Source organism: Bacteroides sp. 2_2_4 (assembly GCF_000157055.1).
In the GTDB taxonomy this organism is placed as follows: domain Bacteria; phylum Bacteroidota; class Bacteroidia; order Bacteroidales; family Bacteroidaceae; genus Bacteroides; species Bacteroides ovatus.
In genome coordinates this window covers 128085-185755 of sequence record NZ_EQ973359.1, presented here as the reverse complement: position 1 = coordinate 185755, position 57671 = coordinate 128085, and the positions used below count along the sequence as shown (strand labels likewise).

At 41.6% G+C, this 57671-nt stretch carries 36 protein-coding genes (1 of these 36 only partly in view); 33 read left to right on the top strand and 3 right to left on the bottom strand.

The features are described from left to right. The 30 genes from BSCG_RS16395 to BSCG_RS16540 all read left to right on the top strand — a co-directional run. A protein-coding gene (locus tag BSCG_RS16395; RefSeq protein ID WP_008775755.1) for a SusC/RagA family TonB-linked outer membrane protein crosses the window boundary here: on the top strand, positions 1 to 1533 show its 3' portion. 1437 nt of this gene lie to the left of the window's left edge; the window shows 1533 of its 2970 coding nt (coding positions 1438–2970); the start codon falls outside the window, past its left edge; its stop codon occupies positions 1531 to 1533. Positions 1534 to 1553: 20 nt separating this feature from the next. Continuing rightward, a complete protein-coding gene (locus BSCG_RS16400; RefSeq protein ID WP_008775754.1) occupies positions 1554 to 3137 on the top strand; it encodes a RagB/SusD family nutrient uptake outer membrane protein in 1584 nt (527 codons plus the stop codon). Positions 3138 to 3174: 37 nt separating this feature from the next. After that, a complete protein-coding gene (locus BSCG_RS16405) occupies positions 3175 to 4068 on the top strand; it encodes a Calx-beta domain-containing protein (protein WP_008775753.1) in 894 nt (297 codons plus the stop codon). Positions 4069 to 4103: 35 nt separating this feature from the next. Further along, positions 4104 to 4592: a TlpA family protein disulfide reductase gene (locus BSCG_RS16410; RefSeq protein ID WP_008775752.1), complete on the top strand. Its 489-nt coding sequence runs from the start codon at positions 4104 to 4106 to the stop codon at positions 4590 to 4592. A gap of 33 nt (positions 4593 to 4625) precedes the next feature. Further along, entirely contained in the window at positions 4626 to 6230 is a 1605-nt protein-coding gene (locus BSCG_RS16415; RefSeq protein ID WP_032849475.1) for a DUF6029 family protein, read from the top strand. A gap of 35 nt (positions 6231 to 6265) precedes the next feature. Next, the gene (locus tag BSCG_RS16420) at positions 6266 to 7363 is read left to right on the top strand and encodes an Omp28-related outer membrane protein (RefSeq protein WP_008775750.1); all 1098 of its coding nucleotides are present in this window, start codon (positions 6266 to 6268) and stop codon (positions 7361 to 7363) included. Positions 7364 to 7368: 5 nt separating this feature from the next. After that, positions 7369 to 8487 (top strand): Omp28-related outer membrane protein, encoded by a 1119-nt coding sequence (locus BSCG_RS16425; RefSeq protein ID WP_008775749.1) that lies wholly within the window; start codon positions 7369 to 7371, stop codon positions 8485 to 8487. 9 nt (positions 8488 to 8496) lie between these two features. Further along, on the top strand, positions 8497 to 9552 hold the full coding sequence (locus BSCG_RS16430) for an Omp28-related outer membrane protein (RefSeq protein WP_004313102.1): 1056 nt from the start codon (positions 8497 to 8499) through the stop codon (positions 9550 to 9552). A gap of 21 nt (positions 9553 to 9573) precedes the next feature. Next, positions 9574 to 11799, top strand: a complete 2226-nt coding sequence (locus BSCG_RS16435; RefSeq protein ID WP_008775748.1) for a hypothetical protein — start codon at positions 9574 to 9576, stop codon at positions 11797 to 11799. Positions 11800 to 11880: 81 nt separating this feature from the next. Then, on the top strand, positions 11881 to 14418 hold the full coding sequence (locus tag BSCG_RS16440; RefSeq protein WP_032849505.1) for a PL29 family lyase N-terminal domain-containing protein: 2538 nt from the start codon (positions 11881 to 11883) through the stop codon (positions 14416 to 14418). Between the two features lie 29 nt (positions 14419 to 14447). Then, positions 14448 to 16292, top strand: a complete 1845-nt coding sequence (locus tag BSCG_RS16445; protein ID WP_032849474.1) for a S41 family peptidase — start codon at positions 14448 to 14450, stop codon at positions 16290 to 16292. Between the two features lie 107 nt (positions 16293 to 16399). Beyond that, entirely contained in the window at positions 16400 to 16891 is a 492-nt protein-coding gene (locus BSCG_RS16450) for a hypothetical protein (protein WP_008775745.1), read from the top strand. 57 nt (positions 16892 to 16948) lie between these two features. Continuing rightward, a complete protein-coding gene (locus BSCG_RS16455; protein ID WP_008775744.1) occupies positions 16949 to 18898 on the top strand; it encodes a protein-disulfide reductase DsbD family protein in 1950 nt (649 codons plus the stop codon). A gap of 421 nt (positions 18899 to 19319) precedes the next feature. Continuing rightward, complete coding sequence (locus tag BSCG_RS16460; RefSeq protein WP_004313094.1) at positions 19320 to 20054, top strand: DUF5131 family protein; 735 nt, start codon at positions 19320 to 19322, stop codon at positions 20052 to 20054. A 140-nt stretch (positions 20055 to 20194) separates the two neighbouring features. Further along, positions 20195 to 22291 carry a glycoside hydrolase family 127 protein gene (locus BSCG_RS16465; protein WP_008775743.1) on the top strand — a complete coding sequence of 699 codons (2097 nt, stop codon included), beginning with the start codon at positions 20195 to 20197 and terminating at the stop codon, positions 22289 to 22291. A 35-nt stretch (positions 22292 to 22326) separates the two neighbouring features. Then, positions 22327 to 24186 carry a right-handed parallel beta-helix repeat-containing protein gene (locus tag BSCG_RS16470; protein ID WP_032849473.1) on the top strand — a complete coding sequence of 620 codons (1860 nt, stop codon included), beginning with the start codon at positions 22327 to 22329 and terminating at the stop codon, positions 24184 to 24186. Positions 24187 to 24348: 162 nt separating this feature from the next. After that, a complete protein-coding gene (locus BSCG_RS16475; protein WP_032849472.1) occupies positions 24349 to 26553 on the top strand; it encodes an alpha-L-rhamnosidase C-terminal domain-containing protein in 2205 nt (734 codons plus the stop codon). 183 nt (positions 26554 to 26736) lie between these two features. Next, positions 26737 to 27357, top strand: coding sequence for an RNA polymerase sigma factor (locus BSCG_RS16480; protein WP_004296070.1), 621 nt, complete (start codon positions 26737 to 26739; stop codon positions 27355 to 27357). A 5-nt stretch (positions 27358 to 27362) separates the two neighbouring features. Next, positions 27363 to 28355: a FecR family protein gene (locus tag BSCG_RS16485; RefSeq protein ID WP_008640446.1), complete on the top strand. Its 993-nt coding sequence runs from the start codon at positions 27363 to 27365 to the stop codon at positions 28353 to 28355. A 27-nt stretch (positions 28356 to 28382) separates the two neighbouring features. After that, a complete protein-coding gene (locus tag BSCG_RS16490; RefSeq protein WP_008775740.1) occupies positions 28383 to 29138 on the top strand; it encodes a creatininase family protein in 756 nt (251 codons plus the stop codon). 374 nt (positions 29139 to 29512) lie between these two features. Then, positions 29513 to 32761 (top strand): TonB-dependent receptor, encoded by a 3249-nt coding sequence (locus BSCG_RS16495; RefSeq protein WP_032849471.1) that lies wholly within the window; start codon positions 29513 to 29515, stop codon positions 32759 to 32761. Positions 32762 to 32781: 20 nt separating this feature from the next. Then, positions 32782 to 34530 carry a RagB/SusD family nutrient uptake outer membrane protein gene (locus BSCG_RS16500; RefSeq protein ID WP_008775738.1) on the top strand — a complete coding sequence of 583 codons (1749 nt, stop codon included), beginning with the start codon at positions 32782 to 32784 and terminating at the stop codon, positions 34528 to 34530. A gap of 16 nt (positions 34531 to 34546) precedes the next feature. Beyond that, positions 34547 to 36229 (top strand): hypothetical protein, encoded by a 1683-nt coding sequence (locus tag BSCG_RS16505; protein WP_004296065.1) that lies wholly within the window; start codon positions 34547 to 34549, stop codon positions 36227 to 36229. A gap of 13 nt (positions 36230 to 36242) precedes the next feature. Next, positions 36243 to 37955, top strand: coding sequence for a hypothetical protein (locus tag BSCG_RS16510; RefSeq protein ID WP_032849504.1), 1713 nt, complete (start codon positions 36243 to 36245; stop codon positions 37953 to 37955). 3 nt (positions 37956 to 37958) lie between these two features. Continuing rightward, positions 37959 to 39530, top strand: coding sequence for a PQQ-binding-like beta-propeller repeat protein (locus BSCG_RS16515; RefSeq protein ID WP_008775735.1), 1572 nt, complete (start codon positions 37959 to 37961; stop codon positions 39528 to 39530). Between the two features lie 22 nt (positions 39531 to 39552). Further along, positions 39553 to 41106 carry a hypothetical protein gene (locus tag BSCG_RS16520; protein WP_032849470.1) on the top strand — a complete coding sequence of 518 codons (1554 nt, stop codon included), beginning with the start codon at positions 39553 to 39555 and terminating at the stop codon, positions 41104 to 41106. A gap of 31 nt (positions 41107 to 41137) precedes the next feature. Continuing rightward, the gene (locus tag BSCG_RS16525; protein WP_008775733.1) at positions 41138 to 42055 is read left to right on the top strand and encodes a dihydrodipicolinate synthase family protein; all 918 of its coding nucleotides are present in this window, start codon (positions 41138 to 41140) and stop codon (positions 42053 to 42055) included. Positions 42056 to 42066: 11 nt separating this feature from the next. After that, the gene (locus BSCG_RS16530) at positions 42067 to 43269 is read left to right on the top strand and encodes an AGE family epimerase/isomerase (RefSeq protein WP_008775732.1); all 1203 of its coding nucleotides are present in this window, start codon (positions 42067 to 42069) and stop codon (positions 43267 to 43269) included. Continuing rightward, complete coding sequence (locus BSCG_RS16535; protein ID WP_004296059.1) at positions 43266 to 43712, top strand: YhcH/YjgK/YiaL family protein; 447 nt, start codon at positions 43266 to 43268, stop codon at positions 43710 to 43712. Before BSCG_RS16530 ends, BSCG_RS16535 begins: the two co-directional genes overlap by 4 nt. 36 nt (positions 43713 to 43748) lie before the next feature. After that, the gene (locus BSCG_RS16540) at positions 43749 to 44984 is read left to right on the top strand and encodes an MFS transporter (protein ID WP_008775731.1); all 1236 of its coding nucleotides are present in this window, start codon (positions 43749 to 43751) and stop codon (positions 44982 to 44984) included. A gap of 444 nt (positions 44985 to 45428) precedes the next feature. Here the strand turns inward: BSCG_RS16540 and BSCG_RS16545 are convergent, their stop codons facing one another. Beyond that, positions 45429 to 45959, bottom strand: a complete 531-nt coding sequence (locus BSCG_RS16545) for a GNAT family N-acetyltransferase (protein WP_008775730.1) — start codon at positions 45957 to 45959, stop codon at positions 45429 to 45431. A 114-nt stretch (positions 45960 to 46073) separates the two neighbouring features. Further along, complete coding sequence (locus tag BSCG_RS16550; protein ID WP_008775729.1) at positions 46074 to 48506, bottom strand: ATP-binding protein; 2433 nt, start codon at positions 48504 to 48506, stop codon at positions 46074 to 46076. 219 nt (positions 48507 to 48725) lie between these two features. Between BSCG_RS16550 and BSCG_RS16555 the strand changes: the two genes are divergently transcribed. The 3 genes from BSCG_RS16555 (at position 48726) to BSCG_RS16565 (ending at position 56899) form a co-directional block, all read left to right on the top strand. Continuing rightward, a complete protein-coding gene (locus tag BSCG_RS16555) occupies positions 48726 to 51425 on the top strand; it encodes a hypothetical protein (RefSeq protein ID WP_032849468.1) in 2700 nt (899 codons plus the stop codon). A 202-nt stretch (positions 51426 to 51627) separates the two neighbouring features. Beyond that, positions 51628 to 55839, top strand: coding sequence for a malectin domain-containing carbohydrate-binding protein (locus tag BSCG_RS16560; protein ID WP_008775726.1), 4212 nt, complete (start codon positions 51628 to 51630; stop codon positions 55837 to 55839). A gap of 214 nt (positions 55840 to 56053) precedes the next feature. Next, positions 56054 to 56899, top strand: coding sequence for a helix-turn-helix domain-containing protein (locus BSCG_RS16565; RefSeq protein ID WP_004306159.1), 846 nt, complete (start codon positions 56054 to 56056; stop codon positions 56897 to 56899). On the opposite strand, the gene BSCG_RS16570 is transcribed toward BSCG_RS16565, so the two are convergent. Continuing rightward, positions 56896 to 57671, bottom strand: a 776-nt coding sequence (locus BSCG_RS16570) for a sensor histidine kinase (RefSeq protein ID WP_032849467.1), incomplete at its 5' end; no start/stop codon positions are given. The genes BSCG_RS16565 and BSCG_RS16570 overlap by 4 nt on opposite strands.

The window sequence follows — 57671 nt, the reverse complement described above, 5'->3', positions numbered from 1 at the left end:
CCGGAAGGCCCCTTTGAAGGGGCAGGGGTGGCGTCCGAGTCTTTCGAACGTTATTATTCATTTACTTTCACCAATACAGCGGAATATAAGTTCAGTCTGTCAGACAAGCATCTTTTTACCGTGTTGGCCGGTCAGGAGTCCATTATCACAAAGAATGAAAATTTCTCGGCAACTTCTAAAAAAATGGTAGACTCACGAATGATGCTGATGGCAGCTGGAGCAGAGTCAGAAGTGCCGATACATTCGATGTATGACAAGGTTTTCAATTCTTATTTCGGCACAATCAGTTATAGTTTCGCTGATCGCTATTATGTCGATTTGGCAGCACGGCGGGACGGTTCTTCTCTGTTTGCCAAAAACAACCAGTGGGCAAACTTTTATTCTTTGGGAGCCATGTGGGATATGAGAAAAGAGAATTTCCTGCAGAGCGTTTCATGGTTGAACAGTTTACAGTTGAAAGTGAGCTATGGAACAACTGGTAATTCCGGTATCAGCGCCTATAATGCGTTGGCATTGGTTGGTTCCGGTTTGCTGTATAACGGACAACCGGGTATTGCTCCTTCTACCGTCGGAAATGATAACCTGACATGGGAAAGCATGAAAACACTGAATGTAGGCATCAGTACAAGAGTGTTTGACCGCTTTTCTGTAGAACTGGAATTTTATAACCGTCAGACGGACGATATGTTGATGGGTTATCCATTGTCATACACTACCGGACATGGTAGTAGTGTGGAAAATGTAGCAAGTATGCGTAATCGTGGTTTCGATATTACTCTGGGAGTGGATATTCTGAAAACGAGAGATTTCTCATGGAGTGTCTCCGGGAATCTGAATTATAATAAGAATGAAATAACTAAACTGTTTAACGGATTGGATGAATATACTTTGCCTGATACCGGTTTGAAGATGAAAGTTGGCAAACCTTGGGGAGAATATTACTATGTAAGATGGGCAGGGGTCGATCCGCGTGACGGATATAATACATGGTATGATAAAAATGGAAATCTGACGAAGAGTTACTCCGAAGAAGATGCAGTTTTTGTCGGCAAACAACGCTATGCACCATGGTCCGGTGGCTTTGGCACCCAGTTCGGATGGAAAGGGATTTCTGTTAGTGCCGACTTCTCTTTTATGCTAGGCCAGTATATGTTGAATAATGAGCGCTTTTTTACAGAGAATCCCACTTTTGCAGGTTCGGACAATCAAACTGTAGAAATGCTTACCATGTGGCAGAAGCCGGGAGATATAACCAGAATTGCCACTCCCGACTCCCCGATGCAGTTTGATACGCATTTACTGGAAAATGCTTCATTTATGCGTATGAAAAACCTGACTGTCGGGTACACCCTTCCGGCCAAACTGATTCAGAAAACAGGAGTAATCAGTAACGCCAGAATCTACTTTGTAGGACGTAATTTACTCACAGTGACTAAATATAAAGGATATGACCCGGAAGTAGACAGTAATATCCAATTGGGTAACTATCCCAATACGAAACAATATTCTTTCGGAGTCGAACTAACTTTCTAAAAACATAAAGAATGGTGAATATGAAGAAAATATCTATGATAGCATTGACTATACTGACACTTGGGGTGACTTCTTGTGATATGGATAAAATGCCATACGATGCTGTTCCTACAGAAGAAGCGTTAACGACCATAGTCGGTTTTGAAGAAGCACGTGCCGGTATCTATTCCGTATATTTAGGACTGACAGGAGGAAGCTATGTATTAGCTCCGGAAGTTCAGGCAGATGCCTTTAATGCAGTGGCGGATTTCTCTAATAAATATGGTGAGTTGCACCGTTGGACTTTCGAGAGCACCAACTCTACTGTAGAAACAATCTGGTCGAACTACTATGCCGCTATTGGACGTGTCAACTTCTTTATTGACGGGGTAGGTAAGATCGATGAGAATCCGGAAATCGAATTGACTGAAACCCAGAGACAACAGATTAATGTGTATGAGGGGGAAGCGTATTTTACAAGAGCATACTGCTACTTTTATCTAGCTACTTTATTTTGCCGCGATTACGATGTAGCTACCGCAGCAAGTACTCCGGGACTGCCGCTTCAGGTAAAATATGAGCCTAAACTTTCTGCTACCCAATATCCGGGACGATCTTCATTGGAAGATACTTACAAACAGATATTGGAGGACCTCGAAGAAGCCGAAGAACGTATAGAGACTGCAAAAAATGGCATTGTTGATTATGACAGGTATATTAATGGTGCATACGTGACAGTCAACACGGCTCCCAAGAATTGTGGGAATTATATCACGGTAGATGTAGTGACTGCCTTGAAAGCGCGTGTTGCCCTACAAATGGACGACTATGAAAATGCGGCCAAATATGCAGGTGACCTGGTTAATTCGAACAGATATCCATTATCGAACACAGCAACAGATTTTGAAAGCGTATGGAAGAATGACAAGGGAACGGAAACCATCTGGCAGATTGCCATGACTAGTGCCGACGATGCCGGTGTACCTCTGGGGACTATTTTTATCGGTTATCCGACTACAAAGAAGGATTATATTCCTACACAAACACTGATTGACCTATACAATGAAAAAGATATCCGGCTAAAGACTTATTTCGGGAAATACCACTTAACCGTATCGTCAGGTAATGCGGCGGATATCTATTTCTTTAATAAATATCCGGGCAATGAATATTACAATGCATTAGGAAGCGAAACACGCTATTTGAATCAGCCGAAACCATTCCGAATTGCTGAAATGTATCTGATTGCCACTGAAGCTAATGCAAAGATTGGAACGGCAGCTGCTGTGAAAAAGGGTAATGACGCTTTGAATGCATTAAAAAAAGCGCGAATCGAGGGATGGACTGATGCAACCTACGATCAGGAAGCTTTATTAAATGAAATCATGAACGAACGGGAACGGGAGCTTGTAGGTGAGGGATACCGGTTGATGGACTTGAAACGTTGGGGGAAAGGTGTGAAGCGTGGAAAACCGCAAAGCAAAGGACTGGTGCTTTTCCCGGGACAAGCAAGCACCGATGGACTGGATAAACCTGTGGATGACCAGCGAATGCTTTGGCCCATTCCTAAAACAGAAATGGATGCCAACCCTCAATTGGCAGGTCAGCAGAATCCGGGATATTAATCAATGAATAACGTAAATTATCAAACACTTGAGTAAAATGAACTATCTGAAAATATACACCCTTCTTCTATGTGCCGTTCTGATCGCCGCCTGTTCGGACGATGAGGAACAGTTTAATTCCGGAGCGGCTACGGTAAACTTGCAGGAAACTGCAATGACGGTGAAAGAATCTGCCGGTTTGTGTACTGTGCCTGTTGTTGTGACGGGCGAACATACCGGAACTATCCGTGTGACGTTCGAATTAAAAGATCATAATGCCAAAGAGGATGAAAACTATATTGTCACAACCAAAACGTTACTTATTCCTGCCGGGCAGGAAACAATGAATTTTGAGTTTAAGACCGTTGATGACAAGCTTGTTAATGACGACCGTTCTTTTGATGTTGAAATTGCTGATGTGAAAGGGGCGTCTATTGGTGAGAACAAGCGACTGACAGTGACTATCAAAGACAATGATTCAAGCTTTTATGAAACGCTTTCAGGAACTTGGATATTTACCGGAACGGCTTCTGCCACCAATGTTTCCAATGTGCCAGTGGGATTTTCCGTTAGAATAAATACAGCGGAAGAAGGCACGGAGGCATACGAACACTATCTGGTCTGTTCGAATAAGAATGGATTTGATCCGGATAATGATATTGAATGGGAATTTAGTTGGCGGTTGTATTATGAATATGATTCGGAGGCGCAGAAAACCTACCTGTCCATTGTGCCGGGTGAAGATGTCGCTTCTTATGGCCCGTATACTATTCGTTTCAGGAGACTGGCTTTGGACGGAAGTACTTCTGACGTATATCGCGGAGAATATGATGTTGAAACTAAAACTGTCACTTTCGAGAATGCCAATTTGATAGGCGATATGTATAAGGACGGCTTGATACAAATACAGAAATTCAGGCTATTTGGCTGTAAGATGGAACACATCAGATAAAACAAGATTATTAACATAACAAATAAAAAGAACTTATGAGAGCATTAATTGTCTGCATTACGCTGTTGTTCGCTTTTCTAACTTGTACTATGGCACAAATACCATCAGTCAAGGTTGAAAATACGAAAGGAGCACAGGTAAACACCTCCTCCCTGGTTAATCACAAAACACCTATGATTATTTCTTTTTGGGCAACAACCTGTAAACCATGTATTCGTGAATTGGACGCTATAAATGAACAATTGCCCGATTGGTTGGAAGAAGCCAAATTCCGTGTTGTAGCTGTTTCGACAGATGACAGCCGTTCTACTGCTAAAGCGCGTGCATTGGCAGAGGGACATGGATGGGATGATTTTATCATGTTGTATGATAAAAATCAGGAATTCATGCGAGCTATGAATGTGAGCCTGACTCCACAGGTATATGTAGTGGATGCAGATGGGAAGATTGTCTATTCACACACCGGGTACGCGCCGGGAAGTGAGCTGGAACTACTGAAAGCGATAAAAAAACTACAGAAATAGAAACTGTTATTATTCATAGATAAACGCAATGACATGACTAGAATAAGAATTCAGGTGTTGGCTTTAGTAGCGTTAGCGTCTACTCTAACCTATGCGCAGCAAGATAACAAAAAAGGTTATCTGACAGGGAGCTTTGAAACGAATACGATTTACTACAAGGATGATAGTAAGACAAAAGCAGAATCTCCGGAAGATCATTTCGGTTCGAACAATTATCTGAAACTGGATTACTATCAAGGTAAGTTTGCCGTAGGTGTACAGTTGGAAGCCTATGAACCGGTACTGGTGGGATACCCGACAGAATTGGAGAAAGCAAAACTAACCAACTATTACGTATCTTGGGCCGACAAGGATTTTTCCGTAACAGCGGGTACATTTTATGAGCAGTTTGGGAGTGGACTGCTATTCCGTAGTTGGGAGGACCGTATGCTTGGTTTGAATAATGCGGTGATGGGAGCACGTTTTACCTACAATTACAAGAATATTGTAAGGTTGAAGGCCATTTGGGGAACTCCACGTTTTGGTATGGACTTTTCCGATACACAAGTACGTGGCGTAGATGTAAGTTTCTCCTTATCTGAAATGCTTAGTTGGCAAAATACATCCTTGAGTATCGAAGGAGGGGCATTGAACCGGTATGAGAAAATCAATATCGACCTCGAAGAAGAAGGGGGAAAACCTTATTCGAATGGCTTCTCGGGACGGGTAAATTTTGAACGCTCCGGATTTACAGCGAAAGGTGAATATGTGGACGGTGGCAATAAATATTATAATTTCATCCATGATGACAAACTTTATGCAAGGAAACGTGCCAATGCGCAATTGCTGGAGCTGGGATATAGCGGCAATGGGTTGGGGGTAAATCTGACCGGGCGCCGTTTGGAATGGATGAATAGTGAGATTATTGCCGGTAATGGTTCGACTTCGAATCTGTTGAATTATGTCCCGGCTATGAGTACGCAATATACCTATATGTTGACCAACTTGCATCCTCATACTCCACAAATAGGAGATGTGACAAATGCAGTTAGCGGTGAGATGGGCGGACAATTGGATGTCTTTTATCATTTCAAAAGAGGAACGGTCATTGGAGGTAAACGCGGTTTGAAATTACATGCTAACTTTTCTACCTATTATGCTTTAGAAAAAGAAGGAACAGCCCAGATAGGTAACTTGGCATTTCGTGACTTTAGTGTTGATGTGGAAAAGCAATGGACAAAGTCATTCAAAATGAACTTGCTTTATTCTATGCAAGAATATAGCCCTTCGTACGGAGCGAATAAAACGACTAATCTGTCGAATATTTTTGTAGCAGATTTACAATATAAGTTCACGCCTTCTTTTTCAACTCGCATGGAGTTGCAATACCTAACTACAAAAGAAGATCAGAAGGACTGGATGGCAGCTCTGTTGGAGATAAATTTTGCTCCGGCATGGAGCATTTACGGAAGTGATATGTATAATCACGGCAAGGATAAAATCCATTATTACAATGTGGGAGCCAGTTATGCCAAATCACGTACGCGTATAGCCTTGAGTTATGGTCGTAACAAGGAAGGGTACGTCTGCTCTGGTGGAGTTTGCCGGACGATTCCTAAATATACAGGTGCTAACCTGACTATAACTACTTCATTTTGAGTTCATCGAAACATTTATTAATTAGAATATAGAATATGAGAAAATTTACAATGTTTTTTATGTCAAGTCTGATATGCTTGTGCGGATGTTTTACAGCGTGCAGCGGCAATTCTGACGACAATGGTGAAGAGCCGGATAACGGCGAAGTGACAGGACCTATTACTTTGACTGTGGATAAAGCCAAGATTGAAGCCAATGGAACAGATATGGCGACTTTTACGGTGACTGATGCTAATGGAAAAGTACTGACGACTTCCGAATATATGAAGAATGTATATTTTGAAGATGTAACTACCGGTGATTATTTGGAGAGACGGACCAATACGTTCTCGGCAGTAGAGAACGGGACACATAAGTTTAAGGCATATTACCTGGACTGGGAGTCGGATGAAGTTTCCGTAACCGCACAGAATCGTAAGAATTATGAACTTTTCTATCGTAAAGTAGGTGTCTTCAAAATGACGGGAACTTGGTGTACCTATTGTCCGGCCATGACTTCGGCATTAAAGAAAGTGGAAGAACTGATGCCGGGACGTATGGTAAAAATGGCTTTTCATTCTTCCAGCAGTTCCGCCACTGACCCGTTCCATTTGTCACAGACAAGCACAATCATGGGCCGTTTTGGAGCGTCCGGTTTTCCTACCTGTATCTATGATTTGAAAGTCATGTCGATAGACAGGAACGTGAGTGCTATCAAACAGACTTTACAAAGTCAAATCCGACAATATCCGGCAACCTGTGGAATTAAGGTAAATACATCTTATAATTCTTCTATGGGTGAGATTACGGTGGATGCCGCACTGAAGTCGAGCTTGGGAGGAGAATATGACCTTGTTTATGTCTTGGTGACTGATGGCTTAACAGCATCCGGAGGAAATGAGACCTCGTACGATTATACAGTAAGAGCTATTTCCAACAATTACCTGTCGATGTCAACCGACGGACGGTTTACTGTGAAGGCAAACGAGGAGCACACTGCCGCAACTTTCAGCATTTCTAATGCAAAGAACCTGAATCCTGCCACATCGCGTGTAGTGGTTTATGCATTGCGTAAAGTGGATGACGCATATATGGTGGATAATATAACCGAATGTTCTATCAATGGTAGCATAGACTATCTCTATAATGATTGAGGCTTATGAAAAAAATATACTCGACAATTCTACCAATTGTAATGATCCTTTGTTTAGCAATGCTGTCATCCTGTTCCGGCAATTCGGACGAAACGGAGAATGGAGGGACGGATGACGGCATTTTGCGTATTACAGCTGATAAGACGGCTATACAGGCAGATGGAGTAGAAAAAGTGACCTTCACGGTCAAACTGGGTACAAAAGATGTAAGTGAAGAAAGTACAATGAACCTGATTTTGGTAAAGGAATCGGGAGAGGAAAACCTGGATTATGGTGTTCGTGCTTTCAGCACTTCAGTGCCGGGTACGTATGTCTTTAAAGCCCGCTATTATGAAGGAAAAGCAATGGTCAGTGAAAATGAAGTGACCGTTCAGGTTGCTCCCGTATCAGGAGGAACCAGCTATTATCATAAATTACTGGGGATGCAGTTTACTTCTATCGGGTGCCAGGCCTGTCCGGCACTTAGTACTACATTGAAAGCAATTCAGACTGAACAACCGGGGCGATTGGCTATCGCTTCTTTCCACATGGATTTCGGAGGAATGACGGATCCCATGAGTACAGCAGCTACCAATAATTACCGGACTAATATTCTCGGTAATTTCTCGGGACTGCCTCGTTTCTTTTACAATCTGCGTAAGGGTACTAAAGAAATGATCAGTATCAAGAGTCAGATTGAAGAAGAGCTTCAGAAAGGATTAAGTAACTATCCGGCTTCTTGTGGGGTAGCTGTTGAGTCTGTGTATAATGCTTCTGACCGTACAGTGAAGATTACTGGCAAATTAACTTCCAACGTAACAAACACTTATCGTTGTTTGATTTATCTGGTAGAGGATGGAATCAAATACTTTCAAACGAATGGCGCGAATGATTATACGCATAATAATGTGGTGCGCGCAGTGGTGTCCACATCATTGAACGGCGACCGTTTTAATGGGGAAGTAAATGCGGGAGTGGAATCTACCATGCAACGATCTTATCAGTTGGAACCGGGATGGAATGTGGATAATATGCGTGTGATAGTGTCGATGCTGACAACTTTGGATGGAGGAAAGACTTATACGTGTAACAATGTAAATGAGTGTAAACTTGGAGAATCAGCAGATTACTTGTATAACGAATAAAGAAGAGTTATGTGTATAAATGTCTATAAAATAATATTGCTGGTCTGTATGTGCTGTGTGGGAATATGCTGGATTTCTTGTTCAGGCAATTCCGATGATTCGGAGCAGACGGAAGTGATTTTGAGTGTCGATAAAAATACGTTGACTGCGGACGGAAAGGATATTATAACCTTTACGGTAATGCATGCGGGAATAGATGTAACTGCTGATGCAATCATCCGTTCCGTGATGGACGGACAAACTTTGGATGGAAATACCTTTTCTACTTCTAAAGCCGGAACCTACGCTTTTGAGGCATCTTATGGCAACTATGTATCCAAATTGGTAACGGTTGTTGCGAGTGCCGCACCGGGTACACCTTCTAAGTTTGTAAGACGCATTTGTGCAATGGAGTTTACCGGAACTTGGTGTGCTATGTGTCCGGCAGGAATGACACGCCTGAACTATCTGATAAGTTCGAGTTATGAGGGAATTGTTTATCTGATGTCATTCCATGTCGATGGGACAAGTGCCGATCCGATGACAATCGAACAGTCTTCGATCCTTTCCAGAAAGTTTGCTATCTCCGGTTATCCTTCATGTGTGGTCGATATGCGTGAGGCAATGGGATTGTCTGAAAATTATAGTGTCATGCGAGCTGTATTTAATAAGTCTTTGGAAGAGTATCCCGCGTCTTGCGGAGTGGCCATCCAGTCACAATATAACGGACAGGCTGATGTGACGGTAAGCGTTAAATCGGAAAAAGGCGCTGAATATCGTTTGATTTTATATGCGGTAGAAAACGGATTGAAATATCAACAAAATGACGGGGGAGTTTATCGTGATTACACACATAACCATGTGGTACGTAAATTACTGTCTGCTACCGTTGATGGCGATAAATTGGGACATATAGCAGCCGGTAAAGAGAAAAGCATAAGTTATACTGTTATAATGGAAGAAGGATGGAATGCGGAGAATCTTTCTTTTTATGCATTGGTTACCGATGAAAACGGATATGTAAATAATTTGGCTGTCTGCAAGGCTATTGATGGCGATGCCGATTATGAATATGTAAATGATTAATCACATTTATCACTTTTAATTATGAAGAAGAATTTATTTAGTTTATTACTCATGTTGGGATTTATCTTTGTGATAAGTCCTATGGTCCTTTCGTGTTCGGATAGTGATGAACCGGGTGTAGAACCTGATGTACCAGTGAATCCGGATGTTCCGCTTCCTCCAAATCCGACACCAATAAGATGGGTTGAGAATGAAGTGGACGGTGGCGAACGTGGAGTAGGTATAAAAGTTACCAGTAACACTGAACATAATTTTGTATTTGAGTGTACTCCGGGTTCTAAAGTCCAATCTTATCGGTTGGATGTATATCCTTTATGTCGTATGTACAATTACTTATTCGAAAGTGTAGGGACAGGAGTACAAGCAACAGAGGAAGAGGTGGAAGATTTGATAATGGAGGCTATCTATAATTCTGAGGGGGCGGGTGCTTATACATTCAATAGGCAAACATTGGGAGACAGTTACCCGAATACTGAATTTGACTGGGTAAATTCTAAATATTCCCAATCAGAAATAGTGCCGGGAGCGGAATATTTGATTATAACGGTAGGCTGCAATGATGAGGGCGGACAGACGCCTGCAGACATGAAAATTTGTTATTTGAAGACGCCGGTTCAGAGTGTGATAGGCACTCCTCGTGTGGATATTGATGTTACTACAAGTTATCATGCAGTTGGTATACAATATCTCCCCAATACGGACAGTAAGTATTTCTATCAGTTCTGTGGAGATTCAGAACCTATTGATGCATTTATAAATACGTATGGAAAGTCGATGTATATAGACTTTATGAGACACTGGATTCAAAAAGCGGAAGATGCACAGGTTCCTCAAGAGGAATTGTATTATACGGTGGATTTTGGTTATACAGCAGATGCGAAAAGAATGATAACCGCTACCAGCATCGGGCTGGATGAGAACAAGACTCCGGGTGAATATGTCCGTCAGGACTTTCATTTGAAAGAAATAGACCCGAATGCAGAATTGCCGGAATGTAATCTACAAATTAGTAGGATTGGTGCTTCCATGGTTGATTTGAATGTGGAAATGAAAGACAATTGCGTTGCCATGTTTTATCGTATATTTAAAGCTTCTGACTGGGCTCCTTATGAAAATGCAGATGAAGCAACCATGACCACTTTGGCACGAACTTTAGACCAGGAGGGATGGGGTGTGAAAAATACGAATTTCGCTCAAAAAGGTTCCTATAAAGGTACAGAATTCCAATTTGATTTGCTTCCTGATGCTCCTTATGTCGTGGCTTACATTGGGCGTAATGAGTATGGGCAGTTATCCAAAGAAGTAAAGCATGCTTCATTTTCTACCAAAGCGCGTATTACTGATACTCCGGATGCATCTGAAGCTGATATTGATATAACGATCACTGATCCGGGACGTACAAGTCTGAAACTGAATTATTCTTATAATCAGAAAACGGCTGTATTCTATCATCAGTATATTATGACACCGGATTTACTGGAAGATGCTAATAAAGCGGAATTAATCAATTATTTACTGTCTGAAGACTCTAATGTATGGCCTGCTGATGCAACAGGAGGAGTGGAAAGCTTTACTTGGACAGGATTGGACCCGGCTACTGAATATACGTTCGCATATATGGCTGAAGACTGGAATGGTGTGTTGACGGATGTGAAGATTGTAAAAGCTACTACTGAAGCAATTGTGGCAGGTCCGAATCCAACTATGGAATTACGTGCATATATGAGTGAAATGAATAATTTCACTGTCCAGTTTTCCATTATAAAGGATGTGGCTAAAGTTTATCATACAATTCTTGAAGATACGTATTCTGCAAGTGGTGATTATACCTATCAGGAGTGTATGGATGTATGGAAGGAACATTGTTTGGATTATGGCTTGACAACAGTAAATTCAACGACTCAATCATACGATAAGACAAGTGAAGCCAAACGTTTAGTTGCTTTATGTGTACCAATTGGGGCAGATAGTGATGGCAATGAAGTTATTGGTGATCTTTATACTGTATTCTATGATAAAGATAAAGGTATCATTACTGATCCTTCTGTATTGTTCCCGGATGCTCCGAAATCAGTAAAGGGTATGATAGGAACAACAAAACCACAAGTTATAAAGAAAGATAGACAGATTCCTGCAAATACGATTATTAAGGAGAAAGTAGATAAGAGTGCTCCTGGTGCGATGATGAGCGGAAGTACTATTTATCTTGATTTGAAAAAACTGGGTAAACATCCTCACGCCAAATAAATAGTATTGGCGCAATTATTCCGCACGATAGCGTGAAAGTCTGTCGTGCGGTTTTCTCTAATCATCTAAATTATCATGGATATGAGAAGAAAATATTTTTTATGTAGTATGGGGAAATATGTATGTTTCCTGGCAGTATGTGTGGTAATGTTGTCGTCATGTTATAATGACGATGATTTAAAAAACTCAATTTCCGGTCTGGAAGACCGCATGGATAAGTTGGAAGCTTCGTTACAAAGTGTACAGACGGATATTTCCACATTGAAGACACTGACAGATGCTTTATCTCAAAATAAATCAATCGCTTCTGTATTGGAGAATGAAGACGGAAGTTATACAATTAAGTTTTCAGATAAGACAGAAGTAACTATTCGTAATGGTGAAAATGGGGAGGATGCTCCGCAAATAACCGTGATAAAGAACGAAGAGGATGGTATCTATTATTGGGGAATAACTAGTACAGACGGTAAAAAGACATTCTTGAAAGATGGAGAAGGAAAAATGATGCCTGTAACGGCTGCCGCTCCTAAAATTCGCATTAATACGAATACGAAAGAGTGGGAGATTTCTACGGACGGTGGCAAGACTTGGGAACTTACCGGTGTTTACGCGTCCGGAGAAGGAACGGGAGATACCTCTCTTTTTAGTGGAGTTAGTCAGGATGATGATTATGCGTATTTTACTCTGAAAGATGGCACAATATTAAAGTTGTCGAAATCTAAGGAACTGAAATGTGATATATTGTCCGGAAAGCAATACTTTACGAACGGTGAGGAGAAATTGATTTCAGTTGAAATGAGTGGAATTTCGAAGTATACCGTAACAAAACCTGATGGTTGGCAAGCTTCCCTGACAGGAAAAGGGCTGACTATTACTGCTCCTGTGGCAGAAAATCAGTATGCAGAGACGAGTGGCAAAGTAGCTATAATGGCTGTTGCATCCAACGGACAGAGTATTATCGCAGAGATTCCCGTAATCATAGGGGATGCTCCTATAGTTATATCTACTGTGGGGCAGACAGTTTCTACTACTTTGATGAATGGCATAGAAATGTATTATTTGGGAGTATTGGAAATCAATGAATATAGTGCAGAGGCTGTAGCAGAATTAGTAAACGGATATACTGCCCGTATGTATATGAAGACAGAGGCTCTTGATAAAATGCCGTTGGCTGAACTGATAGGTAAGGATCCCGAAGCTGGAAAGACGTATATGATTTGGGCAGTACCTTCATCTGAGGCTGGTAGTGCATATTTGCCTGATGATGTGATTGCCAGCGTGATTAAGACTGCTGCAACTGTAGAACTGAAGGTTTCGGATATTACTTTTGAAGGTGCAACGGTTTCTGCAATTAGAAAGGGCTGTGACGTTTTTTACACAGGGATTGTAGATAAGTCCAATTATTCACCAGAAGGGGTTATTGACGATTTGGCTTATGGTGGCGGAACTAAACAGTATTCGGATTATAATGGGCCATTGGAGGGAAAAGTGTTGGATTTTCTTCCGAAAGTAATACCAGGAACAACATACGTACTTTGGGCTATCCCTTATAAAGAAGAAAAGGGGTATAAAACAGAAGAACTAGTAGCGGTGGAGATTCCCGTTCCTGCGTTAACGTATGACGGAACGGCAACCATAAATATCGGTAATATTGTTGCTACAGTTTCAAGTGTTAGTGCGACCATTACTCCGGGAACTGACTGTTATAAGTTCTATTATTCTTATATGAAAGAACAGACTTTGGCAAATTATAGCACTGACAAAGAGGTTATTTCCTATCTTATTACAAACGGAGATTCTTCCAAAGAGGCAAAAAACTTTGAAAGAGCTTCTTTAGAACCGGGAACAAAAGGCTTTTTGGTTGCAGTAGCATTGAATGAGAAAGGACAACTCGGGTCATTAGTCAAAGTGCAAGCTGATTCCAAGGAAATATCCTATAATTCTTCTATTTCGGTGGATGTGGCAATAGAGGCAGGAACCGTGTCTACAACACTAACACTGACCCCGACCGGAAATCCGGTGAAATTCCGTTATGTCCACATGAAATTGAGTGATTTCAAAAGCTATCCGTATTGGGGAAATGAAGAAACAGTAAAGCAAGCATTAATTATGAATGGTAATGTTACTGAAATTGTTGCTGCTGAACTGAAGAATCATCAACTGGTGATTGAGGATATTGCATTTAATTCAGAATATGTACTGTTCATGATAGCAGTTGATGCTGATGGTAATCCTTCTTCGACTGTGACAAAGAAGGAATATACAAGTGCAAAGCCGACTTATGTGCGAAAAGAAAGGGACGCCGATTTGTGGAATGCCAGTGTTCCGGAAGTAACAATTGACAAGATAGAAAAAGACAAATTCTACACCGTTTCTTATACTGTGAAACCGAAGTCTGCCTGCAAAGTCTTTTATGTATTTGCAGGGCCAGCAGATTACCTGACTGGTATGTATGATGAACAAATCAGGTATGTGATGCAAAATGGTGTAAAACAAACAACAACTTATTCGGGAAGTACTTATGGAACATTGCCAACTAATATCAATGTTACCTGGATAGATGAAGAAGGACGTTTTTACGAGGTTTCTAAAACTGTAGTAGATGCTCCGACGCAATAATTTTAATTTCTAATTTAATAAAATAATAGATGAAAAACTTATTTAATAGCTTTTATAGTGTAGTATTGCTTGCTTTGTGTCTGATTGCTTTCAGTAATTGTTCGGATAGTGATGACGGAGGAGAAGTTGGCGGTACGGATAATGGAATCACTGCAATTAGCAGTGAAATGGAAAAGACTGTTTCACTTTATGGGGAGACTGTTGAGATCTCGTTTACTGCTTCTGGAAAATGGACTCCTTCTTTACAATACTCTACAGGATCGGACTGGGCGGCTATTACTAATACCAGTGGTAATTCTGCTGCCGGTAAAGGAGGATTTAGGGTAAAAGTTGATAAAAATGAAGCCGGACAGGAACGAATACTGACAGTACTTGTGCAAGTTGAGGGATATAAAACACCTGAAGTTGTATGTACTATAACACAATCAGGATCTGGTGACGTATCTTCTGCGGATATTGCTTTAAACGAATTTATGCATAACTATTTGAAGGAACATTATCTATTCAAGGATGAGTATAATACACTGGAAGTTGATTGCAAAAATGTTTCGTATGATAACTTTTTATCTACCTACCTTCTGAAGATGAAAACAAATACAGAAGATGGAGGAATTTCCCGTGCATATTCTGTGAATGCCGGTCAACGTTATATTTATTCATATATTGAAAAAGTGGGTTCTAGCGATACTCGTGCCACAACTCGTGCTACAAGCATGGTAGGAACAGGATTAGGAACATTTTTCTCTTCCTATATGGCAGATAGAACGACAATCGGTTTGTCTATTGGATATGTATTTGTTGATTCTCCTGCAGCAAAAGCTGGATTAAGACGCGGTGATGTAATTGTTGCTGTGAATGGGGTAACTTTGAATAAAAACAACTACCAGCAATACATGAATGCATTATATTATGCAAGTGGAGGAGAATCATTCAATATTGGATATAGACGCTATGTGCCTAATGAAGATTTGCAAAAATATGAATTGGTAGATGGAAGTGTTATTTTGACGACAGGTACTTATAATAACAATCCGGTACTTTATTCTATGTTTATAAAAGAAAAAGAAGGTAATTTGAATGTGGCTTACCTTGTTTATCAAGGTTTTGATTTGAATTATGCGGAAGAGTTAAAATATATGATACAGCAGTTCAAAACGGAAGGTATTACCGATTTAATCTTGGATTTACGTTATAATTACGGAGGTGCGGTTGAATTGTCACGCTATTTATCAGCTTCTATTGCAGGTTCTTCACATCGTTCTGATGTTTTCATGAGGATGCAACGTAGTTCTGGTGCAGATGAGTATATTCGGTTTGGTGATGGAGATGATTTAGGTTTGAATTCCATACGGATTATCTGCTCGGAAGAGACAGCTTCTTCCAGTGAATTGGTAATTAGTGGATTAAGAGGAATTGATTTCCCTGTAAAACTATTTGGTAGTCGTACTGAAGGAAAAAATGTTGGTATGGAGGTGCAAGAGTATAAATATGGTAACTCTTATTACGAATTTGCTCCGATTACTTTCCGTTCGTTCAATGCAAAGGATTGGGGGGATTATGCCGATGGAATTGAGCCAGATGTAATGCTGAATAATCAAAATGCAGACTATACGGATGATATTGATAATGCGTTTCCGTATGCTTTTGGAGATTGGGATAACTTCGATTTCAATTTACCATTATGGTATGCTTTGTGTGATATTCAAGGAGTGGATCCCAATACAGGCAAAGCTAAAGTTCGCAGTGGAAAGATGAAAATGGAACGTCCACAAATGGATGAAATTCAAAGATTACCGTCTGTGTCTGTGAAACGCTCAATAGGAACTTTTGGCTCGCTCATTTACAACAAGCCGGAAGTAGAAAACTTATATTAGTAAGACTAAATCTCTTGTGAAATAAATTTTCTCTTAAGTTAAAGGGGATGCTTCTCGATAAGGTGTTAGTGAGAGCATCCCCATTTTGCTTCATAAATGTATTGAGAATGAATATACTTAAACAAATATATGAGATATATGAATATCTGTTTTATCGAACATATATATGGCAGCTTAGATTGTGGGGAGAAAAGCGGTCGCCAGAAGTAGCAGGGTTATTACTACCGACCTCATTGTTTACTTTTGTTTTTGTTGGCCCAATAGTTGGAGTATTACATTCATTGGAAGTACAAAACAATGAAGAGTTAGGTATACTTTTGGCTGTTATATTCACTTTTGCTGCTCATAGATTATTTGTTAGCGATGGACGATATTTGTCTATTTCTGATAAATATCGTAATGAAACTAAAGAAAAACAACGACAACGTATGAAACAAGTTTGGATTTTTTTAGCAATAAATCTTATTTGGGTAATATTCTGTATCTTCTTATTCATCAAAGTGATACCCCCGCCATCAAATGCAGATACTTCTAATAAGAATCCTTCTCCAGAATATATAGAGATGCTGAAAGATATAAGGGACCAACGACCACAATAGAATATGAACAGTGAAATAAATTTGTTGTATAATAGATTATAATTTAGAACTTAGAAAATGAGAATTATTTTATTTTTATTAGTAGGTTGGTACACAATCGGGAATATACAAGCACAAATCAAAGAGCCTGTAAAGTTCAAAAATGAGTTGAAAATGACATCTGAAACGGAAGCGGAAATCGTGTTTACTGCTTCGATAGAGAAAGGATGGCATGTGTATTCGACCGGGCTAGGGGATGATAGGCCTATTTCCGCTACTTTTAACATCAATGCGAGTAATCATGTAGAAACAATGGGTAAATTGCAACCTATTGGAAAAGAAATCAGCATCTATGATAAGATGTTCGAGATGAATGTGCGCTATTTTGAAGATACGGTACAGTTTATCCAAAAAGTGAAATTTACAGGAAATGATTACTTTATGGATGGGTTTCTGGAGTTTGGAGCTTGTAACGATGAGAGCTGTTTACCTCCGACTCAAATTCCTTTTAAATATGGGAAAAAAGCAGAAGCAGATATAATAGTTACAAAAGGGGAGGAAGAGGCTCCGGTAAATGTGGTAGAGAAGCAATCGGAAAGTGATCTTTGGAAACCGGTAATCAATGAATTGCAGGTGTTAGGTGAAGAACATTCTCAAGAGGATAAATCTTGGTTGTATGTCTTTGTCACTGGATTTCTTGGCGGATTATTGGCTTTGTTCACTCCCTGCGTATGGCCGATTATTCCTATGACTGTGAGTTTTTTCCTGAAAAGAAACAAGGATAAGAAGAAAGGGATTCGGGATGCATGGACTTATGGTGCTTCAATTGTCGTGATTTATGTAACACTGGGATTAGCAATTACTTTAATATTTGGTGCCAGTGCATTGAACGCTTTATCAACAAACGCCGTATTCAACATCCTTTTCTTCCTGATGTTGGTTGTTTTTGCAGCTTCTTTCTTTGGGGCATTTGAACTTACTTTACCTTCTAAATGGAGCAATGCAGTGGACAGCAAAGCGGAAGCGACGAGTGGCCTATTAAGTATTTTTTTGATGGCGTTTACGTTATCTCTGGTGTCTTTCTCTTGCACAGGGCCGATTATCGGCTTTCTGCTCGTACAGGTTTCTACGACAGGTAGCGTGATTGCTCCTGCTATCGGAATGTTAGGCTTTGCCATCGCTTTGGCTTTACCATTCACACTGTTTGCTCTTTTTCCTTCGTGGCTGAAATCAATGCCTAAGTCAGGAGGGTGGATGAATGTAATTAAAGTGATATTGGGCTTTCTGGAACTGGCTTTTGCTTTGAAATTTTTGTCGGTTGCGGACTTAGCCTATGGTTGGAGAATCTTGGATAGGGAAACTTTCCTTGCGTTATGGATTGTGATTTTCGGACTGATGGGGTTATATCTGTTGGGAAAGATCAAGTTTCCGCATGACGGTGATGAAAACAGGGTAGGCGTGGGGCGCTTCTTTCTTGCGCTTGTTTCTTTAGCATTTGCTGTATATATGATTCCCGGACTTTGGGGGGCACCTTTGAAAGCTGTTAGTGCATTTGCTCCTCCTGTGATGACACAAGACTTTAATTTATATTCGAATGAGGTCCACCCCAAATTCAAGGATTATGAAATCGGTATGGAGTATGCACGACAACAAGGAATGCCTGTGATGATCGATTTTACTGGATATGGTTGTGTGAATTGTCGTAAGATGGAGGCGGCTGTGTGGACAGACAGTAAAGTGGGTGGTATCATCAATGATAAGTATGTACTTATCTCTTTGTATGTGGATGATAAAACTCCATTGAATGAGCCTATAAATGTTGTGGAGAATGATACGGAACGCACTTTACGAACAGTAGGCGATAAATGGAGCTATCTGCAACGGGTGAAGTTTGGAGCAAATGCCCAACCTTTTTATGTATTGCTGGATAATGACGGTAATCCGTTGAATAAATCTTATGCATATAATGAAGATATTCCAAAATATATAGAGTTCCTGCAGGAAGGGCTGGAGCGATATGTGAAATGATGGATATTAGACATTCAGCTTGTATGTTTTGGCTTATAGCTAAAGTTTGGAATGAGAAAAAGAATAATTCTTTTTGGGCATTTTCATAGAAATACATAGAATAGTGTTATCTTTGTAAAGTGACATCGGGTTTAATAGAGCAAATTGTATAATAATATTTGTATATGACATATAAGCAGCATGAGGGCGAAAATTTCTGCTGTGATGCTCTGAATTACATGATCTGAAAATGTGAATGTTGCCCTTGTCAAGATGGGCAGATTAAGATAAAGATCCCTCGTGGATCGGCTGCCTGTGAAGGTCGCTCTATTGTTTGTTTTGTTTGTGTTTTGGTGCACCTTTTTTCTGATAAAGAATAAGGTGCACTCTTTTTATAGTTATGTATATGTAATATTAAATATATTTTTGAAGAAAAAAGGAGATGGGTGAAAAAGCTTCAATGTGGAATCTTTGGCACGGCTGTCACAAATTAAGTGAAGGTTGCCGTCATTGCTATGTATACCGGACGGATGGTAAATATGGAAAAGACAGTTCGGTGGTGACAAAGACAGAAAAGTTCGATTTACCCTTGCAGCGTAAAAAGAATGGTACGTATAAGATACCTTCGGGGAATTTGGTATATACCTGTTTTACTTCAGATTTTCTCATTGAAGATGCAGATGAATGGCGTGCCGAAGCGTGGGAGATGATGCGGATACGGCAGGATCTTCGTTTCCTCTTTATCACTAAGCGGATAGACCGGTTGCAACAGTGTCTGCCTCCCGATTGGGGAGATGGCTATGACAATGTGACCATCTGCTGCACGATGGAGAACCAGGATAGAGTGGATTATCGTTTACCTATTTATAAAGAAATACCTATTAAACATAAAATCATTATCTGCGAGCCGCTTCTTAGTCGGATTGATTTCAGAGGTGAGCTGGGAGAGTGGGTGGAACAGGTAGTGGCAGGAGGAGAGTCAGGCAAAGAAGTCCGAGTATGTGACTACGAGTGGGTATTGGATATCCGGCAGCAATGTATAGATGCGAATGTCGGTTTTTGGTTTAAGCAGACAGGGAGTTATTTATTAAAAGACGGACATGAATATAAGGTTGCACGACAATTTCAACATTCGCAGGCGAGAAAGGCGGAGTTGAATTATACACCTGATAAATAAGAAATAAAGATTAATATAGATCTTTTTTACTGAAAGCGAGGGTTGCTTAGCAATCTTCGCTTTCGTTTTATTGAGTACAAAATACGGATAATCACGTCTTTTTATAAAGATATTGTGTAAATTTTAAATTATCCATATTAATGAAACAGATAAAACTGTTACTTCTTTTAGCTTCCGCCTCCGTTACGGGAGCACTTGCGCAAAGCAATGGATTGACGGATATGAGTCAGAGCCGTTTTGCGAAGATGGCGAATACCGGAATCAGTGCCGTACATTGGACAGATGGATTCTGGGGAGATCGCTTTCAGGTATTTAGCCGGACTTCCCTGCAAAGTATGTGGAACACTTGGAACACGCCGGAGATCTCTCACGGTTTCCGTAATTTTGAGATTGCTGCCGGTGTGTGTAAGGGTGAACATTGGGGACCTCCGTTCCACGACGGGGATATGTATAAATGGATGGAGGGTGTGGCTTCTGTCTATGCTGTCAACAAAGATCCGGAACTGGATAAGTTAATGGATAACTTTATTACTTGTGTCGTAAAAGCCCAACGTGCAGATGGTTATATACATACGCCTGTTGTTATCGAAGAACTGAATAAAGGCATTGACTCTCATGCATTAGGGGATCAGCATAAACAAACGGTCATTGGAACGAAAGTAGGTGACGAGAATGAAAAAGGAGCTTTTGCCAATCGGCTGAACTTTGAAACATATAATCTGGGACATCTGATGATGGCAGGTATTATTCATCGTCGTGCCACCGGAAAGACTACTCTTTTTGATGCTGCCGTAAAAGCAACGGATTTTCTTTGCCACTTTTACGAAACGGCTTCTGCCGAACTGGCTCGCAATGCCATTTGCCCTTCACATTATATGGGAGTGGTCGAAATGTATCGTGCTACGGAAAATCCCCGTTATCTGGAACTTTCGAAGAACCTGATTGATATTCGCGGTATGGTGGAAAACGGAACGGATGATAATCAGGATCGTATTCCTTTCCGCGACCAATATCGTGCAATGGGGCATGCCGTACGTGCAAATTATCTGTATGCAGGAGTAGCGGATGTATATGCCGAGACAGGCGAACAACAATTGATGAAAAATTTGACTAGTATCTGGAATGATATTGTGACCCGGAAGATGTACGTGACCGGAGCTTGTGGTGCTCTTTATGATGGAACGTCACCGGACGGGACTTGCTATGAGCCGGATAGTATTCAGAAGGTACATCAGAGCTACGGACGTCCTTATCAGTTGCCGAATAGTACAGCGCACAATGAAACATGTGCCAATATCGGAAATATGCTTTTCAACTGGCGTATGCTGGAAGTGACAGGGGATGCGAAATATGCTGACCTTGTAGAGACTTGTCTTTATAATAGCGTATTGAGCGGTATCAGTCTGGACGGAAAGAAATATTTCTATACCAATCCGCTTCGTATCAGTGCCGATCTTCCTTACACGCTTCGTTGGCCGAAAGAACGGACGGAATATATCAGTTGTTTCTGTTGCCCGCCGAATACATTGCGTACATTGTGTCAGGCACAGAATTACGCCTACACATTGAGTCCGGAAGGCATTTACTGTAACTTGTATGGTGCAAATACGCTGACTACGACTTGGAAAGACAAAGGAGAACTGACATTAACACAAGAGACGGATTATCCCTGGGAAGGAAAGGTACGTGTAACGTTGGATAGAGTTCCTCGTAAAGCAGGTGCTTTCTCGCTCTTCTTACGTATTCCTGAATGGTGCGAAAAGACTACGCTCACAGTGAATGGACAGCCGCTGCAAACCAATGCAAAGGCAAATTCGTATGCGGAAGTAAATCGTACATGGAAGAAGGGGGATGTAGTGGAGCTGGTGATGGATATGCCTGTCCGTTTGCTCGAAGCTCATCCGTTAGCAGAGGAGATTCGTAATCAGGTGGTCGTGAAGCGCGGGCCGTTGGTGTACTGTCTGGAAAGTATGGATATTGCAAACGGGGAAAAGATTGATAATGTATTGATTCCCGCTGATATAAAACTAACTCCGAAGAAAATCACAATCGAAGGCAGTCCGATTGTTGCACTCGAAGGGATGGCACGTCTGGCATCTGCAACTTCGTGGGAAGGAGTGCTTTACCGGCCGGTTGTTCAGGCTGAAAAGACAGTAAATATCCGTTTGATTCCTTATTATGCCTGGGGAAACAGAGGAAAGGGAGAAATGACTGTATGGATGCCTCTTGCCAGATAATCCGGATTGTTTAGTATACAGAAATGAAAAAAATCATGAAAAAGTTATTTGTAACGGCTATATGTATCTTGTGCAGTCACTGGCTATTGGCCGATGAGATATGGATTTCTCCCAAGGGCAGTGACTTCAACGACGGAACTCGTCAATTTCCTAAAGCCACGCTGACTTCTGCCTTACGACAGGCACGAGAATGGCGCAGGACAGAGGATAACCGTATTCAAGGTGGAATCACGATCTATATGGAAGGTGGAACGTATGCTTTCTATGAACCTGTTTTTATCCGTCCGGAAGATAGCGGAACCAAGGAATCGCCCACAATCATTCGTTCGGTAGGCGATGAAAAGGTGATATTGAGTGGGGGAATCAGCATAAATGGTTGGAAGAAGCAAGGGAAAGTTTGGGTAGCAGATGTCCCGGCATTTAATGGACGTCCATTGGATTTCCGCCAGTTGTGGGTGAATGGAAAAAAGGCAGTTCGTGCCCGTGATGTAGAAGATTTCGAAAAGATGAATCGCATTTGCAGTGTGGATGAGAAGAATGAAATTCTTTATGTACCTGCAGTTTCCATTCGCAGACTTATTGATAATAAAGGGAATTTGAAAGCTAAATATGCCGAGATGGTATTACATCAGATGTGGTGTGTNGCCAATCTTCGGATTCGTTCAGTTGAAGTGCAGGGAGACAGCGCGGCAATACGTTTTCATCAACCGGAAAGCCGGATTCAGTTTGAGCATCCCTGGCCGCGTCCGATGGTGACGACGGACGGACATAATTCTGCTTTCTATCTGACAAATGCCCGCGAATTGCAGGATGTACCCGGAGAATGGTATCATGATATAGATGCCCGTAAAGTATATTATTATCCACGGGAAGGAGAGAAGATGCAGGAGGCGGAAGTGATCGTGCCTGCTGTTGAGACATTAGTACGGGTGGAAGGAACTTTGGATCGTCCTGTGTGCCATATTCGTTTTGAGAAAATTACTTTTTCCTATACTACATGGATGCGTCCGTCAGAAAAAGGACATGTACCTCTTCAGGCAGGTATGTATCTGACAGATGGTTACCGGATTGATCCGAAAATGCAACGGAACTACTTGAATCATCCGTTGGATAACCAAGGATGGTTGGGACGTCCCGCAGCTGCTGTTCGTGTGGTTGCTGCAAGGCAGATTGATTTCGAGCGGTGCCGGTTCGAGCATTTAGGCTCAACCGGATTGGATTATGAAGAAGCGGTGCAAGGCGGTGTTGTTCGTGGCTGTCTCTTCCGCGATATTGCCGGAAATGGTCTGTTAGTCGGCAGTTTTTCTCCGGCTGCCCATGAAACGCATTTGCCATACAATCCTGCTGATCGTCGGGAAGTATGCACACAGCAACAAATCAATAATTGCTATTTTACGGAAATAGGCAATGAAGATTGGGGATGTCTTGCCATTGCTGCGGGATATGTAGGGGACGTCAATATCGAGCATAATGAAATCAGTGAAGTGCCTTATAGTGGCATCAGCCTTGGTTGGGGATGGACGCAAACTGTGAATTGTATGCGTAATAACAGAGTACATGCCAATCTGATTCATCATTATGCGAAACACATGTATGATGTGGCAGGTATTTACACACTCGGTTCGCAGCCGAAAAGTTATGTAACGGAGAATTGCGTGCATAGTATTTATAAACCGGGGTATGTACACGATCCTAATCACTGGTTCTATCTTTATACGGATGAAGGTTCTTCCTTTATCACTGTACGTGATAATTGGACAGAAGGAGAGAAGTATCTGCAAAATGCCAATGGTCCGGGAAATGTATGGGAAAACAATGGCCCGAAAGTGGATAGTGTTATTCGTGAACGTGCGGGACTGGAAGCAGGATATAAGGATTTACTAAATATCCAGTAGGTATTGACAAGTCATTTAACTGTAATACGTGATTCGTTCCACAGATATGGAACTAAAGGAAAACAATTGTAGAACTAAAGGGAAACAGATGTGGAACTAAACGTCAACCACTGTGGGACGAATTATTTCTTACGATTCAGTTTGTTAGTAATAGAAAGAAAAATGAAAAAGAAATATATGATATTGCTTAGTGCCTTGTCTTTGGCAAGCAGCACATTTGCCCAGACCTGGATATGGTATCCGGGAGACTACGAAATCTGGCTGGGAAATCAAATGAATAACCGTCGTACGGAACGAGGTGCATTTTTTCCTCCTTTTTGGAAAACGGACAGTCATTATGTTGTCGTAGAATTCAGCAAGCAACTGAATCTTTCCGAGCCGGAAGAAATTTTTATTGCTGCCGAAGGAAAGTACAACGTCAAACTGGATGGAAAGCTCCAGTTCGGTATGCCGGAAACCATGTTGCTTCCGGCCGGAAAACATAATCTGAACATTAAAGTCTGGAATCAGGCAACTCCTCCCACTATTTATGTGAAGGGAAAAACAGTGAATTCAGACTCTTCCTGGCGTGTAACTTACGAAGATAAAGAATGGATTGACGAGAGCGGAAAAGCGAGTGACACATCTGCCACTATCTATATGGATGCCGGATGCTGGAACTTTGACGGAGCTACCCAACGTCCTTCCCAATTCAGTCTGATGCGTGAACCGCAGCAACCTGCTACGAAGACAGAACAGCCCGAAGGAGGTATCCTTTATGATTTTGGAAAAGAAACATTCGGATTTATCACATTGAAGAATCTTTCCGGAAAAGGAAAAATAGAAATTTATTATGGTGAAAGCCCGGAAGAAGCAAAAGATAAAGCATATTGCGAAACATTGGACAAACTCTTGCTCGAACCGGGACAAGTGACCGACCTTGCTATCCGCAGCACTTCTCCCTTGAGTAATTCTGAAAACGAATATACATTGGAGAACAGCAAAGCTTTCCGCTATGTCTATGTAACTCACGAGCCGGGTGTACAGATTGGAGAAGTCTCCATGCAATATGAATATCTTCCTGAAGAATACCGTGGAAATTTTCGTTGCAATGATGAAGAACTGAATCGTATTTGGGAAGTTGGCGCATACACCATGCATCTCACTACCCGCGAATTCTTCATTGACGGTATCAAACGTGACCGTTGGGTATGGAGTGGCGATGCCATCCAAAGTTATTTGATGAATTATTATCTTTTCTTTGATAACGAATCCGTCAAACGTACAATCTGGTTACTTCGTGGCAAGGATCCTGTAACCAGCCACAGTAATACAATCATGGACTATACTTTCTACTGGTTCCTTAGCGTATATGACTATTATATGTATAGTGGCGACCGCCATTTTGTCAACCAACTGTATCCACGTATGCAAACAATGATGGATTACGTGTTGGGACGTACCAATAAGAATGGCATGGTAGAAGGTATGACCGGTGACTGGGTATTTGTGGACTGGGCAGACGGCTATCTGGATAAAAAAGGCGAACTCTCTTTTGAACAAATCTTATTTTGCAGAAGTCTGGAAACGATGGCTTTGTGTGCGGAATTGGTTGGAGATGCCAATGGCAAACAGAAATACGAGAAACTGGCTGCTGCTTTGAAAGCAAAGTTAGAACCTGCCTTCTGGAATAATCAGAAACAGGCATTTGTACATAACTGTGTCAACGGTCAGCAAAGTGATGCGGTCACCCGCTATGCGAATATGTTTTCTGTCTTCTTTCAATATTTGAATGAAGATAAGCAACAAGCCATTAAACAGTCTGTTCTGCTGAATGACAGTATTCTGAAAATAACGACTCCCTATATGCGTTTTTACGAACTGGAAGCACTTTGTGCTCTTGGCGAACAAGATGCTGTAATGAAAGAAATGAAAGCCTATTGGGGAGGAATGTTAAAGGAAGGAGCTACTTCCTTCTGGGAAAAATATAACCCGGAAGAAACCGGAACGCAACATCTTGCCATGTATGGCCGTCCATACGGAAAGAGTTTGTGCCATGCCTGGGGAGCGAGTCCTATCTACCTGTTGGGCAAATATTATCTGGGAGTGAAACCTGTAAAAGAAGGATATAAAGAGTTTGCTATTGCTCCTGTGTTGGGAGGATTGAAATGGATGGAAGGCACTGTACCCACTCCGAATGGCAATATCCATGTCTATATGAACAGCAAAACGATGAAAGTGAAAGCAACAGAAGGGAAAGGCTATCTGACCATCAAAAGCCGTCGTCCACCTAAAGCAAATATCGGAACACCGGAGAAAGTGTCGGAAGGAGTATGGCGCCTCTGGATCGATTCACCCGAAGAAAGAATTGTTACCTATCATTTATAATACATTGTTAATTAGTTAGTGGAGTAGTCCTTGATTAACGGTTCCTCATTTCAAAAGAGGAATTGTTAATCGGGGACTTTTTTCGTAAATACCTCTAGGTTTTCTAAGGAATTTGCTACATTTGCTTTTCATAAAGAGAGAAACATTTAGTTCTTTTGGAAACAAGTAAACAAAATCCGAAGAATGAAAAACAAGATTGACCAATATACTGATACAGATGATGAGAAACTCTTCGCCTTGATTGAACAAGGTGATGAAGGAGCTTTCACCCAAGCCTATGAAAGGTATCATAAACTATTATATGTATTAGCCTATCGTTATTTAATGAGTTCTGATATGGCAGAAGATGTAGTGCAACATGTCTTTAGCCGTTTGTGGGAATTTCGTTCAGAACTACGTGTGGGAATCAGCCTAAAGAACTATCTCTTTACGATGACAAAAAATCATGTCTTGAACTTGATTCGTAATGAAAACAGCGCGATTGCAAAGAACTATGAGATGGCACAAGCCGCTTCGCCTTACGAAGATAATCTGATAGAAAAACTGGAGAAAAAAGAGTTGATGTCCAGTTTTTATAAAGCAGTGGATATGCTTCCTGCGCAAAAACGGGATATTTGCTTGATGAAAGTACAAGAGGAACTGACAAATCAGGAAATTGCGGAACGGATGAATCTATCCGTAAATACTATCAAGACGCATTATTCGGAAGCGTTGAAACTTCTCCGTATCCATCTAAGTAAGATGTTAATAATTGTTGCATTCACCACACTAATGACCTTTCTGAGTGTCCATTTAATAAAGTGATAAAAATGAATAGACCTACTGATAAACAAATAGAAGAAGTCCTGGCAGGAATTGCCAGCCCGGAAGATGCAAAATATGTGGCAGAGTGGTTTGCCACGGAAGAGGGTAGCGACTATCTTGAAGCTGCTATGACACAGGATTCCGAACTGATAAAAAATGAGTTTGCAGACTTGTATGTAGACCATGATATTCCTTCAAAGAAAATATTAGAACAGATACGGAAGAACATTCGTATCAAGAAGTTGAAGCGTATCTGTTTCCGAGTTGCAGCCGTATTGATACCTGTTGTCTTAATTGTCGGACTTTATATGCAACTGAATTCAAAAGTCGACCTGTTCGGCACTTCCGAATACGAAGAAGTAGTGGTGGATAAAGGCGAACGCATACAAATCATGTTTCAGGACGGAACAAAAGTATATATCAATTCTGATTCGAAACTAAGATACCCGAAGAAGTTTGCTTTGAACACCCGGGAAGTTTATCTTGAAGGAGAAGCCTATTTCGTAGTAGCCAAAAATAAGAACCGTCCTTTTATAGTCAATTTAAGTGGACCGGCAATTCATGTATTGGGAACTTCTTTCAATGTACAGGATTACCCGGAGAATAAGGATATAGTAGTATGTCTGGATGAAGGAAATATTAATCTTACCCTTCCTACGGAAAAGAAATACCCGGTGCAACCCGGCGAAAGATTAGTGTACAACAAAGATAACCAGCAGTGTACTATTTCCAAAATGAACGATATGCAACGCCTGTCGATGTGGAAACAGAATGTGATAGTATTTAAAGATACCCCGTTGCCGGAAGTCATTAAAATATTGAACCGCTGGTATAATGTAGAGTTTAAAGTTGAAGATGAAAACGTTTTGAAGTATGTCTATACATTGACTTCGGACAATACATTATTAGAGAAAGTATTAATGGATTTAGAGAAAATCGCTCCGGTGAAGTTTGAATATAATGAAGATAAGAAAGAAGTGATAGTAAAAATGAAATAATATAATCATTAGAAATAAATGGGGTATATGAATAAAGAAGTAGATTTATCCGTATCTTGTTATGGAAAAGTAAAAGACAGGAAATATGATATTGTGATATTGCCGTGGGGAGCTACCGAACCTCATAATCTGCATTTGCCATATATGACAGATTGTATTCTTTCCCATGATGTAGCAGTTGATGCTGCATTGATGGCTAAACAGAAATATGGCGTAAACTGTATGGTTATGCCGCCTATCGGCATGGGTTCACAAAATCCGGGACAACGGGAACTTCCCTTCTGTATCCATACGCGTTATGAAACACAGAAAGCAATACTGACTGATATTGTTTCTTCCCTTTATGTTCAAGGTTTCCGAAAATTGATTATTATCAACGGGCATGGCGGCAATACTTTTAAAAGTATGATTCGTGATTTGTCGGTAGACTATCCTGACTTCCTGATAGCATCGAGTGAATGGTACACCGTGTTAAAGGTAAAGGACTATTTTGAAAATCCGGGTGACCATGCAGATGAAGTCGAGACATCCGTAATGATGCACTATCACCCCGAATTAGTCAATCTTGAAGAAGCAGGGAATGGAGAATATAAAACTTTTGCCATACAATCTTTGAATGAAAAAGTAGCATGGATTCCCAGGAACTGGGGGAAAGTATCTAAAGATACCGGTGTTGGCGATCCACGTGGAGCTTCCGTAGAAAAAGGAAAGAAGTTTGCGGAAGCAGTCGCAGAGAAATATGCAAAGCTCTTTGACGAATTGGTGAATCAGGAACTTTACTAGATTGCAAAAAATTATAGTGACGCTATCCTTTTGTGATAGTGACGGTATCCGGTAAGTATAGCGTCACTATGTGAACAGGATACCGTCACTATCACAAAAGACTGTTTCTAGCGAATTGCCAAGAACACGAATCTATTGTTATAAGTCCTTCTGAAAATAAAATCCGGAAGGACTTTTCTTTTTATATCCCATTTTCCTACAAATAAAAACTAAACTATATCTTGCTGAAAACTAATGTATTATCATACGAAAATTTATTGGAAATAAAAAAACTTCAGAAAAAAACGTTTTTTCCCTCACCCGCTTCTTAATCTCGTGTGTCCACTAAATACAAAGAGATTAAGAACCTATTTATAACTTTAAACAAACTAAGTATGAAGAACAAAGTATTGCTTGTATTGTTATTGAGCTTTGCTGTAAGTCTTGCGGCGTCGGCTCAGAAAATAACAATGAATCTTCAACAAGTCAAGTTGGAGAAAGTCTTTTCGCTCATTACTAAACAGACAGGACTTACGGTAGCATATAGCCGTACGATTGTCAATCCCGAACGGATTGTTTCTGTCCAGGCAAAAGACAAAGACCTTTCTAAAGTATTGGATGATTTATTCGCAGGTACAAATGTAGCTTATGAAATTGGAGAGAAGAAAATATATTTGAAAGCAAAAGAAGCTCCCGTTACATCACAAGGGAGCCAAAAAACAAAGAAAATAACGGGAACCGTGACAGATACCAAAGGCGAACCAGTAATTGGTGCCAGTGTATTGGTGAAAGGAGCGGGGACAGGTACTGTGACAGATGTAGATGGTAACTTTACATTGGATGCTCCGGCAGACGCTCTTCTGGCTGTCAGTTATATTGGTTATAAAACACAGGAAGTAAAGGTTGGGAATAAGAACTCATATTCTATCCAATTGCAGGACGACACCGAAGTACTGGATGAAGTCGTAGTAGTTGGTTACGGCGTGCAGAAGAAATCAAGCCTGACAGGTGCCGTTGCTTCCATCTCTTCTCAGGAAATCAGCAAACAGGTATCATCTAATGTTGCTTCAAGCTTACAGGGGCGTACACCGGGTGTAGACATCGTGCAGCAAGCTGGTGTTGCTGGGGCAGATGTAAACATCGTGATTCGCGGTGCCGCTTCTTTTGGCGCTACCGAACCTCTGTATGTCATTGATGGAGCATTCAGTAATGCCGGATTAAGCTCATTGAATCCCAATGATATTGAATCTATCGAAGTACTGAAAGACGGTGCGGCAGCCGCTATCTACGGTTCACGTGCCGCCAATGGGGTCGTTTTGATTACTACCAAGAAAGGAAAGTCCGGTAAGCCCGTCATTCAGATAGACGGTTCGTTCGCTTTCCAGAAAACGACTAATATTCCGGAGTTCCTCAATGCATCGGAATGGAGAGAGTTTGCCAATATGGTGGCAGATAACAGTGGCTTGCCTCATGCACCGGAGAATGACAATCCCACCAATCCGAACCTGAATACCGACTGGTCAGAAGAATGGATACAGTTTGCTCCGGTATGGAATCTGAATGCCAGTATCGCAGGGGGTGGGGACAACTCTACTTTCAGCACAAGCCTTGGTTATCTTGACCAAACCGGTATGACGATTTATTCGGATTATAAACGTTATAACTTCCGCCTGAATACCTCTTATAAAAAAGGACGTTTCTCATTTTCCGAAACTCTCGGACTGACGCATAAGGATAAAACTCCTACAACAGCTTTCAACATAGCTTTACCAACGTTACCTATTTATGATGAACAAGGACGGTTTACCTCTGGTGGCCCTGATTATTACATCAACCCCGAAGATGGCAAGGCGCAGAATAAGATAGCCCCGTTACATTATACAGACCAGTTTAATAAAGTGACGGATTTAATCGGCTCTTTAAATGCCCAACTGGATATTTGGGGCGGCTTAAAATACAAATTATCGTTAAGTGGAAATTATAGCAATAAGCATAATTACACCCATACCCCCGAGTACTATACAAAGTGGAACTCGGATGGAACTCCCGATAAAGATTATGGCAACACACGTAACAGTGTATCGGAAACAAGAGGTGAAGAGTTCACTTATACGATTGATAACTTGCTGACTTACAACAAAACATTCAACCGTCACTCAATAGACGCTTTATTAGGAACAAGCTGGATGAGAGAATACTATCGTTACATGACCAACTCTACCATTAACGATTTGGGAGGAACGGATATTACCGGATTCCAAAATGAAGATGGTAAGATTTCGGCAGGCGACAGTAATGCAGCATTGCTCTCTTTCTTCGCCCGTGTGAACTACGATTATGATAATAAATATCTGCTATCCTTGAGTATCCGCCGGGATGAATCTTCCAAATTCCATAAAGACAATAGAGTAGGTTACTTCCCCTCTGTCTCTGCCGGATGGAATGTGCACCAGGAAAAATGGTTCCAAAATCCTGTAATGAGCAAATTGAAGATCAGAGCTAGCTACGGTGAGTTGGGTGCCAACTTCCTCAATCCTTATAATTTTGACGCGATAGCTTATGGACCTATTCCTTACACAGTAGGCGGTGAACGTTATGTGACAGGACGCGCAGCCTATCTGAAATCGAAAGACTTGAAATGGGAAACTGCCAAAACCACAGATATTGGTATCGAACTGGGCTTCTTCAACAACGACTTGACCTTGTCATTAGACTATTTCGTGAAAAAGAACGTAGATTTGTTGGCACAGATAGACTTGAACCTGTCTTCCGGGCAAATCTTTGAAATCAACAGTTCACGTGAAAAACCCTACGTTAATACAGCTTCCGTAAAAAACACAGGATGGGAGTTTATGATGAATTACAGGAAACAATTGACGAAAGACTTCCATATAGATGCAACATTCAATATCGCAACGTTGAAGAATAAAGTATTATCATTGGGAGAAAACGTGCAGCCGATTACTTCCGGAGCAATGTCCAGCTATTTTAATGATGCAGCTTCCATTACCATGCCAGGAGAAGCTATCGGTTCATTCTATGGCTATAAGATTGACGGTTTTGATGCGGAAGGAAATTTCATATTTGCGGATACGGACAAGAATGGAGTAGTCAATGCAAATGATAAAGTTATTCTGGGTAGCCCTATCCCTGACTTCACATACGGTTTGAACATCAACATGGAATACAAAGACTTTGATTTGACTGTCTTCTTTCAGGGAGTGCAGGGAAATGATATATTCAATCAGAAAAAGTACACCTATTATTTTGATTATTCCAATAATGTAGTCAAAGAGGCTATGAATGGATGGACGAAAACAAATAGGAATACAGGAATCCCTATTATGAAAACCCAAAACACTAGTGGCGGAAACTCCTTGCCGAGTGAATTTTATATTGAAGACGGTTCCTATTTACGTCTGAAAAACCTTCAGTTAGGCTATTCACTGCCTAAAAAGTGGTTGGAAGCAATCCGGTTCAATAAACTGCGTGTTTATGCAGGCGTACAAAATCTGTTTACGTTGACCCAATACTCCGGTTATGACCCGGAAGTTAGTTCAAATGTATTGTTCTCACGTGGCATTGACATCAGTTCATATCCTAATGCCCGGACATTCACTTTTGGTTTTAACGCTTCATTCTGATAACTAAAAATATGATTAATATGAAAAACTATAAGAAAGTATATGCCGCATTTATCTTGGCGGGCGGCTTGATATTACATGGATGCAACGGTATCTTTGATGACCTGGCAATTAATCCGAACCAGCCGAGTATGGGAGCTTATTTCACCAGTCCGTCCGCTGTTAATGACGCAGTGATGACCATGTACGGATATATGTCTACGCAACGCTGCCTGGGAGCTTCCGGCTCTAAAACAACGATAATCCGCTCCGACGAGGCATCGTCCAATTCGGATTATGGCAAACCGGGCATGTTTGGTGCCGACTTAAATGCCAGTTATTACACTATCGAGCAACCTTATACATTGATGTACACCACTGCTTCTCAAGCATCCTACATTATTGAAACCGCCCCGTCTGTTGATTTCAGCGGTAATGAGGAACTGCGGAACGCATACATGGGGGAAGCTTATTTCTGGAGGGCATTTGCGCATTATTACCTATTGATTAATTTCCGGAATATATCTCCCATCAGACAGATGCCACGCAATGGCGATGACTATGTCCGTCCTTTGGAAAAACCTGCTGCCGTATGGAATTTTATTCAAGAAGACCTGGCACATGCGAAAGAACTGTTGCCCGTGAAGGGATATTGGGACAGCAAGAATGCCGGTCGTGTGACAAAAGCTTCCGCAGCCGCCTTATTGGGAAAAGCTTACCTCTACCGTAGTGGAATCGAACAATATTATGGTGAAGACAAGACTACATTTTACAGTGAAGCTGCCAAAGAATTTGGTGATGTTATAGACGGAAAGTACGGAACTTATGACCTGACTAAAAATTATGCTGATAATTTTGATGTCGCTCATGAAAATAATGAAGAATCAATCCTTGAGTTTCAATTCTTAGGCGATGTCGATAATGCAGGATTCAATCCGGGGCTTGCCACTTCCGGTTTGGCGTTCGATTCACGTGGACTGATGTTACCGGGGGCGGGAGTAGGTTATGAAGGCGTAGTACATAACTGGCTTTATAACGCATTTGTGAATTCGGTAGACAAGGACGGTTATACGGATATCCGGATGTTCTCCACAATGATATTCAATGATTTGGATGCGAGCATTCATTTGAGAAATGATGCAGGCGGCAATCCTGTACGTCTGGAAGGTCCCGGCGGTTATAAATGGGAAGAACTTTATCCTGCAAAGAATGGAAAAGAAGGATTTGCTACCGTGTCCAATCCTTTGGCACATTCATTCAAAGCAGGTATAAGAAAAGGGATTGATTGTTCCATGCCTACACAAACGGAAGCAGACGGGACTCCTAAACTGGTCGGTGTAGGTGCAGGCGTTAAGGAGTATGTATATAATCAGCCCCGTGCCCATGGAGTGAATTGGCGCTATATCCGCTATGCCGATGTGTTGATGATGTATGCGGAAGCTATCGTTAGCGGTGGCACGCAAGCATCAAACATGACTCCCTTGCAGGCGGTAAATAAAGTACGCGGACGTGTCAACATGAGCGAACTCCCTTCGGTAACCATGACTGATATTCAGAATGAAAGAATCCTGGAATTTGCTTTGGAAGGGCATCGTTTCTATGATTTGCTCCGTTGGGGCAAGCTAGCCAGCCGTTTTACAGAGTTGCAGGAATCCGATCCTAACTTCAAGAAGTTCATATCGGCAGATGACTTTAAAGGATTCGTCACCAATAAGCACGAATGGTTGCCGATTCCTATCAATGAAGTGAATTCTAACCCTTATATCACAGAAAATAATCCGGGATATTAACTAAGAAAGAATTAGCATGATAAATTTGAAAAATATTGCGGTACTACTGTTCAGTTTGGTAGTACCGGGGCTCGCTATTGCCCAAACAGAAGTACTTTACAATGGCATACACCTGCCTGAACAATGGCCACCCCGCTATGCGGAACCACAAAAAGCACAAGATATGCCGATACCCTATCTTGAACAAAAGCCGGGAGTAATTCCTGTAAATGTAGGACGGCAACTATTTGTTGATTCTTTTCTGATTGCAGAAACTAATTTGAATAGAGTGATTCATACTCCCCGGTTCTACGAAAGGAATCCGGTACTCGGACCTGATAAGGAATGGGAAAAGACAACCGAAGGCGGACTCTACGCTGCACCCTTCAGTGATGGGATCTGGTATGACGAAAAAGACGGGAAGTTCAAAATGTGGTACTTGGCAGGTGCAGGTGTTCTTCACAAAGGAGACAATCAGACCTTTTATACCGGATATGCCGAATCGGAAGACGGCAAGTACTGGACAAAACCTGTACTGGATATTTGGAACCAAACCAATATTGTAGATACCTGCAATCGTGACGCAGCTACTATTTGGCTGGACAAACAGGAGAAAGACCCGTCCAAACGGTACAAGATGTTCAATGTCGAACGCCGCCCCACCGACCGCAGATGGCAATTTATTTTGAAATACTCATCGGACGGGATTCATTGGGGAGAGGGAGTCGCCCAGTCCGGTGATTTATACGACCGTTCATCCGCATTCTACAATCCGTTCCGTGATGTGTGGGCATTGAGTATGCGTTACGGGACAACAGTTTCTTCCCGCTCACGCAGTTATTTGGAAAATAAAGACCCGGAAATGGCAGTAAGTTTCGCACATCGTATCCGAAAAGGAGTACCTGATAAGAATATGGTCTACTGGTTTACTCCGAGCGATAAAGAGCCGCGTCATCCGGAGTTTCCGGAAGTAGAACCGGGTATTTACAATTTTGATGCCATTGCTTATGAAAGCATTATGTTAGGATTGTACAGTGTATGGCAGGGACCGGAAAATGGAGTTTGTGCCAAACTAGGTATTCAGAAAAAGAATGAAATCTTTCTAGGGTATAGCCGTGACGGCTTCCATTTCTATCGTCCTTCTTTCAAGCCTTTCATGGCAGTGAATGAGACGGAAGGAGCATGGAACTGGGGAAATATGCAGTCTATCAATGGAGTGCCTTTGATAGTAGGAGATTCACTTTATTTCTATTCTAGCGGACGCCAAAGGAACAAGATTATGTGGGATAGCTATACATCTACCGGACTGGCTACTTTGCGCAGAGATGGTTTTGTCTCCATGCATGGAGATAAGGACGGCTATCTGCTGACAGAGAAGGTTCGTTTTGACGGCAAACATCTTTTTATCAATGCAGATGTAAAAGGTAGCTTGGCTGTAGAAATTCTGGATGAAAATGGAAAGCCATTAGAAGGATTCACACGGAAAGACTGTGTACCGATGAAGAAAACAGATAAAACAAAATTGTTGGTTACATGGAAGAAACACCAGAATATAGCATCACTTATCGGGAAGGCTGTCCGTTTGAAGTTCTACCTGGATAACGCTGATATATATGCATTTTGGATTTCTCCGTGGCAAACGGGCGAAAGCCGTGGATATACAAGCGGCGGCGGACCGGGACTGTCAACCTGTGGCATAGATGTTCCTGCAAACAAATAAAAGATAAATGACTATGAAACGTTTATTTTATACATTACTATTTTTCCTGCCTTGTATGCTGATAGCTTGCGGTGGCAGTGATGATACTCCGGATGGAGATAATAATCCCCCGGTAGTGGCTCCCCCTTGCGAAGAGCCGGTAGATTCACGGCTATTGTACAATGGTATTCGTCTGCCCGAACAGTGGCCGCCGGTACGTTCATCTTCGTCTGAACTGGAAAAAGGAATGTCACCTTTTTATCTGTCGGATAAACCTTCTGTTATTAATATCTCGGTAGGACGCCAGTTATTTGTAGACAATTTCCTGATAGAATCCACTAATCTGAAACGTACGTTCTATTATCCTGAATATTATTCAGGCAATCCGATACTGACACCAGAACAGGATTGGGAGAAAACTGGAACAAAAGGTGCGGCATTCGCCGCTCCTTTCAGCGACGGGGTATGGTATGACGAAAAGGAAGGAAAATACAAAATGTGGTACATGGCAGGTGGTGGCTCCTATGCAACTAGCGGAGCAGGAGTGACTTGTTATGCGGAATCAACGGACGGTATTCACTGGACAAAACCCACTCTTTCCGTTGTAGCCGGAACAAATATCGTTGACTATAACTCAGAACGTGACGCGTCTGTTATTTGGCTGGATAAACAGGAAAGTAATGCTTCGAAAAGATACAAGATGTTTTTAGTTGCCCGTGAATCCGGGAAATGGAGATACCATTACAAGACTTCCCCGGACGGCAAAGTCTGGCGTGCCGCAGTTCAATCGGAACCGATTGCCGACCGTTCAACAGTATATAAAAATCCTTTCAGAAACGTTTGGGTATATAGTATGCGGCATAATGTTCGGGTGGATGCGAATAAGCTGGTACGTGCGAGGGATTATAATGAAAACACCGATCCGGAAGCCGGAACAAAGAAAGCGGAAGCATTATTGAGTGCATTCTGGTTTGGTCCGTGGGCTAATGAGCAACACCATACAGACTATCCGAATATAGCGCCTGCGATATATAATCAGGATGCCACGCCTTATGAAAGCATTATGCTGGGATTCTTCTCCGTTTGGCAAGGGCCGGAAAATGATGTTTGTGCTTCGGACAACGTAATCAAGAGAAATCAAGTTATGGTAGGATATAGCCGTGACGGTTACAGTTGGTTCCGTGAGGATATGAATCCTTTCCATGCCGTAAATACGACCACCTCGGACGCATGGAATCAAGGTAACCTGCAATCCGTAGCCGGAGCACCGTTAATAGTAGGTGACAAACTCTATTTCTATCTGAGCGGTCGTCGTTTGAGAGGCACTCAAGAGATTACCACTACCGGGCTTGCCATGCTTCGTCGCGATGGATTTGCATCTATGAAAGGAACAGGAGAGTTGCAAACTTCCTTACTGAAATTTGACGGTTCGTACTTCTTTGTCAATGCCAATGTCACGGGAGAAATGAAAGTGGAACTTTTAGATCCCAATAATAAAGTAATCGAAGGATTCTCAAAAGATGAGTGCAAAGCCTTTAAAGGGGATAATGTAAAAGCGAAGATAGAATGGACAGGCAACGCTTCATTAGCCTCTTTGAAGAACAAACAACTGAAAGTGAAATTCTATATTGATAACGGTGAAATATTTGCTTTTTGGATTTCTCCTTCTGCGAATGGAGAGAGTATGGGATACACCGCTGGCGGAGGTCCCGGGTTGAATATTTCCGGAATAGATAAAACCAATTAAAAAATGAATACTATGAACAGATTAGCTTATTTATTATCATTGATTTGTATTCTTGCATTTTCTTCTTGCGAAGAGGATAAAGTATATTATCACACTGCGGCAAAGGCAGACTTCACCATTGGTGAGAATATGTATGAACTGGGACAGACTGCTGTTTTTAAAGATGCTTCCATACCCGATGAAGGAAGCCGGATAGTAGCATGGTTATGGGAGTTTGGCGATGCAAAAAAATCCGTCTCGACGGAACAGAATCCAACTTTCGTTTATCCGTCGGACGGTACATTTACCATTAAACTGACGGTGACTGATGATAACGGCTTGAGCGCCACAGCTAAGAAGGACCTTACCATCTTAGACCCGGCTAAAGCAATCAATGTAATGTGGCAGAAAGAAATGGGCGGACCTATTGAAAGTACAGTCTCACCCGCATTGTCGGCTGACGGTAAAACGGTTTATATGATTACCGACCAGACTTCCACAGGAGCATTTGACGTGAAACTTTATGCTTATGATACAGAAAACGGAACACAGAAATGGGCATTTGACGTAACTGCCAATATGAATGAACTGAATCCGGGCGGAGGGGCAAGTATGGTATATGCAAGTCCGGCAGTAGGACCGAATGGAGATGTGTATATTGTGGTTCGTGATTTGAAGCCAGCTACTGCTGAACACCCCCGTGCTTTGTTTTTATTTGCTGTAGGAAGTAATGGTAGCAGAAAATGGGCATACAAAGCTGCCGATTCTAATTTGTATGCTGTCACTCCGGCTATTGATGCATCCGGTAATATTTACTTCGGACATAGAGGAAAGAAAATAATCGTATTAAGTCCTGCCGGTGATATAGTCAAAGAAATAGCTTTAGATGTAGAAGTGTTGTCCGGTATGTCTCTGTCCAAAGACGGAACTGTCTATTTCGGCTCTTCCAAGAATACGGGATATTTCGGTTATGATTTTGCTACCGGTACTCAAAAGTTTGTCTATCAGAAAGATTTGGGTGGTACAGCATTGAAAGGAAATTCTTATACGATAGGAGCGGATGGAACCATTTATACCATAGCCGAACTGACATCAGGTGGCGCTATCATAGCTCTGAATCCTGACGGAACGGAAAAATGGGTGTACAAGACTCCGGGAGCCATTGTCAACGGTGGTGTTGTGATTGGTACGGATGGAACGCTTTATGCCAACGGTGGAAATGCTGTTGCCGGTGAAGCTTCGGCAGGTGTTTTCGCTTTGAATTCGGACGGTTCTTTAAAATGGCATTATGCTACAACGGAGGACGTTAACAACTGCGTACCAATCATCGATAACAGAGGATATATCCATATCATCTCGAACAAAGCCGTCTATTATATAGTGAAACAAGACGGTAGTTTACTTGCATCCGCAGAGTTAGGCGTTAAATGTACTTCCAGTCCGGTAATGGATTCAAGAGGATATTTATATGTCGGCATTGAAGCTGTTGCAGGTGCATCTGATATGGTATGTATCTCATCTGGAGCTACTTCCTATGCGAACTCTGGATGGCCGATGAAAGGCCAGAATCCGCAACGGACAGGTTTGCAAAAGTAAGTAGTTTAAAATGTCGACGATTATGAAGAAATATTCTTTATTGGCAGTTTTCTTATTATTAATGTGCAATGTTTCGGTATGCGGGCAAACAGGACGTATCCTTTTTGTGGATACAACATTCATTGAGAAAACAAATCTGCAACGAATACATCATTCGCCCATCTATTATTCTGGCAATCCTGTTTTGAAAGCTGATAAAAAATGGGAATTGAATATAAATGGCGACCCTTATGCCGCTCCATTCAGCGGTGGCGTATGGTATGATGAAGAAGAACATAAATTCAAGATGTGGTATTCTGCCGGTGGCGGAAAGTTATTAGGACTCGTCACTTGCTATGCAGAGTCGTCCGACGGGAAAGTCTGGATAAAACCGGAGCTGGACGTTGTTCCGAGAACCAATATCGTAGATACATTAGAGCATGATTGCGTTTCCGTGTTGCTTGATAAATTTGAGAAAGACCGGACGAAGCGTTATAAAATGTTTGTTGTAGAATTTAATAATCGCTTCACAGTCAGCATGAAACTCAAATATTCTTCTGACGGAATCCATTGGAGTGAGCCGAAAGCTCTTTCGGGAGAATTGTACGACCGTTGTGCGGCTTATTACGACCCGTTTCGCAAGAAATATGTCCTGTCATTGAAAACCATAAATGGAGTGTATAGGCGTTCACGCAATTATTTGGAACATGAAGATCCGGAAATGCTGGTTAGCCTGGCACATAGGATATATGACAACAAGAGTGATAAGTTTATCCGTTATTGGTTTAATGCCGATGCCGATGACCCGCGTCATCCTCAATTTCCCGAACTGCGTCCACAGATATACAATCATGAAGCAATGCCGTATGAGGGCTGTATATTAGGCTACTTCACCGTTTGGCAGGGACCGGAGAACAATGTTTGTGACAGTCTGAACATTCAAAAAAGGAATGAAGTCCTGATAGGTTGGAGCAAAGACGGTTTTCATTGGAACCGGGAAAACAAGAAACCATTTCTTCCTGTCAGTGAGGACTTTCATGCATGGAATGCAGGCAATGTACAGTCTACTGCGGGTAGCCCTCTGATAGTCGGAGACTCTCTTTATTTTTATGTCAGTGGACGCTATAACAGCAAGCCGAAACATGATTCCAATTTTGCCACAGGACTTGCGATGCTTCGTCGTGATGGTTTTGTTTCGATGCGGGCAGGAAGAAAAGAAGGATATATAGAAATAAAAACTCAGATTCCGGCAAATGGAAACTATTTGTTTGTAAATGCAGATGTGAAGGGAACTTTAGCGGTAGAAGTGTTGGATGATAACGGTCAGCCAATGGAAGGATTTACAAAGAAAGACTGCATATCAATGAAAAAATCGGATAAAACGAAACAGATGATTTCATGGGAAAAACATCCAGGCGTAACATCACTGGTGGGGAAAACAGTCCGGTTGAAGTTTTATCTGAATCAGGCGGATATCTATGCATTTTGGATTTCGGCATGGCAAACAGGCGAAAGTGGTGGATATACCGGCGGTGGAGGACCGGGACTATCAGACGAGGGTATAGATACCCCCATGGATAAATTGAAAAATAACTAAATATATTAAACTTAAAAAAAGAAACTGTATTATGGAAAAGATTATAGGATTAATCAATGCTCCTTTTACTCCGTTTTATGAAAATGGAGAAGTAAATTATGAACCAATCGAAGCCTATGCAAAGCTACTTGTAAAAAATGGCTTGAAAGGTGTTTTCATCAACGGTTCTTCTGGAGAAGGGTATATGTTGACTGATGAAGAACGAATGAAGTTGGCAGAACGTTGGATGGAAGTTGCACCGGATGGTTTTAAGGTTATTGTACACGTGGGGAGTTGCTGCGTAAAGTCAAGCCGGATGCTGGCGGAACATGCCCAGAAAATCGGAGCTTGGGGAATTGGTGCAATGGCACCTCCTTTCCCGAAAATAGGACGAATAGAAGAATTGGTAAAGTACTGCGAAGAAATCGCTGCCGGAGCACCGAAGCTGCCCTTCTATTATTATCACATTCCTGCATTCAATGGAGCATTCTTATCGATGCTTGCTTTCCTGAAAGCTGTTGAAAACCGTATTCCCAATTTTACGGGAATCAAATATACCTTCGAAAGCCTGTATGAATACAATCAATGTCGTTTGTATAAAGACGGCAAGTTCGATATGCTTCACGGGCAGGATGAAACCATTCTTCCTTGTCTCGCAATGGGAGGGGCGCAAGGCGGAATCGGTGGAACAACCAACTATAACGGTATAAACCTGGTAGGTATCATTGATGCTTGGAAAGCCGGTGAATTAGAGAAAGCCCGTGAATTGCAAAACTTCTCTCAGGAAGTGATTAACGTAATCTGCCATTTCCGTGGGAATATTGTTGGTGGCAAACGTATCATGAAGCTTATCGGACTTGATTTGGGCGGCAACCGTACTCCTTTCCAAAACATGACCGCTGACGAAGAAAAACAAATGAAAGCGGAGCTGGAAGAAATCCGGTTCTTCGAACGTTGCAATAAATTCTAACAGGAGGATGTATGAAGAATATTACTGACTATATACAACAATGGGCTAATACCTATAAGGATGATATGCTGAATAATATCATGCCCTTTTGGATAAAGTATGGACTGGATAGAGTGAATGGTGGTATATATACTTGTGTAGATCGCGACGGTGCATTAATGGATAGTACAAAATCCGTTTGGTTTCAGGGGCGTTTTGCATTTACTTGTTCCTATGCCTATAATCATATAGAAAAGAACCCGGCATGGCTGCAAGCCGCAAAAAGCACACTAGACTTTATAGAGAAGTATTGCTTTGATTCGGATGGGCGTATGTACTTTGAAGTGACAGCGGACGGTCGCCCTTTACGTAAGCGCCGTTACATTTTCTCCGAGTCATTTGCAGCCATAGCGATGTCCGAATATTCGATAGCGTCGGGGGATAAGACGTATGCGGTGAAGGCACTCGAACTGTTCAAACGTATGCAATATTTCCTGCAAACTCCTGGGCTGCTTGCTCCCAAATATACAGATACGCTCCCCATGAAAGGACATTCCATCACCATGATATTGATAAATGTAGCTTCCCGAATCAGGGAAGCTATTCAAGACGAATGTCTGACACAGCAGATTGACGAGTCCATTAGCTGTCTGGAAAAAGATTTCCTACATCCGGAGTTCAAGGCATTATTGGAAACCGTAGGACCGAACGGAGAATTTATAGACTCCAATATGGGACGTACCATCAATCCGGGGCATTGTATCGAAACAGCTTGGTTTTTACTGGAAGAATCCAAGCTCCGGGGAAGGGATCAAAACATAAAAGAACTGGGGCTGAAAATTTTAGACTGGTCATGGGAGTGGGGCTGGGACAAAGAATTCGGCGGTATTATCAATTTCAAAGATTGCAGGAATCTTCCTTCGCAGGACTATGCGCAGGATATGAAATTCTGGTGGCCGCAAACAGAAGCAATTATCGCTACCCTGTATGCCTATCTGATGACGAAAGAAGAGAAATGCCTGAAGATGCATCAACAAATCAGCGAGTGGACATATACACATTTCCCGGACAAAGAATACGGAGAGTGGTATGGCTATCTGCATCGGGATGGAACGGTCGCCCAGCCGGCAAAAGGAAATTTGTTTAAAGGACCTTTTCATATCCCTCGCATGATGACAAAAGGATATATGCTTTGTGAGGAAATAATGTCTGAAATAAAAAAAGAAATAAGATGATTGTATCCAATTTACAAAATAGCCAACGGGTGGAGAAACTTCACCCGTTGTTCAAACAGCTTTTCGATTATGTGAAGTCGCACGATCTGTTGCACGAGGAACTGGGAACTATCAGACTGGATGGTGATAATCTGATTGTCAATAATATCTATCCTGAATGTATTCCTGAAGGAAAGCGTTTATTAGAACTGCATCACGATTATATTGATGTGCACATATTGCTTGAAGGCAAAGAAACCATTGGTTGGAAAGCCTTGGAAGAATTAAAAGTGGAAAGGCAAGCTTATGATAAAAAGAGTGATTGTGCCCTATATGGTGACGTTCCTACTACTTTCATCAATCTCTTGCCCGGACAATTCGTCATTGTGTATCCGGAGGACCCCCATGCTCCGGCTATCGGTAAAGGCTGGATACGCAAACTGATAGCTAAAGTAAAAGTCTAAGTAAACAGTCTCAAAAATCTTTTAAATACAACTACCATGAAAAATAAAAATATTTATCCATGGGTAGTGGTTGCGTTGCTTTGGGTAGTAGCGTTGCTCAACTACATGGATAGACAGATGCTTTCTACAATGCAGGAAGCAATGAAAATAGATATTGTAGAGCTGACGAAGGCAGAAGCTTTCGGTACATTAATGGCAGTCTTTCTTTGGATTTACGGCTTTATGAGCCCGGTTGCCGGAATTATTGCAGACAGGCTTAGTCGTAAATGGTTAATCGTCGGAAGCTTGTTTGTTTGGTCGGCTGTAACATTCCTGATGGGATATGCCACGACGTTTGAGCAATTATATGGTTTGCGTGCAGTGATGGGGATTAGTGAAGCATTGTATATTCCTTCCGCTCTGTCCTTGATAGCGGATTGGCATCAGGACAAATCACGCTCATTGGCAATTGGAGTTCACATGACCGGACTGTATGTCGGTCAGGCAATCGGTGGGTTTGGAGCTACGGCAGCCGCTGCATTTTCCTGGCAGAGCACTTTTCACTGGTTTGGCATTGTAGGTATTGCTTATTCTGTGGTTCTTATCTTTTTCCTGCATGAGAATCCTGTCCGAATGAAAATAGAAAAAGTTGTTGCTAATGGCATTAGCAAGGGGAATTCAATTGGAAAAGGGCTATTACTGTTATTTTCAAATATTTCTTTTTGGGTGATATTATTTTATTTTGCGGCTCCAAGTTTACCGGGGTGGGCTACAAAAAACTGGTTACCAACGCTATTTGCGGAAAATCTGGATATTCCAATGTCACAGGCAGGGCCAATATCTACGATTACCATTGCTCTATCTTCATTTGTCGGAGTAATATTGGGAGGATTCTTGTCGGATAGATGGGTGCTGAAGAATATCCGCGGACGTGTCTATACAGGGGCAATTGGATTGGGGATGACCATCCCCGCACTGTTATTGCTAGGTTTCGGACATGGTTTCATTAGTGTAATAGGTGCAGGATTGTTATTCGGCATCGGTTTTGGTATTTTCGATGCCAACAATATGCCTATTCTATGCCAGTTCGTTTCTGCTAAATATAGAGGGACGGCATATGGTATTATGAATATGACAGGAGTTTTTGCAGGAGCTGCAGTAACTCAATTATTGGGAAAATGGACAGACGGTGGAAGTCTGGGCGAAGGATTTGCTATGCTCAGTATCGTCGTTGCGCTTGCATTAGGACTACAATTATACTTTTTAAGACCTAAAACGGATAATATGGAGTAATACAATGATGGTTATAGTTTGGGCTGTTATGAGTAATGAGAAGAAAAGAATATTAGTGTAAAGCTCATTTATCACCTCAAATGTATAGATATATTTGTGAATATTGTATTCGTACTATTCTTACTCTTAAACTGTTTTCTTTTTATTATACAGGATGCTAATGAATTCATTTTGCATTTTTAATAAATAATGAAACAGTTTATTATAAACGGGTCTTACATTTATAATAAACGATATTCGGGATAATTCACTAAGTAGACACGAATATATTAAACAAAATGGGGTGGAATCCGCAAAGATTCCACCCCATTTCTATTCTTTCAGACACATATTTATGTTTCTGAAAATTCTCTTTATGTCTTTATTTTTGTATATATCATATCTGTTGTCAGCTAATTGGTTATTGCAAATATACAAAATAAAAAGAGGAAAGTCAATAGCTCTTTAAAATTTGATGTGATACAACACATGTCTGCACAACGGATGTTCACCAGGGACAAGCGGATGATCGAATTCCCTCACTCGTTCCATTCTTATTTTCTGCATTACACGTTCTGACCGTTGGTTGAGGAGGGAAGTAAAAGAAAAGAGTTCTTTTATATCCGTTTTATTGCGCGTATACTCCAAGCATGCATTTGCAGCTTCAGGAGCATAACCCTGTCCCCAATATTCGTGTGCTAACCGCCAGCCTATTTCTATGCCCGGAGCAAAGTCAACATCAAATGTAATCTGATGTAGTCCGGTATAGCCCATAAAAGCATGATCTTCTTTTCGTTCTACGGCATACAAACCGAAGCCACAGGTTTGGAACTCATTTTGAATACGCTGATAAAAGGCAAATGATTCTTCCGATGACAATGAATTAAGAAAAAACTCCATCACATTCGGATCGGCATTCATACGGGCAAAAAACGGGATGTCTTCTTCTTTCCAGTCGCGGAGAATCAGACGGGGTGTTTCTATATACTTTTGCATAACTATGATAATAATAAAATGCAAAGGTACAATTCTTTTTCCTTATTGGAAGTTATTCGTTATTATAAGTATTAACCATCATTCATTGAATACCCCCTTTCACATATAGTCAGTCTAGTCAGCAGCGTGATACGGATGTGTAAACCAAAAACAGGAGCCTACTCCTTCGGTCGAATCCACGCCAATTTCTCCTCCCATTTGGGAAACAATGCTCTTACAGATAGAAAGTCCCAGTCCTGTACCCTGAACAAAAGTATTCAGCTTCACAAAACGTTCAAATACGCTCTTTTGCTTTTCTTCCGGTATTCCCATTCCGGTGTCGCGCACATAGAATTTTATTTTCTGATGGGATACTTGTTCATATCCCAGGGTGATACAGCCTTGTTGGGTGAACTTTAAGGCGTTATTTATAAAGTTACTGATTACTTGGGTGAATCTGTTTTTATCCGTATAGATATAACATTCCGGGAATGGTTCCTCAAAAATCAATTCAACACCTTTACTCACTTTCATACTCATTGATTTGATGATTTCAGCACACGTCTCATTTACATCCACATTGGTATATACAAAATTAAATGTTCCCGCTTCGATTTTCGAAAGATCGAGAATGTCCGATATCAGTTGTAAGAGAAGTTCGTTATTCTCTTGCACAATCTTAATGTATTCCTGCCGTTCGCTTCTGCTATCCGTTTCTGCCAGAAGACTGGAAAAGCCGACAATAGCATTGAGAGGAGTACGGATCTCATGGCTCATGTTAGCCAGGAAAGCCGATTTCAGACGATCCAGTTCTTCCGCTTTATCACGGGCAATAATCAATTTCTGTTCAGTTTCTTTCAAAGGCGTGATGTCATAATTGATACACAACATCTCAATAATGCCGTCTTGCGGACGATAATCTCTGACCATTACGTTAATGCTGGTCCATGTATATTTGCCATTCTCCCTGCATACACGAACTTCTTTACGCAAACTGGTTGCCTTTCCCGTTTTCACTTCACCTACAAAGTTTTTCAGAACAGCCTGATCTTCAGGAACCACATGTGCATATACTCCGATAACCTGTGGCATGGGAATACCTTCTTTCTCTCCCAAATTCCTGTACCATGTATCTTGGGCATATCCGTCTCTTGTCAATACATTGAAATGAGCAAATCCTACCTTGGCGTAATCACCGATGAGAAGAAACAGATTCTCAAACTCCTGTATCTTGGTGTATGCATTGGTCGTTTCCGTCGTATCTATATTGATAAACAGATAGTTGATAAATCGATTTTGAGAATCATAGAGAGCAGTAACTTTAGTGTTAAGATTAATAATCCCATTTCTCCGGCTATCTACATATTGATTTATTTTGGAGAAGTCATAATTGATGGAGAAATTTACATCTTCTTTCGCTCTCAATCTCTCTTTAACCTCTGAAGGAATATTGGGATTATCGAACAGATTAACTCCCAATGCCTCATTCTTGTCAGACAAGCCGAATATTTCAAGCTCTTTATCATTAATATCTACCAGATAACCGTCTTTGTCGTAAAGTTCGACGCCTGCCGGAAGATTCTTATAGATGTTTCTCAATATCTTCTCGCTGTTGTCCAAAGCTAGACGATCTTCTTTGGCTTGTAACTCCGACTTTCGCAATTCGATGCAAATACTGATAATATTAGCAAGGGAGGAGAAGCATTGATAATCCACATTGCTCCAGCTACGCTGCGTTCTTACCATATCAATTCCCATATAGCCCCATACCTCTTCTTTAGAGATTAGCGGAACTACCATCAGTGACTTGATATCCTGCATCTCCAACGTCTGACGATATTCCGCAGCTTCTTCGGGCATATCGTCCAGCGTGTTCAGTATGATAGCCCTTCTTTCAGCTATCTGATGATTCCACCAGGTAGAAGGGTCCCAGGGAATATTGCTCAAGAACTCCTGTTCCTTGGATATTCCTTCGGCGGTAACCTCATAAGTGCAATCCTGGCGTTGTTCTTTTCTGTTTATTTCGAAGATATAGATACGATCGCCCAAAAATTGGTGAAGAAGATCTCCTAATGTCTTGTTAACCACTTGAGCGACATCATCACATTGCAGAAAAGCAAGCAATGAATATGAAATATTAGTTTGTTGGTAAAGCAAATTGCTCACTTGAAAGAAATCAATGTTTCCATTCGTAGTATCGATCGGTCTGTCAATATATTGCAGAAAGCCTGTCATGTTCCTATATCCCTCTTTATCGGGCTTTTGGAAATTAATCTTAGAGTACACCCATATTTCCCCGTCTTTTGCCCGGATTGGGAACATTTGTTCGTATGTCTCCAGATAAGAAAGAGACATATATTCATTTTTAAGACGCAGTCGGTGGTCTTCACGTATTCTTTGGTGGAATTCGGTGAAACTGATGCGGTTACTTTCAAGGCCGAGTAAGTCAACAATAAAGTCAGAGCAGATATATTCTTTATTCTTCAAATCTGACTCCCACCATCCCATTTTGGCCATCTGTGCTATCTGAACGTATTTTTCATAGTCATAATTTGTTTGTTCTTTCATATTGTTTGCTCTTGTTTTCTGTTTTATATTATAAGACACTAGCCGGCAAAGATAAGCATAACTTTTAAATAATGAGGTGTTTGCATATCACAGCAGGATGAAAGTGGAAATTTGGTGCTGAAAAGTGGAAAAAGAGACGAATGAGTACAAACAGGGGATTATTTCGTCTTTCTCTTAGTGAAGAAATGAATTATATAATCTATAATATATATCAGAAGAATGAAAAATACCAGATTATTCATGTTTGCGGCATGCACACTTTTTTTGGCAGCGTGTGGCAGGCAAACCGTGAAGATTATGACTCCGCCGGATGCGTCAAATCGTGTTCTGTTTGGTGCGGAGCAGTTACAGACTACCTTGGATAAAGCCGGTTATCAGGTAATGATGCAACAGGGAGACACGACATTCTCCGATCCCGAAATCAAAACGATTCTGTTGACGGAAGTAAATGACACGACGCTCAAGAAAGAAGGTTTTCATATTTCGACGACGGGCAATCTGACCAAAGTGTCCGGCAGGGATGGGAGTGGTGTCATTTACGGATGCCGTGAACTGATTGACCGTGTGAATGATTCGGATGGTAAGTTGAACTTCCCGGAGGAACTGAAAGACGGTCCTGAAATGGTATTGCGTGGTGCATGTGTAGGATTACAGAAGATGACCTACCTGCCGGGACATGGTGTGTACGAATATCCGTATACGCCGGAAAGTTTCCCCTGGTTTTATGATAAAGAACAGTGGATTAAATACTTGGATATGTTGGTTGCCAACCGCATGAATTCGCTGTACCTTTGGAATGGCCATCCGTTTGCGTCATTGGTGAAACTGGAAGATTATCCGTTTGCACTGGAAGTAGATGAAGAAACCTTCAAAATGAATGAAGAAATGTTCTCTTTCCTCACGGAAGAAGCGGACAAGCGCGGTATCTTTGTCATACAGATGTTTTATAATATCATTCTTTCCAAACCTTTTGCTGAACATTACGGACTGAAAACACAGGACCGTAACCGTCCTATTACTCCTCTGATTGCCGATTATACACGCAAGAGTATTGCCGCTTTCATTGAAAAATATCCCAATGTAGGATTACTTGTTTGTTTGGGCGAAGCGATGTGTACAGTGGAGGACGATGTGGAATGGTTTACTAAAACAATTATTCCGGGAGTGAAAGACGGATTACAGGCATTGGGACGTACGGATGAACCGCCTCTTTTGTTGCGTGCGCACGACACGGACTGCAAACTGGTGATGGACGCTGCCTTGCCGCTCTATAAGAATCTTTATACGATGCATAAGTATAATGGTGAATCGTTGACTACCTACGAACCTCGTGGTCCCTGGTCGAAAATTCATACGGATTTGAGTTCGTTGGGTTCCATTCATATCAGTAACGTACATATCCTGGCAAATTTGGAACCGTTCCGCTGGGGTTCTCCGGATTTCGTACAAAAGGCGGTCACTGCCATGCACAATGTACACGGTGCCAATGCGTTGCACCTTTATCCGCAGGCTTCATATTGGGATTGGCCTTATACTGCTGATAAATTGCCGAACAATGAGCGAGAGTTCCAATTGGATCGTGACTGGATTTGGTATCAGACCTGGGGACGCTATGCGTGGAACTGCCATCGCGACCGTACAGATGAAATGGGTTACTGGAACCATCAGTTAGGCAAATTCTACGGAACATCTGACGAAAATGCAAGCAATATCCGTGTAGCTTATGAAGAAAGCGGTGAGATTGCTCCGAAGTTATTGCGTCGTTTCGGTATCACAGAAGGAAATCGCCAAACGTTATTGCTGGGTATGTTTATGAGTCAGCTTGTCAACCCGTACAAATATACGATCTATCCGGGATTCTATGAAAGTTGCGGACCGGAAGGGGAGAAGTTGATAGAGTATGTAGAGAAAGAATGGAAAAAGCAACCTCATGTAGGTGAAATGCCTTTGGATATTGTTGCTCAAGTAATAGAACATGGAGATAAAGCGGTAGCGGCTATCGATAAAGCAGCAGGTTCCGTCTCTTCAAATAAGGATGAATTTGCACGTTTGCAGAATGATATGAATTGTTATCGTGAATTTGCGTATGCGTTCAACCTGAAAGTGAAAGCTGCCAAACTGGTACTGGATTATCAATGGGGAAAAGAGATTAAGAATCTTGAAGAAGCTATTCCTTTGATGGAACAAAGCTTGGAACACTATCGCAAATTGGTGGAACTGACGAACGAACATTACTTGTACGCCAACAGTATGCAGACTGCCCAACGTCGTATTCCTATCGGTGGAGATGATGGAAAGAACAAGACTTGGAAAGAACTGCTGGTACACTATGAGAAGGAATTGGAGAATTTCAAAGCCAACCTCGCTTTGTTGAAAGAAAAACAGAATGGAAACGCAGTGACTGAAACTGTCGAGATTGCTGCCTGGACTCCTGCAAACGTGAAACTGATCTCTAATTATCCGACAGTGAAAGTAGATGAGGGTATTTCTTTATTTGTGGATGTTCCAGGTAAGATAGAAGCAGTAGCTCCGGAATTGAAAGGAATGAAGGCGCTCCGCTTTAATGGAAATGAGCAGAGAGAGAAAGGCACAAGCATCACTTTCGAAACGGATGCTCCGGTGAAATTGTTAGTCGCTTATTTCAAAGACGACCAGAAAAAGTATGCAAAAGCTCCGAAACTGGAAATCGATGCGTCAGCCAATGATTACGGTCAGGCGGAACCTGTATTGACGAATGCTGTCCGTATCAATGGAATGCCTTTGGCAAATGTGCATGCATATAGTTTTCCGGCTGGAAAGCATACGTTGATATTACCCAAAGGCTATCTGCAAGTGTTGGGATTCACGGCTGCAGAAACGAAAGTGCGTAATGCCGGGCTTGCCGGGGATGAAGAAACGATGGATTGGTTGTTTTATTAATGAGAATTTATATTTCACCACAGAGGACACGGAGGACACAGAGTTCTTCTCTCTCTTTTCCGCAAGTAAAACAGAGCGATACATACGATTATAAATACGTAAGACTCTTTGTTACTCTATAGTGGATAAAAATAATAAACCTCTGCGTCCTCCGTGTCCTCTGTGGTGAAATATTAAGTATTAAACGATTAGAAAAAGTATCATGAAGAAGTTATTGCTGGCAGTTTTTAGTATAGCCACCACTTTCTCTCTATATGCGCAACGGGAAGTTCCGCAAGAACGAATGGAGCAGATTTACGAGGAAGTAAAGACACCATACAAGTACGGGCTCGCAGTTGCCCCGGCAGACAATTATCATAAGATTGATTGTCCTACCGTTTTTCGCCAGGGAGACAAGTGGCTGATGACTTATGTGGTTTACAACGGCAAAGGTGGAACCGATGGTCGTGGTTACGAAACGTGGATAGCAGAAAGTGATAATTTGCTCGAATGGCGCACTTTGGGACGGATTCTTTCTTATCGGGATGAAAAATGGGACTGCAATCAGCGTGGCGGATTTCCTGCATTGCCGGATATGGAATGGGGTGGAAGCTATGAGCTTCAGACTTATAAAGGTCGCCATTGGATGACTTATATCGGCGGTGAAGGAACAGGCTACGAAGCTGTAAAAGCTCCGCTTTATGTCGGACTGGCATGGACGAAAGGAGATATTTCTACGGCACATGAATGGGAATCTCTGGACAAACCGATTTTGAGCATCCATGATAAAGATGCCCAATGGTGGGAAAAACTGACTCAATATAAGAGTACCGTTTATTGGGATAAAGATAAAACATTGGGAGCTCCGTTTGTGATGTATTACAACGCGGGCGGGCATCATCCGGAAACGAATTTAAAGGGCGAACGTGTCGGCATTGCGCTTTCCAAAGATATGAAAACATGGAAACGCTACTCCGGAAATCCGGTCTTTGCGCATGAAGCTGATGGAACCATTACAGGAGATGCGCATATCCAAAAGATGGGAGATGTGTATGTGATGTTTTATTTCTCTGCTTTTGAACCTTCGCGTAAATATAAAGCATTCAATACATTTGCCGCCAGCTATGATTTAGTGAACTGGACCGACTGGAAAGGGGCCGACCTGATTATCCCCTCCAAGAACTACGATGAACTGTTTGCTCATAAGAGCTATGTGGTGAAACATGACGGAGTGGTTTATCATTTCTATTGTGCGGTAAACAACGCAGAGCAACGTGGCATTGCCATTGCTACCAGTAAGCCGATGGGACGTTCGGCTGTCCGTTTCCCGAAACCGGAAATCAAGAACCGCCGGCAAATTATTGAATTAAATGAAGGCTGGAAAACTTGGAGAGTTGAGAATGGAAAGTTGAGAGTTGAGAGTGAAAAGACTGTGAATATACCTCATAACTGGGATGATTATTATGGGTATCGTCAATTGACTCATGGCAATCTTCACGGAACCGTTCTTTACAAAAAGGACTTCACCCTCAACAACTCTCAATTCTCAACTCTCAACTCTCAACTTAAAAAATATTTCCTTCGCTTTGAAGGAGTGGGTACATACGCCACCATTACAGTGAACGGAAAGGACTTCGGTCGTCATCCCATAGGGCGCACTACGTTGACTTTGGATGTCACAGATGAATTGAAACAGGGAGTAAATCGCCTGGAAGTGAAAGCCGAGCATCCTGAAATGATTGCCGATATGCCTTGGGTATGTGGAGGATGTTCATCGGAATGGGGATTCAGTGAGGGTTCCCAACCGTTAGGTATCTTCCGTCCTGTGGTATTGGAAGTAACGGATGAGATTCGCATAGAACCTTTCGGTGTACATATTTGGAATGACGAAAAGGCTGCTAACGTATTTGTAGAAACAGAGGTTAAGAATTATAGTAAAACAACAGAAACGGTAGAGTTAGTCAATAAACTAAGCAATGCCGATGGAAAACAAGTTTTCCGTTTGGTTGAAAAAGTAACTTTAGCTCCGGGAGAAATGAAAGTGATTCGCCAGCAGGCTCCTGTTGAGAATCCTGTCTTGTGGAATACAGAAAATCCATATCTCTATAAATTGGCTAGCATGATTAAGCGCGATACGAAGACAACGGATGAAATTTCGACACCCTTCGGTATTCGTACCATTAGCTGGCCGGTAAAACGAAACGATGGAGACGGACGTTTTTACCTGAATGGAAAGCCGGTGTTTATCAATGGAGTATGTGAGTATGAGCATCAGTTCGGACAAAGCCATGCGTTCAGTAATGAACAGGTTGCCGCAAGGGTAAAACAGATACGTGCAGCCGGTTTCAATGCGTTCCGGGATGCTCATCAGCCCCATCATCTCGATTATCAAAAATACTGGGATGAAGAGGGAATCTTGTTTTGGACACAATTTTCCGCCCACGTGTGGTATGACACTCCGGAGTTTCGTGAGAACTTTAAAAAGTTGCTTCGTCAATGGGTGAAAGAACGTCGTAATTCTCCGTCAGTGGTGATGTGGGGATTGCAGAATGAAAGCACTTTGCCTCGTGAGTTTGCACAGGAGTGCAGTGATATTATTCGGGAGATGGATCCGACTGCAAAGACAATGCGTGTCATAACAACCTGTAATGGCGGTGAGGGTACAGACTGGAATGTGATTCAAAATTGGAGTGGTACGTATGGAGGAGATGTGACGAAATACGGTCGTGAGCTCTCTCAAGCAAACCAATTGTTGAACGGAGAATATGGAGCGTGGAGAAGCATCGACCTACATACGGAGCCGGGAGATTTCCAGGTGAACGGAGTGTGGAGTGAAGACCGTATGTGTCAGCTGATGGAAACTAAAATCCGTTTGGCAGAACAGGCTAAAGATAGTGTTTGCGGACAATTCCAATGGATATACAGCAGTCATGACAATCCCGGACGCCGCCAACCGGATGAAGCGTATCGCAAGATAGATAAAGTAGGTCCGTTCAATTATAAAGGATTGGTTACTCCGTGGGAAGAACCGTTGGACGTATATTATATGTATCGCGCCAACTATGTTCCGGCTGCAAAAGACCCGATGGTTTACCTGGTATCACATACATGGGCCAACCGCTTTGAAAAAGGACGTCGCCGTGCCACTATCGAGGCTTACAGCAATTGTGATTCTGTATTGCTATACAACGATCTGACAAATGAAAAGGAAACCTTCCTCGGACGTAAAAAGAACAACGGAACAGGCACTCATTTTATGTGGGAAAACCGGGATATTCGTTATAACGTGCTTCGTGCAGTAGGCTATTATAAAGGTAAACCGGTGGCAGAAGACCTGATCCTATTGAATGGCCTGGAACAAGCCCCTAACTTCGAACTTCTTTATCAGGATGATAAAAAGATATTGAAAGGAGAGGCAGGATATAATTATCTGTATCGTCTCAACTGTGGAGGGGATGATTATACAGATAGTTTCGGACAGTTATGGTTGCAGGACAATACGAATTATTCCCGTTCATGGGCGGAGAATTTCAAGGACCTGAATCCTTATCTTGCCAGTCAACGTACCACCAATGATCCGATTCGCGGCACTCGTGACTGGACGTTATTCCAATATTTCCGCTTCGGACGTCATCAGCTGGAATATCGTTTCCCTGTGGCAGACGGAACATATCGTATTGAACTGTATTTCACAGAGCCTTGGCATGGCACGGGCGGAAGCGCTTCTGCCGACTGTGAAGGACTGCGCATATTCGATGTTGCCGTGAATGATTCTGTTGTATTAGATGACTTGGATATTTGGGCTGAAAGCGGTCACGATGGAGTTTGTAAGAAAGTGGTATATGCCACAGTGAAAGGTGGGATGTTGAAAATTCATTTCCCGGAAGTGAAAGCAGGACAAGCCTTGATTTCAGGCATTGCTATCGCCAGCACAGATCAGGAACTGAAACCGAAGATATTCCCTGCATCCGGTTGGAGTTGGGAAAAGGCGGATAAAGAAGTGATGGAAAAGACTCTGAAAGAGTTACTTCCGGAAGATAAAAATACTCGTGTCAGTATATCATACGGAGCGGAAATGGCTGTACTGAAAGGCAAATTCCAAAAGAAAGAACATCGCAAACAGTTCGGAGTGTTTTTTGGTAAAGGAAAAAGCAACAGCATTGAATGGAATGTTTCTACCGGGTTGGCACAAGTGTACGCCCTTCGCTTTAAATATATGAACACTACCGGAAAACCAATACCTGTCTTGATGAAATTCATTGATTCAAAAGGAGTAGTATTGAAAGAGGACGTATTGAACTTCCCGGAAACACCGGATAAATGGAAGATGATGAGCACCACTACCGGAACCTTTATCAATGCCGGACATTACAAAGTATTACTTTCGGCAGAAAATATGGACGGTCTGGCATTCGATGCATTGGATGTTCAATAAGTTTTTTAGAAAAACACACATATAAACAGAAAAATAGAAGCGGGACATTAAGAAGTTTGAATATACTTCCGGTGTCCTGCTTTTCATATTCTGATACTTTCTTATAAATAAAATATAGATGTTATTTTTTTAAGATTCGATGTTCTGATTTTAATTATTCGAGGGAGAAACTTCAAATAATCCCTATATTTGAAATCAAAAACAAAATAACACAATGGAGAGCGATTTACCTAATTTTGATTTGCCGTCTGATTATATGGTTGGAGAAGGGTATGGGATAAATTTATTAAAAAGGTATAAAAACTTTCCTTGCAGGGTAAAAGCCGGTTTTTTCATTCTTTGTGTAAAAGGGATAATGCAAACGACAATCAATGGGAATCTTCAAAATATTGGTGAAAATGATTTGATAACCTTACCGCCCGGATATTTTATGGAAATTCTTGATTTTTCACCGGATATTCATATCTATTATGCCGGGTTCTCATCCGGATTCATAGAGGGTATAAATCTAATGAAGTCTACAGAACATCTTCTCCCTATAATTATGGAAAATCCGATAATAAGATTATCTCCATTGCAGGCTTGCAGTTATAAAATGTTCTATGAATCGTCAATTCTTTCGTATGCTTCTCCAAAAACATTGGCAAACAAGGAAATAGTAAAGGCGGTTCTTACCATGTTCCTTCAGGGAGCCACTGAAATCTATAAAATGCAAAATAACTTGTATTTATCTTCCCAGTCAAGAAAGTACGAGATTTATCAGGAATTTTTGCAATTGGTCATGAAATATTATACTATTCATCACGGAACCTCTTTTTATGCCGAACATCTAGGACTTAGCTTGCCGCATTTCTGTTCAACAATAAAAAAGGTTGCAGGAAACACTCCTTTAGAAGTCATAGCTTCCATCATTCTGATGGATGCCAAATCCCGGCTGAAGTCAACCAATGAACCGGTGAAGAATATAGCCTTATCTTTGGGATTTAATAATATCTCTTTCTTCAATAAGTTTTTTAAGCAACATACGGGTGTTACCCCACAGGAATACAGAGGACATTAAGCTTCCACCGGCTGTTTTTCGAGTGGTAATGTAACGGTAAAACGGCTGCCTCTTCCTACTTCCGATACAACAGAAATACTCCCTTGCAGATGTTCTACAATCGTTTTGCAGATAGAGAGTCCCAACCCCGTACCCTGCTTGAAAGTATTGACTTTATAAAAACGGTCGAATATTTCTTTCTGGCATTCTTGGGGAATACCTTCCCCCGTATCCTCCACAAACAGACAAACTGAATCGTCATTTTCCGGATTAACCATAAAACCGAAATGAATATATCCTTCTTCTGTAAATTTCCGGGCATTATTTATGAAATTGCATATTACTTGTTTCAAGCGTGTAGCGTCAGTAGTTATGTAAATATCATCATCCGGCAAGACTGCTTTTATTTCGATTTCCGGCACATTTTTCACGACCTGCTCTTTCTCTATATCCTTCATTATGGATTTGAGGGAGTAATTGGAATAAGTAAACTTGATAGTGTTTGATTCAATCTTGGACAAATCAAGTATATCGTCAATCAATCGTACTAAATGTTCGCTATTGATGCTGATTAGTCGCACGAAATCGGCACGTTCCTCTTCACTTAACTCATCATAAGTAGAACCTATAACATCAGAAAAGCCGACTATTGCATTCAGCGGCGTACGGATTTCATGACTCATATTGGCTAAAAATGCCATTTTAAGACGATCGCTTTCTTCTGCTTTTTTACGTGCCTCGATTAAGGTGTTTTCTATGTCTTTATATTCCTGAATACTCAAGCAGATTCCCA

Excerpts from the sequence above, each read along its gene's own strand:
- BSCG_RS16400 (WP_008775754.1), top strand. The coding sequence starts at position 1,554 with ATGAAGAAAATATCTATGATAGCATTGACTATACTGACACTTGGGGTG.
- BSCG_RS16405 (WP_008775753.1), top strand. The coding sequence starts at position 3,175 with ATGAACTATCTGAAAATATACACCCTTCTTCTATGTGCCGTTCTGATC.
- BSCG_RS16410 (WP_008775752.1), top strand. The coding sequence starts at position 4,104 with ATGAGAGCATTAATTGTCTGCATTACGCTGTTGTTCGCTTTTCTAACT.
- BSCG_RS16415 (WP_032849475.1), top strand. The coding sequence starts at position 4,626 with ATGACTAGAATAAGAATTCAGGTGTTGGCTTTAGTAGCGTTAGCGTCT.
- BSCG_RS16420 (WP_008775750.1), top strand. The coding sequence starts at position 6,266 with ATGAGAAAATTTACAATGTTTTTTATGTCAAGTCTGATATGCTTGTGC.
- BSCG_RS16425 (WP_008775749.1), top strand. The coding sequence starts at position 7,369 with ATGAAAAAAATATACTCGACAATTCTACCAATTGTAATGATCCTTTGT.
- BSCG_RS16430 (WP_004313102.1), top strand. The coding sequence starts at position 8,497 with ATGTGTATAAATGTCTATAAAATAATATTGCTGGTCTGTATGTGCTGT.
- BSCG_RS16435 (WP_008775748.1), top strand. The coding sequence starts at position 9,574 with ATGAAGAAGAATTTATTTAGTTTATTACTCATGTTGGGATTTATCTTT.
- BSCG_RS16440 (WP_032849505.1), top strand. The coding sequence starts at position 11,881 with ATGAGAAGAAAATATTTTTTATGTAGTATGGGGAAATATGTATGTTTC.
- BSCG_RS16445 (WP_032849474.1), top strand. The coding sequence starts at position 14,448 with ATGAAAAACTTATTTAATAGCTTTTATAGTGTAGTATTGCTTGCTTTG.
- BSCG_RS16450 (WP_008775745.1), top strand. The coding sequence starts at position 16,400 with ATGAATATACTTAAACAAATATATGAGATATATGAATATCTGTTTTAT.
- BSCG_RS16455 (WP_008775744.1), top strand. The coding sequence starts at position 16,949 with ATGAGAATTATTTTATTTTTATTAGTAGGTTGGTACACAATCGGGAAT.
- BSCG_RS16460 (WP_004313094.1), top strand. The coding sequence starts at position 19,320 with ATGGGTGAAAAAGCTTCAATGTGGAATCTTTGGCACGGCTGTCACAAA.
- BSCG_RS16465 (WP_008775743.1), top strand. The coding sequence starts at position 20,195 with ATGAAACAGATAAAACTGTTACTTCTTTTAGCTTCCGCCTCCGTTACG.
- BSCG_RS16475 (WP_032849472.1), top strand. The coding sequence starts at position 24,349 with ATGAAAAAGAAATATATGATATTGCTTAGTGCCTTGTCTTTGGCAAGC.
- BSCG_RS16480 (WP_004296070.1), top strand. The coding sequence starts at position 26,737 with ATGAAAAACAAGATTGACCAATATACTGATACAGATGATGAGAAACTC.
- BSCG_RS16485 (WP_008640446.1), top strand. The coding sequence starts at position 27,363 with ATGAATAGACCTACTGATAAACAAATAGAAGAAGTCCTGGCAGGAATT.
- BSCG_RS16490 (WP_008775740.1), top strand. The coding sequence starts at position 28,383 with ATGAATAAAGAAGTAGATTTATCCGTATCTTGTTATGGAAAAGTAAAA.
- BSCG_RS16495 (WP_032849471.1), top strand. The coding sequence starts at position 29,513 with ATGAAGAACAAAGTATTGCTTGTATTGTTATTGAGCTTTGCTGTAAGT.
- BSCG_RS16500 (WP_008775738.1), top strand. The coding sequence starts at position 32,782 with ATGAAAAACTATAAGAAAGTATATGCCGCATTTATCTTGGCGGGCGGC.
- BSCG_RS16505 (WP_004296065.1), top strand. The coding sequence starts at position 34,547 with ATGATAAATTTGAAAAATATTGCGGTACTACTGTTCAGTTTGGTAGTA.
- BSCG_RS16510 (WP_032849504.1), top strand. The coding sequence starts at position 36,243 with ATGAAACGTTTATTTTATACATTACTATTTTTCCTGCCTTGTATGCTG.
- BSCG_RS16515 (WP_008775735.1), top strand. The coding sequence starts at position 37,959 with ATGAATACTATGAACAGATTAGCTTATTTATTATCATTGATTTGTATT.
- BSCG_RS16520 (WP_032849470.1), top strand. The coding sequence starts at position 39,553 with ATGAAGAAATATTCTTTATTGGCAGTTTTCTTATTATTAATGTGCAAT.
- BSCG_RS16525 (WP_008775733.1), top strand. The coding sequence starts at position 41,138 with ATGGAAAAGATTATAGGATTAATCAATGCTCCTTTTACTCCGTTTTAT.
- BSCG_RS16530 (WP_008775732.1), top strand. The coding sequence starts at position 42,067 with ATGAAGAATATTACTGACTATATACAACAATGGGCTAATACCTATAAG.
- BSCG_RS16535 (WP_004296059.1), top strand. The coding sequence starts at position 43,266 with ATGATTGTATCCAATTTACAAAATAGCCAACGGGTGGAGAAACTTCAC.
- BSCG_RS16540 (WP_008775731.1), top strand. The coding sequence starts at position 43,749 with ATGAAAAATAAAAATATTTATCCATGGGTAGTGGTTGCGTTGCTTTGG.
- BSCG_RS16545 (WP_008775730.1), bottom strand. The coding sequence starts at position 45,959 with ATGCAAAAGTATATAGAAACACCCCGTCTGATTCTCCGCGACTGGAAA.
- BSCG_RS16550 (WP_008775729.1), bottom strand. The coding sequence starts at position 48,506 with ATGAAAGAACAAACAAATTATGACTATGAAAAATACGTTCAGATAGCA.
- BSCG_RS16555 (WP_032849468.1), top strand. The coding sequence starts at position 48,726 with ATGAAAAATACCAGATTATTCATGTTTGCGGCATGCACACTTTTTTTG.
- BSCG_RS16560 (WP_008775726.1), top strand. The coding sequence starts at position 51,628 with ATGAAGAAGTTATTGCTGGCAGTTTTTAGTATAGCCACCACTTTCTCT.
- BSCG_RS16565 (WP_004306159.1), top strand. The coding sequence starts at position 56,054 with ATGGAGAGCGATTTACCTAATTTTGATTTGCCGTCTGATTATATGGTT.